Raw genomic sequence first — 57,671 nt, 5'->3', positions numbered from 1 at the left:
TATTAATAGCGTCTATACTCATGCTATTAGGTGGATTTTTACTCTTCCCAATTTATTTGACAAAGTTTTTAAATTACCTATTGAAAAATGGATATAAAGTATTTGGTCAAGAATTTTATATAGCTATTAAGAATCTGATTCCACAAGTCAAAAAAAACACGGCGGTTATTTTAACTATTAGTTCATTGATGATAGTTGCTGTCTTCGGCTCATCCTTAGTAAAGACAATCCAAATGAATCAAGCGAATCAAATTAAAAAAGATTTTCCGACACCAATTATTGTTAATAGTCGTCTTGGTGGTGATACCCAATTAAATTCCGAAGAGTTAAGTAGAACGGTAAAAAAGCTATCAACTGTTCAAAACGTTAGCTATATTAGCAATTTGGGATTAGTAGAATTGAAAAAAGATAATAATTTTGTAGATTATCAATATGCCATAGTAGACTTAAAAGAGATGCAGAAGCAAAAACTGATACCTAATTTAATAGATAATAATGATTTGAATAACATTGTTGTGTCAAAAGACTTTGCGAATAAAAATCATTTGAAAATAGGAGACACAATGGAATTAGGATTGTTCTCTAATGAAGTGCAAAAGGTGCAATTGCAAGGAACTTATAAAATTGGTGCAATATCTGATAAATTACTTTTAGACGCTGACATGTATATGGACGGGAGTAACCATGCGTTTAATAGTGAAGATATTAATTTCTATCAACTATTTATCGGTTCTAATGATGTAAATCAAACATTAAAGCAGTTAGAAGGACTTAAGCGACAATACCCTGAAATTAAAATTAGTAGCTATGAAGAGTCTATCAAAAAAGCGGATGAAATGTTTTATCAGCGCTGGATAATTTTTATGGTTATAGTCAGTACTTTAGTGATTACTACAATAATAGGGGTATTTAATTCTTTAGCCAATAATATTTATTCTAAGCGAAAAGAGTTTGCTATTCTAAGAACGATGGGTATACAGCCAGCTGGAATTCGAAAGATTATCTTAACACAGATAATGATGTATCTAACTATAGGTCTATCGATAGGAGCTGTGGTTGGAATATTATTAATGTTGATATTATTCATGGTAGATCCTGTAGGTTTCTTTATTGATTACAAAGTAATTTTAATTATTAATTTAGTAATGTTGACCTTAGGGATAGTTGTATTTACATGTTTAGGTAATAAGATAGGAACACAAAATACGTCAATGGAATTAACACGTGACAATAAATGAGATTCGTGTAACCGATTGAAATAATTAAATGCTTTTGACTAAATAAAGTTGAATATTGTTACCTCATGTATAAAAATCTTGCGTTTACAACGCAGGATTTTTTTTATTTATGGACTTTAGTCAGTTGAGCCTGAAGGAGGCGAAACATAAAACCCCCGCTATGCGAGAGGGTAATAAAATGTTATACAAAAAAACTCATTTTCGGTTTTATAATAGAGATTGTTCAAGTCTCTAAAATAAGAAGGGAAAGTGAGTATTTTTGGCTAATAAAGCGAATAGTTTGGCACACAAAAAAATGGATGTGTAAGTACCATATTCTCTTCACACCAAAGTATAGACGAAAAATCATTTGCAATCAATATAGAAAGGGTGTTGGAGAAATTTTAAGAACACTATGTAAATATAAAGGGGGAGAAATAATAGAAGGTCATTTGATGACAGATCCTGTGCATATGTTGGTAAGTATTCCGCCCAAGCCATTTGTTTCAAGTTTTATGGGATATTTAAAAGAAAAGAGTGCACTTATGGTGTTTGATAAACATGCAAATTTAAAATATAAATTTGGAAATAGATATTTTGGGACAGAAGGGTACTATGTGAGTGCAGTGAGATTGAATGAAGCAACAATAAAAAATATATTCAAGAACAAGAAAAACATGATATAGCATTAGGTAAATTAAGTGTAAAAGAATATAGAACCCCTTTTGAAGGGGGGGTAAGCTTTAAAAAAGAGGAGGAATGACCCATAACAAAATAAAATGTCATTCTACTTAAGGGGATAATAATATAATGCCGATTATTTATCAAGAAATTAAAGAGGAATCACCGAGTCATAAAGTGGCGATGCAATGTTTTAATTAGAATCAAAAACATGAGTTTAGTACAGTGCTAAACCCATGTTCTAGAGGTTATTTATTTTTTATTACACTGCCGCACCATGGTCTTAGTATGCAGGTGTATCACTGCAGTTTTCGTCACCCAATGTCGCCACCACCATCTACATCAGAGCTTTGAGGTGCTGGAGCATCTTCATTATTTTAACGCTCCTTTTTTAAATGATTGTTGTATAGATAGCATATTTTCATCTCAGTTCTCGTGATAGAATTATGAAAGGTATTAGGAAGGAAGAGAGAGAAGGATAGTAAAAAGTCCTGCAAATACAGGACTATATTATTCTTCATCGTTATTTTGTTTTTCTAATTCAACTAGTTTTTGAATTAAAATATGCTGCGGCATATGCATAAGTTGTTCAAGTGGAACACCTAACGCTTTTGATAGACGAATTGCAGTATCTGGAGAAATTTGTAATGGTCTCATAGAAGTACCTCCTTTTTCGTATAGTATAGCATAGATTGGGGGAGTAAAGATGACTCTTATATTTGCACATCGCGGTGCAGCGGGTACGTACCCAGAGAACACAATGATTTCATTTGAAGCTGCTGAATCTTTTGGGGCAAATGGGGTTGAATTAGACGTTCAACTCACGAAAGATGGAAAAGTTGTTGTTATTCATGATGAAACAGTTAATCGGACAACGAATGGAAAAGGAGCAGTAAGAAATTACTTGTATGAAGATTTAAGAAAGTTAAATGCAAGTTATAAATTTAATGAAAAAGTAGGCTTTTGTCATATCCCCTTATTAGAGGAAGTGTTGGATTGGTTAAAATCCAATTCATTGCTCCTGAATATTGAACTTAAAAATAACAAAGTTCCTTATAGAGGATTGGAAGAAGAAGTCATTACACTTGTGAGAAAGTATAGTTTGGAGGAACGGGTTATTTTGTCATCATTTAATCATTACAGCATGAAACATTGTCATATGATGGCACCAGATATTCAAACGGCGATTTTATATCGAGAAGGATTACATAGTCCTTGGGCATATGCGCAAAAGATGGGAGCAACTGCAATTCATCCAAATTATCGCTATCTTCAAGATGCAATTGCGGAATTAACAATGGAGAGTGGAGTAGAGGTTCGTCCGTATACAATTAATGATGAGACAGTGATTCGTAAATATTTTGACATGAATATTTCGGCGATTATTACAGATTATCCGGAAACAGCTAGAGCACTGTTGCAAGATAAAAAATGAGACCTTTCGTGAGAAGGGTCTTAATTTTTATCTTATTATTCTATTCATATCTTAATGGAAGGTTTTGTGAAAATTCGACTCATGGGGAGGGTTTCCTTATCTTCTGAAGCGAGGCTGTACTTTGTTTCGTTTTCGATCACGGTGCAAAATAAAACCACCAAAAAGATAAAAACCGACAGCGAAACAACATGTGCCAATTAGAAATTGTAGCCATAATACAGGGAAGGGAGAAAGTAGAATGCCGAATACAGTATCTCTCATTAATTTAATCCCTAACATGGCTAATGAAATCGGAATAAGTGCTAGGAGAAGGGCAAAGTAACGTTGCATAGAAAATCTCCTTTTCAGATAATTTTGTATATACTAAATGATGAAATATACAATGGGTGTTTGTCAAGAGAAAGAAGAGCGAGTAAGATAAAGGTGTGAAAAAGCTTGCAGAGGTACTTCGAAAGGAAGTGTAATGTATGAAACAAAAAGTTCTCATTATCGGAGCAGGTGAAGGTGGAAGTACAATATTAAGTTTGTTGAGACGTTCAAATATATTTGAAATGATTGGGGTTATTGATATAAATCCAAATGCGAAGGGATTGCAACTTGCAAAAGAGCAATCAATTCCAACTGGAGATCATATAGAGTCTTTTTTAAAAAAACATGTGGACGTCATTTTTGATATGACGGGGGATGAGCATCTACATAAAGTTCTTTTAGAAAAAAAGCATGAACATACATTACTAATACCGGGAAATATTGCTAAGATCGTTACGAAACTCGCTCATGAGAAAGAAGATTTAATTGAAAAATTAAAAGCTCAAACGCAGCAGAAAGATTTGATTTTAAATTCTACACATGATGGTATGATCGTTGTTAATAAAGAAGGGATTATAAAATTATTTAATAAAAGTGCAGCGCGAATGACAGGTTATACAACAAGTGAAGCTACTGGAAAATATATTTTAGAAGTAATTCCAACAAGTAAATTACTTCGAATTTTACGGACAAAGCAAATCGAAGTAAATCAGGAACTTACATTGGATAACGGAAAAAAGATTATTACGACGCGCATTCCGATTTTGAAAGAGGATGGAGAAGTTCAAGGAGCATTTGCCGTTTTTAAAGATATTACTGAAGTTGTAAACTTGGCCGAGGAAGTTACGGATTTAAAAGAAATACAAACATTACTAGAAGCAATTATTTATTCATCTGAAGAAGCAATTTCTGTTGTAGATGAGAAAGGGAGAGGGATTGTTATAAATCCTGCCTATACAAAATTAACAGGTCTGTCAGAAGAAGATATAATTGGAAAACCTGCAACGACTGACATTGTAGAGGGAGAGAGTATGCATATGAAGGTACTTCGTACGCGTAGGGCTGTGCGGGGAATTCATATGAAAATTGGACAAAAAAAGCGAGATGTAATTGTAAATGTTGCCCCGGTTATTGTTGATGGAATATTAAAAGGTAGTGTAGGGGTGATTCGTGACGTCTCAGAAATACAAAAATTAACAAATGATTTACATCGAGCGAGACAAATTATTCGAACACTCGAAGCAAAATATTCTTTTGATGATATTGTTGGAGTTTCGGATGAAATAATGGCGGCGATAGAGCAAGCGAAACTTGGGGCGAATACGCCAGCGACAGTATTGCTTCGAGGAGAATCAGGAACAGGGAAAGAATTATTTGCGCATGCGATTCATAATGGTAGTAATCGAAAATACAATAAATTTGTTCGTGTAAACTGCGCTGCAATTTCAGACAATCTGTTAGAAAGCGAATTGTTTGGCTATGAAGAAGGGGCGTTTTCTGGTGCAAAAAGGGGTGGGAAACGAGGACTCTTTGAAGAAGCGAACAATGGAAGTATATTTTTAGATGAGATTGGAGAATTATCTGCTAGTACACAAGCGAAATTACTTCGAGTGCTACAAGAAAAAGAAATTGTAAAAGTTGGAGGAACAAAGGCGATTCCAATTAATGTAAGAGTGATTGCTGCAACTCATGTAAATTTAGAAAAAGCGATTTTAGAAGGAGAATTTCGAGAAGATTTATATTATCGTTTAAATAAAATTCCAATTCAAATTCCGTCTCTTCGCCAACGGAAAGAGGATATTCCTTTTATCGCAGAAAGATTAATTCAAAAGATTAATCAAGATTATGGGCGTAATGTAGAGGGAGTAACAAAAGCAGCAATTGAGTATTTACAATCATATGATTGGCCTGGAAATGTGCGGGAGCTGGAAAATATTTTGGGACGAGCGATTATTTTTATGAGTTACAATGAAGTTTATATTGATGTACATCATTTACCTTCTTTGCATAAAGATGAACAAGTTGAATTAAAGGCGAATCGTTTATTACCAGAATTAGAAGAAAAGTCTCTTGAACATTTAGTTACAGAGTTTGAGGGGAATATTATCCGGGAATATTTAGATAAATTTAATGGCAATAAGACAAAAACGGCAAAAGCTTTAGGTATTTCAGTACGAAACTTGTATTATAAGTTAGAAAAATACGAGTCTGCAAAAAATAGCATGCAATAAATTGCGCACTATGCAATTTATTGCATGGTGTATAAAAAACGACAAATTAGGACAGAATATTCTGTTATTTTTTAGATTGTTGATTCTACTATGTTTTGTATGCGTTTTCATTATTGGTAAGACCACTTTAGAAAGTTGGCATGGTATTTGCTTTATACATAGATGAGGGACGACGGAAAGGGTTGATTACAAAATATGAAGTTAAAACACTTAATTGATCGAGTAGCAGAACAGCCAAAGAAAACAGTGGCTGTAGCAGTAGCGGAAGATCATGAAGTAATTGAAGCAGTAGCAAAAGCAATTCAATTACAGTTAGCTCAATTTCGTCTATATGGAAATCAAGAAAAGATTATGAGTATGCTACAAGAGTATCGTTTACAATCATCTGAAGACATTGCGGTGATTGCAACACTTTCTAGTGCTGAAGCTGCAGAACTGTCTGTTAAAGCTGTAAGAAATGGTGAAGCAGATGTACTTATGAAAGGAAACATTCCTACAGCAAATATATTGAAGGCAGTACTCAATAAAGAGTGGGGGCTTCGAAAAGGCGGCGTTCTTTCACATGTTGCAGTTTTTGAGGTTCCGAATTATGATCGCTTTATTTTTGTTACGGATGCAGCGATGAATATTGCACCTGATGTAACACAAAAAGCAGCTATTATACAAAATACGGTGGAAGTTGCCCGGGCAATAGGGAATGATTTGCCGAAAGTAGCTCCAATTGCAGCTGTGGAAGTGATTAATCCAGCAATGCAAGCGACAATTGATGCAGCGATGTTAACGCAAATGAATCGCCGTGGACAAATTAAAGATTGTATTGTGGATGGACCGCTCGCTTTAGATAATGCGGTATCTCAAATTGTAGCAGAACATAAAGGTATAGCAAGTGATGTAGCAGGTAAGGCAGATATTTTACTCGTCCCAACAATTGAAGCTGGAAATGTGCTATATAAATCACTCGTTTATTTTGCAAAGGCAAATGTAGGAGCAATGATTGCGGGCGCAAAAGCACCGATTATATTAACATCGCGTGCTGATTCAGCAGAAACAAAAGTATATTCGTTAGCTTTGGCAATTGCCACTGCTTCTAAATAAACCAATAAGGGGAAAACAATTAGGGGGAAATGACAATGGCATTAGAAATATTCGAATACTTAGAAAAATACGATTATGAGCAAGTAGTATTTTGTCAAGATAAAGAATCTGGATTAAAAGCAATTATTGCAATTCATGATACAACACTTGGACCAGCTCTTGGTGGAACAAGAATGTGGACATATGATTCTGAAGAAGCGGCGATTGAAGATGCACTGCGTCTTGCAAAAGGGATGACATATAAAAATGCAGCAGCTGGTTTAAATCTTGGTGGTGCAAAAACAGTTATTATCGGCGACCCAAGAAAAGATAAAAGCGAAGCGATGTTCCGAGCGCTTGGACGTTACATTCAAGGGTTAAACGGACGCTACATTACAGCAGAAGATGTTGGTACAACAGTAGATGATATGGATATTATCCATGAAGAAACAGATTTTGTAACAGGTATTTCACCTTCATTCGGTTCTTCTGGAAATCCATCACCGGTAACTGCATATGGGGTATACCGTGGTATGAAGGCAGCTGCGAAAGAAGCTTTTGGAACAGATAGCTTAGAAGGTAAAGTGATTGCTGTTCAAGGTGTTGGAAATGTGGCGTATCACCTTTGCAAACATTTACATGCTGAATCAGCACAATTAATTGTTACAGATATTAATAAAGAAGCGGTACAACGCGCAGTAGAAGAATTTGGAGCAACAGCAGTAGAACCAAACGAAATTTATGGTGTTGAATGTGATATTTATGCACCATGTGCGCTAGGTGCAACAATTAATGATGAAACAATCCCACAATTTAAAGCAAAGGTAATCGCAGGTTCTGCAAATAACCAATTAAAAGAAGACCGTCATGGTGATATCATTCATGAAATGGGAATTGTATACGCACCAGATTATGTTATTAATGCAGGCGGCGTAATTAACGTAGCTGATGAATTATATGGATACAATAGAGAACGTGCATTAAAACGTGTAGAGTCTATTTATGACACAATCGAAAAAGTGATTGAAATTTCAAAGCGTGATTCTGTTCCAACTTACGTGGCAGCAGATCGTCTAGCTGAAGAGCGTATTGCAAGCTTAAAAAATACTCGTAGCACATATTTACGCAACGGTCACGATATTATTAGCCGTCGCTAATCTTTCATATACAACTTCTACAAAAGCTGTGGTTACCTCTCATGAGGTTTCCACTGTCTTTTGAATTTATAGGTGGGGGTAGCAACATTGTCGGTAAATCGAATCCTTGTTATTAATCCTGGTAGTACATCTACAAAAATAGGTGTTTTTGATAATGAGAGACCTGTTTTAGAAGAAACGATTCGCCATGATACAGGAGAAATTAAGAAATATAAGCGAATTATTGATCAATATGAATTTCGAAAAGAAACAATTCTAGAAATTCTTCATTCTCATGGCATCAATATTTCGAAATTAAGCGCTGTTTGCGGTCGTGGAGGATTGCTTCGTCCTATTGAAGGTGGTACATATACAGTGAACGAAGCAATGTTAGAAGATTTAAAAAATGGATATAGCGGGCATCATGCTTCTAATCTTGGTGGGATTTTAGCCTATGAAATTGCTTCAGGATTAAATATTCCTGCATTCATTGTTGACCCAGTTGTCGTAGATGAAATGGAGCCAATCGCTCGGATTAGTGGAATTGCTGGTATGGAACGAAAAAGTATTTTTCATGCATTAAATCAAAAAGCAGTAGCACGTAAAGTTGCAGCAGAAATTGGGCATAAATATGAAGATTTAAATTTGATTATTGCACATATGGGTGGCGGAATTACAGTTGGTGCTCATAAAAATGGCAAAGTCATTGATGTAAATAATGGTCTAAATGGAGAAGGGCCATTTAGTCCAGAGCGTGCTGGGACAGTGCCTGTAGGTCAATTGATAGAAATGTGTTTTTCTGGAAATTATTACCGTGACGAAATGATGAAAAAGATTGTTGGACAAGGCGGCTTAGTAAGTCTTATTGGTACAAATGATGCGATTAAAGTAGAAAATATGGTTGAAAAAGGTGATCCTGAAGCAACTCTTATTTACAAAGCAATGGCTTATCAAGTTGCGAAAGAAATTGGAGGAGCAAGCGCAGTTCTTCATGGGAAAATCGATGCGATTGTATTAACTGGTGGACTTGCGTATAGCAAAATTCTAATAAATGAAATAAAAGAACGAGTGAATTGGATTGCAGATGTCATTGTGCATCCTGGAGAAGATGAGTTACAAGCATTAGCGGAAGGAGCCCTTCGTGTATTACGGGAAGAAGAAGCTCCAAAAGAGTATGTTGTACGAGAAAAAGAAACGGTAGCTAGGGGTTGAGAGAATGGCAAAAGAATATGATTTAGTCATCGTTGGCGGCGGAACAGGTGGATATGTTGCTGCTATTCGTGCATCGCAGTTAGGACTAAAAACAGCTCTTGTTGAAAAGGATAATCTTGGTGGCACGTGCTTGCATAAAGGGTGTATTCCAAGCAAAGCTTTACTCCGTAGTGCGGAAGTATATGCAACCGCTAAAAAGGGAGAAGAGTTTGGTGTTGTGACAAGTAATGTAGAGTTAAATTTTGCGAAAGTACAAGAGCGTAAGGGAAAAATTGTAGCGCAACTTCATAAAGGGGTTCAGCACTTAATGAAGCAAGGGAAAATTGATGTATTTGAAGGGATTGGTCGTATACTAGGTCCATCAATTTTCTCACCGATGCCAGGAACAATTTCAGTTGAATTTACAAATGGTGAAGAGAATGAAATGTTAATTCCGAAAAATGTAATTATTGCAACTGGTTCCCGTCCAAACTCGTTACCTGGATTAGAATTAGACGGAGAATACGTTATGTCCTCGGATCACGCCTTGAAAATGGAAACTCTTCCTAAGTCTATTATTATTGTTGGCGGTGGCGTAATTGGAATCGAATGGGCATCTATGCTTGCTGATTTTGGCGTAGAAGTGACGATATTAGAATATGCAAAACATGTTCTTCCACTTGAGGATCAAGATGTGTCAAAAGAAATGCAACGTCTCTTAAAGAAAAAAGGAATTAAGGTGGTGACGGGTGCAAAAGTATTACCAGAAACATTAGGAAAAGATAATGGAGTAACTATACAGGCAGAACATAATGGTGAAAAGAAAGAATTTCAAGCAGAAAAAATGCTTGTATCTGTGGGAAGACAAGCCAATACACAAAATATCGGATTGGAAAATACAGATATCGTTGTGGAAAAAGGATACATTCAAACAAATGAATTTTATCAAACGAAAGAATCTCACATTTATGCAATTGGTGATGTAATCGGAGGATTACAACTTGCACATGTGGCTTCACATGAAGGGATCGTTGCCGTAGAGCATATTGCTGGAAAAGATGTTATGCCAATTGATTACTCTATGGTATCAAAATGTGTTTATAGCAATCCGGAAGTTGCATCTGTTGGTTTAACAGAACAAGAGGCAAAAGAAAAAGGCTATAAGCTAAAGGTAGGTAAGTTCTCATTCCGTGCAATCGGAAAGGCACTTGTATATGGAGAGTCAGATGGGTTTGTGAAACTTGTGGTTGATGAAGAAACCAATGATATTCTTGGTGTCCATATGATTGGTCCACATGTAACAGATATGATTTCTGAAGCTGGCCTTGCAAGAGTGTTGGATGCAACACCTTGGGAAGTGGCACATACAATTCATCCGCATCCATCATTATCAGAAGCGATTGGTGAAGCAGCACTAGCTGTAGATGGAAAAGCGTTACACGCATAAAAATGTGGATTTAGGAGGTTATGAAAAATGGCAGAAGTAAAAGAAAAACGCCATGAAGCGCTTGGCTTAAGTGATGAGCAAGTATTAGAAATGTACCGTACGATGTTACTTGCACGTAAAATTGATGAACGCATGTGGTTATTAAACCGTGCGGGTAAAATTCCATTCGTAATTTCTTGTCAAGGACAAGAAGCGGCGCAAGTAGGAGCAGCGTTTGCACTCGATCGTGAAAAAGATTATGTATTACCTTACTATCGTGATATGGGCGTAGTATTAACATTTGGTATGACAGCAAAAGAACTGATGTTATCTGGATTTGCAAAAGCGGAAGATCCAAACTCAGGTGGTCGTCAAATGCCTGGTCACTTTGGACAGAAGAAAAATCGTATTGTAACAGGATCGTCTCCGGTTACAACGCAAGTACCACATGCCGTTGGGATTGCTTTAGCGGGAAAAATGGAGAAAAAAGATTTAGTAACGTTTGTAACATTTGGTGAAGGTTCTTCTAACCAAGGTGATTTCCACGAAGGTGCGAACTTTGCTGGTGTACATAAGCTACCTGTCATCTTTATGTGTGAAAATAACAAATATGCCATTTCAGTACCACTTGAAAAGCAATTAGCGTGTAAAAATGTATCAGATCGTGCGATTGGATATGGTATGCCAGGATATACGGTAGACGGAAATGACCCACTTGCAGTATATCAAGCTGTAAAAGAGGCGGCAGAACGCGGCAGACGCGGGGAAGGCCCAACGTTAATTGAGACTGTATCATATCGTTTAACAGCACATTCAAGTGATGATGACGATCGTGTATATCGCGATAAAGAAGAGGTGGAAGAAGCGAAGAAGAAAGATTCAATCTTTACATTTGCTGCTTATTTAAAAGAAGTAGGTTTATTGACAGAAGAATCCGAAAAACAAATGTTAGATGAAATTATGCATATCGTAAATGAAGCAACAGAATATGCAGAAAATGCTCCGTATGCAGCACCTGAAGATGCATTGAAGCACGTATACGCAGAATAGGGGGGAACGTTTCATGGCTGTAATGTCTTATATTGACGCGATTACATTGGCAATGCGTGAAGAAATGGAACGCGATGAGAAAGTATTTGTATTAGGAGAAGACGTTGGTAAAAAAGGTGGCGTATTTAAAGCGACAACTGGATTGTATGATCAATTCGGCGAAGAGCGTGCGCTCGATACACCGCTTGCAGAATCTGCAATTGCAGGAGTAGCAATCGGAGCGGCAATGTATGGTATGCGTCCGATTGCGGAAATGCAATTTGCTGATTTTATTATGCCAGCGGTGAACCAAATTGTGTCTGAAGCAGCAAGAATTCGCTATCGTTCTAATAACGACTGGACTTGTCCATTAACGATACGTGCACCATTTGGTGGCGGTGTTCATGGTGCTTTGTATCATTCACAATCCGTAGAAGCATTATTTGCAAACCAACCGGGTTTAAAAATAGTAATTCCTTCTACACCACATGATGCAAAAGGATTATTAAAAGCGGCGATTCGTGATGAAGATCCAGTATTATTCTTTGAACATAAACGTGCATATCGTTTAATTAAAGGCGAAGTACCAGAAGATGACTACGTATTACCGATTGGAAAAGCAGATGTAAAACGTGAAGGCGATGATATTACTGTTATCACATATGGATTATGTGTTCATTTTGCTCTTCAAGCTGCTGAAAAGTTAGCAAAAGATGGCATTTCTGCACATATTCTTGACTTGCGTACTGTATATCCATTAGATAAGGAAGCAATTATTGAAGCTGCTTCAAAAACAGGTAAAGTTCTTCTTGTAACGGAAGATAATAAAGAAGGAAGTATTATGAGCGAAGTATCCGCGATTATCGCTGAAAATTGTCTGTTTGATTTAGATGCACCAATTGCACGTCTTGCAGGTCCAGACGTTCCGGCGATGCCATATGCACCAACAATGGAAAAATTCTTTATGGTAAATCCAGATAAAGTTGAAAAAGCAATGCGTGAACTTGCGGAATTTTAATCGGGGGGACTATACATGGCTGTAGAAAATATTACAATGCCTCAGCTCGGGGAGAGCGTAACAGAAGGTACAATTAGCAAATGGCTTGTAAATGTTGGGGATCATGTGAATAAATATGATCCAATCGCAGAAGTAATGACAGATAAGGTAAATGCAGAAGTACCATCTTCTTTCACCGGGGTTGTGAAAGAGTTAGTTGCAGCGGAAGGAGACACACTTGCTGTAGGGGAAGTTGTTTGTGTCATTCAAGTAGAGGGAGCAGATGAAGTAGCAGCAACAGCTGTAGAAGAGAAAACGAAAGAGGAAGCAAAAGCAGAGGTTGTCTCAGCTGAAAAAGTAGCAAAAACAAAGCAACCAACTGACGGGAAACCTCGTTATTCTCCAGCGGTATTAAAGCTTGCAGGTGAACATAATATCGATTTAAATGTAGTAGAAGGTACAGGAGCAAATGGACGCATTACACGTAAAGATATTTTGAAACTTGTGGAATCAGGAAATATTCCGCAAGCGGATGCGAAAAAAGAGGAAGTAGCTGTATCAACACCTACTCCTCAAGAAGCGCCAAAAGCAGAAGAGAAAGCGCCATTACAAAAAACAGAAGCGAAACCAGTATCTGTACCAACCGTACCTGGTGATATTGAAATTCCAGTAACAGGTGTGCGTAAAGCTATTGCTGCGAATATGTTACGCAGTAAACATGAGGCACCTCACGCTTGGATGATGATTGAAGTAGATGTGACAGATCTTGTATCGTATCGTAACGCAATTAAAAATGAATTTAAGAAACGTGAAGGCTTTAACTTAACATTCTTTGCATTCTTCGTAAAAGCAGTTGCACAAGCGTTAAAAGAATACCCGCAAATTAATTCTATGTGGGCTGGTGATAAAATCGTTCAGAAGAAAGATATTAACCTTTCTATTGCTGTTGCAACAGAAGAGGAATTATTTGTTCCAGTGATTAAACATGCAGACGAAAAAACAATTAAAGGTATTGCTCGTGAAATTACGGAGCTTGCAACGAAAGTTCGTACAAAATCATTAAAACCAGATGAAATGCAAGGCGGTACATTTACAATTAATAACACAGGATCATTTGGTTCTGTTCAATCTATGGGTATTATTAACCATCCACAAGCTGCTATTTTACAAGTAGAATCAATTGTAAAACGTCCGGTTATTATGGATAACGGCATGTTTGGGGCACGTGACATGGTTAATTTATGTTTATCGCTTGATCATCGCGTACTTGACGGTTTGATCTGTGGCAAGTTCTTAGGTCGAGTGAAAGAGATTTTAGAAAATATGTCAGCGGAGAATACATCTGTATATTAATAAAAAGCTCGCGAAATGCGAGCTTTTTACATTTGTACAAAAGGTGATATCTTTCATTTCTATCTTAATATCTGACAATGAGTCATAATGTAGAAAGAATTTATGAAAATACATTGCTGATATCTGGTATATAGATATAAAATAAAAAAAGAATAATCTTTTGCCAAATCTTACTGATGAAACTATAGTATAATATATTGTATTGTATGAAAAAGAGAGGTATTCTATATAAGTGTTTCATAGATAATCTGTAATCAGTCGTCAAAACATGCATAATGTTGACTCCTGGTTTTTTATTTTGCTGTAACAATGTTTCAGGAGGATGTCATGAAAAGAAGTACCGAATTTCTAAAAAGTTTAGATGTAAAGTTAATTTTAATTTTGTTTGCACTATGTGTTACAAGTATAGCGGCTATATATAGCAGTCAACAAACTGGACAATATGGGGATTCAAACTTCGCTTTGAAACAAGGTGTAAACTATATCATAGGGGTTGTCTTGTTACTCCTTGTTGCTAGCGTTGACTTAGATCAACTGCAAAAATTGTCCTGGCCACTCTATATTGTTGGATTTGGTTCATTAATAATTTTGAAGGTATTGCCAACATCGAGCTTTACACCTGAAAAGTTAGGGGCAAAAAGATGGTTTATTTTCCCTGGTATCGGACAAATTCAACCATCTGAGTTTTTCAAAATTTCATTGCTTCTCATCGTTGCAAGTTTAGCGGTGAAACATAATGCACAATATGTGATCCGGACATTTCAAACAGATTTAATATTATTAGGAAAAATTATGTTAGTGTCACTTCCTCCTACGGTAGTTGTATATAGCCAACCAGATACAGGTATGGTGTTCTTATATGCAGCTGCGATCGCGTGTATTTTGTTTATGTCAGGGATTCAAAAGAAGTTAATTGCGTTATGTACAGTTATTCCGGTGACTATATTGTCTACATTAATATTTATATACGTAAAGTATCCAGATTTTTTCTTTAATAAATTAGTTACAATGTTAAAACCTCACCAACAATCACGTATTTTAGGTTGGTTAGATCCATTTGAACATACAGATCAAGGGTATCAAACACAGCAATCCATTTTAGCTGTTGGCAGTGGAGGAATGGAAGGAAAAGGATTTGGCGGTGGAAATGTTTATATTCCAGAGAAACATACTGATTTTATCTTTGCTACGATTGCTGAAGAAGGTGGATTTATCATTGCCGCTCTAGTTATATTCTTGTTTCTTTTACTACTTTATCGAACAATTATTATTGGTTATTCTGCTGATAATCTATTCGGTACATTATTATGTGCTGGAACAATAGGCATATTAACGATTCAAATCTTCCAAAATGTTGGTATGATTGTTGGGTTAATGCCTGTAAAAGGGATTGCACTTCCATTTTTATCATATGGAGGGAGCTCTTTATTCTCGAATATGATTATGATGGGACTCATATTATCGGTACGGAAAACATATAAAAAGTATATGTTTTCCGTTAAGTAACATCTTTAAAAGAAGTTGGTTTGTTTCAGAACAAATCAACTTCTTTTATATATCCTCTCAATTAGCAAGCGCGCATGGCTGAGTTCTATAGAACGAGCAATTCTAGCATATAGATTTTTAAGAATAATTGCACAATTGAGGTGTTGTATTCGCATGATTGTTATTTACTATGATGAACTGCAGTTCAATGATTATGACGTTCATATTTAACATACGTGCTAGTTGAATAGGGGAGACAAGACTCCATTTGAACTGTTCTGCTAACAACAATTGATGAAAGATACACGCATTTTATCATTTTCTACATATGATACAATAGTGTGGACAAAGAAATAACAAAAGGGAGGTGTTTCGATGGGATATGTAGAGGAGTTACGAAAAATAGTTGGTCATCGCCCTTTAATTTTAGTTGGCGCTGTTGTACTTGTAATCAATAAAAAGGGAGAAGTTTTATTACAACAAAGAACAGAGCCGTATGGAAAATGGGGATTGCCCGGTGGCCTAATGGAACTTGGCGAATCACCAGAAGAAACAGCTTACCGCGAAGTTTATGAAGAGACAGGGATTCATGTTAAGAATTTGCGTTTAATTCATGTATTTTCTGGAGCCAACTATTTTACAAAACTAGCGAACGGGGATGAATTTCAATCGGTAACAACAGCTTATTATACAGATGAATATGAAGGAAACCTCAATATGAACACAGCAGAGGCTGTTCAGCTTGCATTCTTTCCAATAAGAGAACTTCCTGATTATATGGTAGGATCGCACAAAAAAATAATTGAAACGTATGAAAAAATAGAAAAAGAAAATAAAAATGCGATATAATAGCTGTAGAAATACAAAAACACAGTTCGGTTGGTAGTCCGGACGCATACGAGTATGTCAGTAACCTTCCCCTCCAGGATGTCCGGTATTTCTGAATCTTTTTTTAGGAGGGGCTGTCGATGGAATTGACAGTATATCACGATGGTCAATACTTTGTTGGAATTATTACGAAAAACGAAAAAGGAAAATTGTATGGAGCGCGTTATATTTTTGGAACAGAGCCATCAGATGAGGAAATTCTCTCATTTGTTAATGGAAAGATGGTCACTTATTTTCAAAATTTTGCTCGCTATGGGGTTGAAGTGAGAACGAAGCAAAGGCCCAAAAATATAAAGCGTCTTATCAGGCAAGCAGCAAAAGGAGTCAATGTCTCGCGTCTTACAAAAGCACAGGAAGCAATCCAATTGTCATATGAATTGCGTAAGAAAGAGAAACAGGTGCTCGCAAAGGAACAACGCGAAGCAGAAAAGCGAAGAAAACGTCTTATGAAAGTACAAAAGGCAAAGCAAAAGCGTCGTGGTCATTAAGAAAAAATCTTAGAGCCTCTTGCTCTAGGATTTTTTTAGATTTAACAACAAAACTAGGAAGTTTACTTGTATTTCGGAAATAGTTACTGGTAAGATACAAATAGGTACACTTAGAGGAGGGAACATTTTGATTAACTTTAATTTTTTTATGAATGATGTCGTTCGTCAAGCTCGCGAAGAAATCGTCTCCGCTGGATATACAGAATTAACAACGCCAGAAGCAGTTGATGAAGCATTGAAAAGAAAAGGTACAACACTTGTAATGGTAAACTCTGTATGTGGCTGTGCAGGCGGAATTGCTCGCCCTGCTGCTGCACATTCTGTTCATTATGATAAACGTCCAGATCATCTCGTAACAGTATTTGCAGGACAAGATAAAGAAGCAACAGCACGTGCACGTGAATATTTTGAAGGATATCCACCTTCCTCTCCATCTTTTGCCTTATTAAAAGACGGAAAGATTGTAACAATGGTAGAGCGCCACGAAATCGAGGGACATGAACCGATGCAAGTCATTGAAAAATTACAGTCCTATTTTGAAGAGAACTGCGAAGAGCTATAAAATAACAAAAGGTCCGTATACGATAATGTATACGGACCTTTTTGTTATTTTATTATGTACATGAGAATTGAATAGATGTAAAATTATTTTTATACAACTTTTATGCATAAAAATAATTCATCTCCTTGTTTTAACCGTCATTATATTTATTTTTATTTTAATTATTGCATAAAAATAAAATGATTGCTACAATACAAACAACGAATAAAAATTCTTGTAAACTGTTAAATATACAATGTTAGGGGGAAGAAATATGAAGAAGGTATTATCGATTTCAATTGCACTTATTTTAATTTTAAGTATGTTTAGTGCATGTAGTAAAGGAGAGGAAAAAGAAGTAGGTGCTGACAAAAATAAAAAGGTGCTTATTATGGGGACTTCAGCAGATTATAAACCGTATGAATATGTGGAAGCATCAAAAAGTGATGAGATTATTGGATTTGATGTCGATATTGCAAAATATATTGGAAAAGAACTTGGATATGAAGTGAAAGTGAAAGATATGGATTTTGGAGGATTGTTAGCATCGCTCAGTTCAGGAAAAGTAGATTTTGTTATGGCCGGTATGACACCAACAGCAGAACGTAAAGAAAATGCAGATTTCACAGATATTTATTTCGTTGCTAAAAATATGATTGTTTCCAAGAAAGATTCTAATATTAAGTCATTGCAAGATTTGAAAGAGAAAAAGGTAGGAGTACAAACTGGTTCTATTCAAGAAGAAAAAGCAAATGAGTTCAAAAAACAAGTGGATCTTAAAGCGGAAGGACGCGACCGTGTACCAGAAATTGTACAAGAAATTAAAGCAGGACGTTTTGATGCTGCTATTTTAGAAGATACGATTGCTAAACATTATTTAGAAAAGGTAAAAGGTTTACAAGGGATTGAAATTCAGGAAGCACCAGAAGAAGTAGGGGCAGCGATTGCTCTTCCAAAAAATAGCGATAAAACAGCAGAGTTTAATAAAGTGATTCAGAAGATGAAAGAAAATGGTGAAATGAATAAATTAGTGAAAAAATGGTTTGGCAGCGAAAAATAAGCTGCCTTTCTATCTTCTGAGAGAGGAATGAACAAAACATGAATCTAGATTTTTCGGCAATAACGCCATCGATACCATATATATTAAAAGGACTAGAAGTTACATTAAAAATTGTAGCTGTTTCAGCTTTAATTGGTTTTATATTAGGGACACTATTAGCTCTTTGTAAGATTGCTAGAATTCGAGTTTTAAATGTTGCAGCGGATCTATATACATCCATATTTCGTGGAACACCACTTGTTTTGCAATTAATGATTATATATTTTGGTGTACCACAAATGATTGGATATGATATTCCAGCTTTTTTAGCCGCAGTCATTGCATTTAGCTTAAATTCAGGTGCATATATGTCTGAGGTCATTCGCGCCGGGATTCAAGCGATTGATAAAGGGCAGACCGAAGCAGCGATAGCGCTAGGTGTACCGTATGGGAAAATGATGAGACATATTATATTACCACAAGCATTAAAAAATATATTACCTGCGCTTGTGAATGAATTTGCAACACTGACGAAGGAATCGGCTGTAGTAACAGTAATTGGTGCAACAGATTTAATGCGTCGCGCTTACATTGTGGGTGGTGAAACATTTAAGTATCTTGAACCATTACTTTTTGTTGGGCTTGTTTATTATATTTTAGTGATTGTACTTACAGTAGTTGGGAAAGCAATTGAAGGGAGAATGAAGAAAAGTGATTAAGATTGAAAATCTTCATAAATCATTTGGAGAACATAAAGTATTAAAAGGAATTACGACAACAATTGAAAAGGAAGAAGTTGTTGCAATTGTTGGACCATCTGGATCGGGGAAATCAACTTTTTTACGTTGTATGAATGTATTGGAAACACCGACAAGCGGAAGTATTTGGATCGGAGATAAAGAAGTAACAAATCTGAAAACGAATATGATGAATGTACGTGAAAAAGTCGGAATGGTATTTCAACATTTTCATTTATTCCCACATATGACCGTGCTAGAAAATATTATATATGCTCCCGTGAATGTAAAAGGGATAGCTAAAGGAACTGCGGAACAAAAAGCAATGGAATTATTGGAAAAAGTAGGATTGCTAAATAAGAAGGGGGCATATCCAAATCGCCTATCTGGAGGTCAAAAGCAACGCGTGGCCATCGCTAGAGCATTAGCTATGGAACCGGAAGTGATGTTATTTGATGAACCAACTTCTGCACTGGATCCTGAGATGGTAAAAGAAGTATTGGAAGTAATGAAATCATTAGTGACTACCGGGATGACAATGGTAATTGTGACACATGAAATGGGGTTTGCGAAAGAAGTAGCGGATCGTGTCCTTTTCTTAGATGGTGGGAAACTTGTTGAAGATACAACTCCGCAGCAATTTTTTACAGAGCCAAAGAGCGATCGTGCGAAAGTTTTTTTACAAAAAATATTGTAATGTGTCAAGGTTAAGTGAATAATAAAAGAAAAGGATGACAGTTTGTCGTCCTTTTTTTATACTTATCGTAAATACGTTTATACATATAGGAGCAATAATATGTTTAAAATCGGATATCGTACAGTAAAAACAGCAGTTGGAACAGGAATCGCTGTCTTTGTTGCTCAGCTTTTTGGATTAGAGTTTTATAGTTCAGCAGGGATTTTAGTGATTTTATGTGTACAAAATACAAAGCGAAAATCATTACAAGTATCGTTACATCGTTTTTTAGCATGTGTATTATCGATGGCATTTTCATTTTGTATTTTTGAGACAATTGGTTATACACCACTTGCTATTAGTTTATTGTTGCTTACTTTTATTCCAACAGCAGTTATGTGTAAGATTCAAGAAGGAATTGTGACAAGTTCCGTTATTGTTATGCACCTCTATTCATTAAAACATATTACTTGGTCAGCGATTGGAAATGAAGTTGCTGTGTTAACGATTGGAATTAGTGTCGCTTTATTAGTGAATATGTATATGCCGAGTGCAGAAAAGAAATTAAAGGAATATCAAGAGCAAGTAGAATCGAATTTTAAAACGATTTTATTTGAGATAGCAGCATACTTACGCAATCGAGAGAGTACGTGGTCGGGAAAAGAATTAATTGAAACAGAGGAAATCTTGAAACGAGCGAAGGATGTATCGTTCAAAAAGTTAGAAAATCAATTTATGCGAGAAGATGATTATTATTATCGATATTTCGATATGCGCTTTCAGCAATTTGAAATTTTAGAGAGAATTATGCCGCTTGCCGCTTCATTATCTTGGTCTTACGAACAAGCGGAAATGATTGCAGAAGTGATTGAAAATGTTGGGAATTCGATTCGTCCTGAAAGTACAGGGTTAATATCACTTAGACAGCTTCAAGAGATGCGCGAATTGTTTCGAGACATGCCTCTTCCAGAGACACGTGAGGAATTTGAAATACGTGCGAAACTTTTTCAACTCGTATATGAAATGGAACAATATTTACTCATTAAAAGCCGATTTAAAGGAAAGGATAATATAAAAGAACTTATATAAGGAGGCAGGAATTGCATATGCCATTTCTTATCTCGTTATTATTACTTTTTTCCCTTTCCCCCATTTGGCCCCTTGGTGATAATCCGCGAGTTGGTGATCCTTTCATTATTGTAAATAAAGAGAACAATAAACTTGCGTATATTAACGATGGGAAAATTCAAAATATGTTTCCTATTGCAACTGGAAAAACAAATGAACTCACACCAGAGGGAACATTTGATATTGTGATGAAAGCAAAAAATCCTTACTATATTGCGAAAAATATTCCAGGAGGATCACCAAAAAATCCACTTGGATCAAGGTGGATGGGATTTAATGCAAGAGGAACCGATGGAAGCAAATATGGTATTCATGGTACAAATCAACCGAGTTCGATTGGGAAATATATTTCACAAGGATGTATTCGGATGAAGAAACATGATGTGGAGTATTTATTTGATCGTGTTCCAATCGGAACAAAAGTATGGATTGTCAAATCGAAGAAATCCTTCTCGCAGCTGGCGAAAGAAAAAGGAGCGATTCGCTAGAGAGAGTCAATCATATAAGGTAAATGTTCTTTACATTTACCTTATATGATTAGCATGTGTGCATGTTCATGCGTTAATGAAAATATATAAAGGTAGGAAGAAAGGAATTGCTTATATGTATGTGAAGTCAAAGATTTCGTACGCGCAATTTTTAATTGGTTTTCTATTTATTATTACTTTTATATTAACGATTTTTAATATATGCAATTTTTTCGTATCTATTCTATTTATGGCATTGTTAAATTTAACATTTGTAGTTGGAGCATTTCAGCAAAAACAGTATACAAGTTTTGTGATGGCTCTTATGATGATGTTTTCATTTAGTATTGTAGCAATTTTGTTAGTAATCAAGTAGATATCTATTTTGTTTCATGAAACAAGGCTGTTATTTTCTATGAGAATATACAGCCTTGTTTTTATCCCGCTATTTTAGGGCAGCGCGATTGGTGAGGGCTCATAATCAGTGGGGGATGAAGAAAACCCCCACTGATTAAAGTTACACTTTATTAATAGAGATAAAGTGTAACTTTAATTAGCGAGAGTCCTGTTGCTCACCAATAGCAGAATAAAATATAAAAAAGTAAATGTACACTTTTTACCAAAACATACTTGCACCAGCAAGCAGTGTTGTTACAAGCATGGAAATAAGCATGATATATACCATAATTTTTTGTGCTTTTTTATTCATAATGGGCCTCCTTGCAGTCATTACAAGTTTATTGTAACGAGAAACGAAAGAGGGGACAAGGGGAAAGACAAAGTTTGGGAAGTGTCTAGGAAGATAACAGGAAAATTTGCGATACATAGAGAATATAACAAAGTAAGGGAATACTTTTTACGGTGACTTTTAACAGTTTTGTAAGCTGAAGAATGGAGATACGATGATGAAAATATATGAAACAGAGCGTTTACAATTAAGGGAAATTGACGAGTCGTATGCAAAGCAAGTTCTTCAATATTACGACAAAAATCGCGACTTTTTAAAAGCATGGGAAGAATATAGACCAGATGATTTTTTTACATTAGAGTATCAAATAAAGCGACTTAAAAAAGATAGAAAAGAAGTAGCAGAGGGGAAAATGATCCGGCTATGGATATTTAAAAAAGAGGATGATACAAATATTATTGGCTGTATTTCGTTCAATTTAATTGTGAGAGGTGTTTATCAATCATGTGTTCTTGGCTATAAGTTAGATAAGGATGAATTGAATAAAGGATATACAACAGAAGCACTTAGAAAGGCAATTGAGGTAGCTTTTCAAGAAGCTCGTTTACATCGAATCGAAGCGCCAATTATGCCTCGAAATTTAGCATCGATTCAAGTTGTCACAAAACTTGGATTTCAATATGAAGGTGTATCTCGAAAAATGTTAATGGTCAATGGAGTGTGGGAAGATCATATGCGATGGGTTCTTTTAAATGAGTCAAAGTAAACAGATGGTTATATAGATGTACGAACCATCTGTTTTTTGTCATGTATTTCGAAAATTTCGCGAAATTCTGTTATAATGAATAGTGTACATACATAATGGTAGTGCAGGAGGCGCAGTTTTATGATTAATCAAGAACGTTTAGTCAATGAATTTATGGAATTAGTACAAGTAGATTCTGAAACGAAATTTGAGGCGGAAATTTGCAAAGTGTTAACAGAGAAATTTACCGCTTTAGGTGTTGAAGTATTTGAAGACGATACAATGGATGCAACGGGACATGGGGCAGGTAATCTAATTTGTACGTTACCAGCAACAAAAGAAGACGTAGATACAATTTATTTTACTTCTCATATGGATACAGTAGTTCCGGGAAAAGGAATTAAACCTTCTATTAAAGATGGGTATATTGTATCTGATGGTACTACAATTTTAGGGTCAGATGATAAAGCGGGATTAGCAGCGATGTTTGAAGCAATCCGCGTTTTAAAAGAAAAGAATATTCCGCATGGGAAAATTGAGTTTATTATTACAGTTGGTGAAGAATCAGGTCTTGTCGGTGCAAAAGCATTAGAACGCGAACGCATTACAGCGAAATATGGTTATGCGTTAGATAGCGATGGAAAAGTTGGTGAAATTGTAGTCGCAGCGCCAACGCAAGCAAAAGTAAATGCAATTATTCGTGGGAAAACAGCACATGCTGGTGTAGCGCCAGAAAAAGGCGTATCTGCTATTACAATTGCAGCAAAAGCAATTGCCAAAATGCCACTTGGACGCATTGATTCTGAAACAACTGCAAATATCGGTCGGTTCGAAGGGGGAACACAAACAAATATCGTTTGTGACCATGTGCAAATTTTTGCGGAAGCACGTTCTCTAGTAGAAGAAAAAATGCAAGCACAAGTTGCGAAAATGAAAGAAGCATTTGAAACTACTGCACAAGAAATGGGTGGTCAAGCAGAAGTAGAAGTAAAAGTCATGTATCCAGGGTTTAAATTTGCTGATGGCGATCATGTCGTAGAAGTAGCAAAACGTGCAGCTGAAAAAATTGGCCGTACACCATCTCTTCATCAAAGTGGTGGCGGAAGTGATGCAAATGTAATTGCTGGACATGGTATCCCAACCGTGAACTTAGCAGTAGGGTATGAGGAAATTCATACAACAAACGAAAAAATTCCTGTTGAAGAACTTACAAAAACAGCTGAATTAGTTGTTGCTATTATTGAAGAAGTAGCAAAATAACAATCAAACAACGTGTAAATCCGTCATGGGTTTGCACGTTTTTTATTGTTATTTCTTTTTTAGTATAGTTATGGATAAGAGATAGAAAAAAGAACAAATTTTTACGAGACCATACCACTATTGTAAATAAATCTGATATAATAAAAGAACAAATGTTCTTTGTGAGGTGGATAATATGCGAGAAATGTATCCGAAAAATGGACATGTTATTTTACATGTTGACATGAATTGTTTTTTCGCATCGGTTGAAATTGCACATGATCCATCGTTAAAAGGAAAAACGCTAGCAATTGCAGGAAATGAAAAAGAGCGAAAAGGAATTATTGTGACATGCAGCTATGAAGCGAGAGAATACGGGATACGTACAACGATGCAACTTTGGGAAGCAAAGAAGTTATGTCCCCATTTAATTGTGAAGCAGCCGAATTTTACATTATATCGAGAAGCTTCTTTTCAAATGTTTCAAATTCTCTCTCGTTTCACAGAGAAAATCCAACCGGTATCGATAGATGAAGGATATTTAGACATTACAGATTGCTATGCGCTTGGTACGCCAATTGAAATTGCAAAAATGATTCAACAGACATTAGTAACAGAATTGCAACTTCCATGTAGCATCGGGATAGCACCAAATCTCTTTCTTGCGAAAACAGCTTCTGATATGCAAAAGCCGCTCGGTATTACAGTGCTGCGCAAGCGAGATATTCCGTACATGCTTTGGCCACGTTCCGTTGAAAGTATGCATGGAATTGGGAAGAAAACAGCAGAGAAATTAAATGAAATTCATATATATACGATTGAACAGTTAGCAAAGGGAGACGAACATATTATTCGTGCGAAGCTTGGAAAGCATGGTGTTGACTTACAAAAACGGGCAAAAGGTATCGATGATCGAAAGGTTGATCCAAATCAAATGGGGCAACATAAAAGCGTTGGAAATTCAATGACTTTTTCAAAGGATATGGATGAAGAGAAGGAATTGCTTGATATGCTGAAGAAATTATCAAAATCGGTAAGCAGTAGATTACAAAAACGTACGCTCGTTAGCTACAATATTCAAATTATAATTAAATATTATGATAGGCGTACAATCACGCGAAGTAAACAATTAAAAAATGCAGTTTGGGAAGAGCGCGATATATTTCAAGCAGCTTCTCGTTTATGGAAACAGCATTGGAATGGTGATTCTATTCGTTTACTCGGTGTTACAGCGACTGAACTAGAATGGAAAACGGAATCGGTCAAGCAATTAGATTTATTCTCATTTGAGCAAGATGCAAAAGAAGAGCCGTTATTAGCCGTTATCGAACAAATTAATGATAAGTATGGAACGCCGCTGTTACAACGAGGGAGTCAATTGTTACGCAAACAAGAGAAATCGTTCCAACAAAGATTAGAAAATAAATTTCTATAGAAAGTGCCATGATTACATATAAGCATCATGACACTTTTTTCTTTAGCGAGAGTTTGGAAATACTCTTCGAACCGTTTCATTAAATTCCTCAATTAGTCCTCTTACGGGTTTCCCTTGATCAATTTTGGCAGCATAATCTCTCATGCGATTAACGAAATCAGGGTTTGAAGAAACAAAGACATAACGAATATTTGGATCAATTGCTCTTACTTGATCAGCAACTCTTTTTTCTAATTCTCTTGTGAGTTCCCCTTTTACATGATCTCGTAAAACAACAGCAACGTAGGCGTTTCTATTTGTAACAATTACATTTGCTGTGTCGATTTCTTTTAGCTCCACAATGCGGTCTGCTGCCTTATTGGCTATGTGCAGTCGTGTGTCATTATTTGTTATATCATTTGGAACATTTCTTCCCCTTTGAAGATCTGTTTGATTTCCTTCGTATCTAACATTTCGAATGTTATCGTGATCTCGATTATCTAAAGCGTTATCTTTTTGATTTCCAGCACAGCCAAAGAGTGAGATGGTTGCTAGTGAAATAATGGAACATATTTTAAGCTTTTTCATGGCTCTTCCTCCTTCATGGTAGTATGTTTTTAAAATGACCAATAGGAGATTTATTATTCATATTGAAACGGACATATTTTTTATAGAGTGGATGGGAAATGATATGAATAGTTGATAAATGGGGCAGAAGAGAATAGGATGTCCTTTGATGATTTGACTGAGAAATATATATAACAGGAAATGGGTATATGAAATGAGTAAGGAAGCACCTATTTGGGTGCTTTCTTACTTTAGAGATTATGAGATTGTAGGATTTGTATAAATAATAATCTCTGTATTGTTTGCTGTTGAAATACGTTGTGCATAATATGTGATAGAGGAAGAGATGTATTCCGGTACCGTTTGATTCGTATGCGATGATGTATATTCATGGATTAATTCCTTTAAAGTTGACCATTTCAGCTGGGTCGGATAATTAGAAACAAATGAGCTTACCCAACGATCAAATGAAGACGAAAAATCAGTTTGTAAACGAAATACTTCTTTCATAATAAGACGCTCCCTTTATTTTTTATACAATTATTTTATCATAAAACACGAACAATTTACAAAATTTTATTTCTTATTGTTCGTATTATATAGATGTCTAGATAGCTTGTTAAGGAGATTACATTTGCCATTTTACATAACATTCCGTAAGATGAAAGATAGACTATATAAAGAGCTGGAGGAAAGAAAGTGGAATTTGTGTTTTTAGGAACTGGTGCAGGTGTTCCTTCAAAAGGAAGAAATGTTTCAGCTATCGCTTTGCAGTTATTGGAAGAAAGGGGAGGGACATGGCTATTTGATTGTGGTGAAGCAACGCAACATCAAATTTTACATACATCTGTACGTCCACGTCGGATTGAAAAAATATTTATTACGCATTTACATGGCGATCATATTTTTGGATTACCAGGTTTATTAGGAAGTCGTTCTTTTCAAGGAGGAACAACGCCGTTAACGGTATATGGCCCAAAAGGAATTGAACAGTTTATTGAAGTGGCTTTATCCGTGAGTACAACACATGTGAAATACCCGCTTGAAATTGTAGAAATTACTGAAGAGGGTATTGTCTTTGAAGACAAACAATTTTATGTCGAAACAAAGAGACTGTCACATGGGATTGAATGTTTTGGATACCGAATTGTTGAGAAAGATATACAAGGCCCTCTTCTTGTAGAGAAGTTACGAGAAGCTAATGTGAAACCAGGTCCGATTTTTAAACGTTTAAAAGATGGAGAGATTGTTGAATTAGAAGACGGAAGAGTGTTAGATGGGAAGGACTTTATTGGGCCTCCGCAAAAAGGAAGAATTATTACCATTTTAGGAGATACTCGTTATTGTGATGCGAGTAGAATTCTTGCCCAAGATGCTGATGTACTTGTACATGAGGCGACATTTGCAGCAGCGGATCAAACCCAGGCTCATGATTATTTTCATTCCACAACTGAGCAGGCGGCACGCATTGCCCTAGAAGCAAACGTGAAGCGTTTAATATTGACACATATTAGTTCACGTTATCAAGGCGATATGTATAAGGAGTTGTTGCGAGAAGCAAAAGCTGTATTTGCCCATACAGAAATAGCGATGGACTTGAAGTCATTTCCAGTAGAAAGATAACATTTTTCAAACAATGGCAATAAAAAATTGCCATTGTTTCATTTTGAAAAAATTTTTTTAATCTATATATTGGTAAAGCTGTTATCATTAAATAGTTTTATTATATGGTACAGTGATGTTAAAATGTTAGGATATTCTGTAAAGAAGTGCAGAATGTTATTCGATTTGAAAAACTGTTATATAAATAATTAGATATATAATTGATACAATAAAAAGAGATTAACACCAATTCAGAAATTTAAAAATTCAACAAAAGTAAGCGTTTCAAAAAAAACGAGCTATAATGAGGGCAAATCACAATTTATCGTGAGTTACATCGTGCATTTTAGCCATTTTTCGTAACGAAACGAAATTGACTAAAGGAGAGGGCAACATGGAGATTATTAAAGGAACTGTACTATTACTATTTGTATTAAGTCTTTTCTCACTCTTTAGTTTTAAAGCACCAAATGGTATGAAAGCAATGGGAGCTTTAGCAAGCGCCGCTGTTGCGAGTTTCTTAGTTGAAGCATTTCAATTATATGTTGGTGGAGATCTACTAGGAATTGACTTTTTGAAAGAAGTTGGGAAATCATCTGGTAACCTAGGAGGGGTTGCGGGTGCAACACTTGTTGCATTAGCGATGGGTGTATCACCTGTTTATGCTATGCTTGTCGGGGCTTCTGTGTTAAAGTTTGGATTGTTACCAGGGTTTATCGCTGGTTATCTTATATCATTTTTAGTAAAACAAATTGAAAAACGTGTGCCAGAAGGATTAGATTTAATTGCCTGTATTGTTATTGCAGCACCATTAACAAGACTTATTGCACAAGGGATGGATCCGATTGTAACAGCAACATTAAAGCAAATTGGCGGGGTTATTACGTCGTCAACGAATGCGAATCCAATTATTATGGGAATTATTTTAGGTGGTATTATTACAGTTGTTGCAACAGCACCACTGAGTTCAATGGCATTAACTGCACTTCTTGGATTAACAGGATTGCCAATGGCAATAGGGGCACTTGCGGTCACGAGTTCTTCTTTTATGAACTATGTATTCTTTAAACGAATGAAGTTTGGGGATAAACGTACGACAATTGCGGTAGCAATTGAACCATTAACACAAGCAGATTTAATTTCTGCAAATCCAATTCCAGTGTATGTAACGAACTTTATCGGTGGTGCAGTAGCGGGGATTATTATTTCAATGTTCGAACTTGTAAATAACGCTACAGGGACGGCAACACCAATTGCTGGTCTGATGGTGATGTATGGGTTTAATGATCCTATGAAAGTAACGATATGTTTCTTATGTATTATGGTATCTGGTCTTATATCAGGTTATATTGGTTCACTTTTATTTAAAAACTATCCAATTCGTACAGCGGAACAAATTCGTGGTACGGCTGGGAAAGCAACAGATGCAGCAGCTTAATAGAATAGTAGTAAATCATTTTTCATAGATGCTTAGGGGGAATTATGATGAAGTATCGCTCAGTATTCGATATTATCGGTCCAGTTATGATTGGGCCATCAAGTTCACATACAGCAGGCGCAGCAAGAATGGGGCAAGTTGCTCGTCAGCTTTTTCGACAAGAACCAGAAAGAATTATTATTTCTTTATACGGTTCATTTGCTAAGACATACCGTGGTCACGGAACAGATGTAGCGCTAATTGGAGGAATTCTTGGCTTTGAAACCGACGATGTAAGAATTCCTAATTCGCTAGAGATTGCAAAGGAGCGCGGAATTGAAATTGACTTTATTGAAGAAGAAGCGAATGCACCGCATCCGAATACCGCTCGAATTCGTTTATACAAAGGTGAAGAAGAAATTGAAGTGGTGGCTTGTTCAATTGGTGGCGGGAAGATTGAAGTTGTTGAATTAAATGGATTTGATTTACAACTATCTGGAACGAGTCCTGCGCTTCTCATTGTGAATAACGACCGTTTTGGAGCCATTGCATCTGTAGCTTCTATACTTGCAAAGCATGAAATTAATATTAGTACAATGAGCGTTTCACGTAAGGAAAAAGGAAGAAAAGCGCTTATGGTTATTGAAACAGATGAGGCATTGGAAAATGAAGTGATTGAAGAGATAAAAGAACAATCTAATATTTGTCAAGTAACGATTATGGACTAATTGCAGGGGGGACACACCATGTTTCGGAATGCAGCGGAACTAGTGGCGCAAGCTAAAGAACAAAATGTAAAAATTGCAGAAATCATGATTCAATGTGAAATGGAAACAAGAAGAATTTCTCGTGAAGAAGTAATCGCTGGAATGGAAAAGAATTTAGTAGTAATGGAGCAAGCAGTAGAACGAGGAATTCGCGGTGTGAAATCACCAACTGGTTTAACAGGAGGTGATGCTGTGAAGGTACAAGAGTATATAAAGAGCGGAAAAGGTCTATCGGGACATACGATTTTAGATGCAGTGAGCAAAGCTGTTGCAACAAATGAAGTCAATGCGGCGATGGGAATTATTTGTGCAACACCAACAGCTGGGTCTGCTGGAACAGTTCCAGGTGTACTTTTTGCATTGAAAGAAAAGTTACAACCAACACGTGAAGAAATGATTGAATTTTTATTTACAGCAGGAGCATTTGGAATGGTTGTTGCGAATAATGCATGTATTTCAGGTGCAGCTGGAGGGTGCCAAGCTGAAGTTGGATCGGCAAGTGGTATGGCAGCAGCGGCAGCTGTTGAAATGGCAGGCGGGACACCAGAACAAGCTGCTACAGCAATGGCAATCGCCTTGAAAAATATGTTGGGATTAGTATGTGATCCTGTTGCCGGACTAGTAGAAGTGCCATGTGTAAAGCGGAATGCAGCAGGTGCTTCCAATGCGATGATTGCAGCGGACTTGTCATTGGCTGGTGTGACAAGCATGATTCCGTGTGACGAAGTGATTGAAGCGATGTTTCGAATTGGCCAAACAATGCCAGTTGCACTTCGTGAAACGGCCGAAGGTGGACTCGCAGCAACACCGACAGGACGCCGTTTACAAGAAGCGATTTTTGGAAAGAAATAATATAAGATAGAAAAGCGGAGCTCAAGTTTATTTTTAAGCTCCGCTTTTTCTTATTTTTTTGGTAGTTGATCCAGTGTTTTACCAAGGTCTTGCGATCGTCTTGTGGCTTCTGTAATACAAGAGATGAGAGCCTTCTGGAAATCGAAACTTTGAAGCACTTCAATACCAGCTTCTGTTGTTCCGCCAGGAGAAGTAATTTCTTTTCGCAAAATAGAAGGATGTTTCGTATTATTTTTAAGCATCTCAGCAGCTCCAATCATTGTTTGTAAAATAAGCGATTTTGCTGTAGATTCTTCTAAACCGATTTGTTTTGCAGCTTCTTCCATTGCTTCCACTACATAATATATATACGCAGGACCACTTCCAGATAATGCAGTAACAGCATGCATATCTTCTTCTTTCACTACTGAAACAATACCAATTGTTTCGAATAAAGACTTGGCGATATCGATGTGATGCTTTGTTGCGTGTATAGATGGAGAGATTGCTGTTGCAGATTTTAAAATAGCAGCTGATGTATTTGGCATGGCACGGATGATTGGGACATTTTTTTGAAGAAGCTTAGCAATCGAGTGAGTGGAAACACCTGCTAGTAATGAGATTACGAGATGCGTATTTGTTATATACTTTTTAAGCGGTACAATCGCTTCTACTATATCTTTTGGCTTCATTGCAAGAAAGAGAATGTTTGCGTTTGTGAGTAATGCTTGTTTATCATGTGTTCCCTTTATACCATATTTTGTATGTAACTCTTGTAATCTTGCTTCATTTGAGCGGTTACTGACAGTAATTTGTTTTGCGCTTACTATATTTGCATCTAATAGACCAGAAATAATTGCTTCAGCGATAGAACCAGCTCCTAAAAAGGAAATATTTTGAATGGACATGATGTGCCCCCTTTATTTTTAATGAATGTACATAGATTCGCTCTAAGCTAGAAAATCCCTTCTTTTTATCTGAAAATAATGACAAAATTTCATGAAAGTTGTAAACTGAAGAGAGGTTCATTTTGAAGCGGAGAGACAGGGGGCATAAACATGGTAAAGATTCACCGAATGGAGATTCCTGTTCCATTTGCAGTTGAAACTGTAAATGTGTTTTTAGTTGAGGGGGAGACATTAACATTAATTGATACGGGGACCAATACAGAGAACGCTAGGAAATCTTTAGAATACCAGCTAGGCGTTCTAGGATACAAAATAGATGATATTGAAACAGTGGTCATTACACATCATCATGCTGATCATTGTGGGCTTTTAAACATTTTTTCAGCTCATGCCAATGTTGTTGGGCATCCTTGGAATGAACCTTGGATTACACAAAATCCTCAATTTTTAAAGCGTTATCAACAATTTTTTAAGGAGGCTGCGCGACAATTCGGTGTACCAGAGGCATTTTTAAATCATGAAGGATTACTAACGAAGAAAACACTTCAATATTCTTGTAAAAGATCATTAACTCATACGGTAAGAGAAGGCGACTGTATTGATGCTTTGCCTGAATTTCAAGTGATTGAAACACCTGGGCATGCTTCTACACATATTTCTTTGTACAGGGAACGTGATGGATTACTAATTGGTGGAGATGCTTTAATTCGTCATATTTCTTCTAATCCAATATTAGAACCACCATATGAGGGAGAATCAGAAAGAGCAAGGCCTTTATTACAATATAATCAAACGTTAAGACGATTAAGCGAAATGAATCTTTCACGTATCTTATCTGGACATGGAGAAGATATTGTAAATGTGAAGGAGCTAATCGAGAGTCGATTACAAAAACAAGAAACACGAGCTTTGAAAGTATTAGAATTATTAAAAGAGAAACCGATGACAGCTTTTGAAATATGTGTGAAGCTATTTCCTGTATTATATAAAGAGCAATTGCCACTTACGCTTTCAGAAACGGTTGGACAATTAGACTTTTTAGCATATAATCAACAAGTAATGATTGATGAATCCTTGCCACAATTGATTTATTATGCAAAGTAGGTGACAGCAATGACAGGACGTTTACAAGAACAAGTAATCGTCATTACAGGTGCTTCCAGCGGGATTGGAGAGCAAATTGCAATGCAGGTGGCAGAGCAAGGAGCAATTCCCGTTTTGATGGCTCGAACAGAAGAGAAATTAAAGAAATTAATGAACAAGATAAAAACGACGTATCATACGCCGTGTTACTATTATCTATTGGATGTGAGTGATGAGAATGCGGTCGAAACTGTATTTGCACGAGTATTGCAAGATATTGGACAGATTGACATACTCGTAAACAATGCTGGGTTTGGTATTTTTAAAACTTTTGAGGATGCTTCTATGCACGAAGTGAAAGGTATGTTTCAAGTGAACGTATTCGGATTAGTCGCTTGTACTAAGGCGGTTTTACCTCATATGGTAGAGCGAAATGAAGGGCAAATCATTAATATTGCTTCATTAGCAGGGAAAATTGCAACACCAAAATCCAGTGCTTATGCTGCTACAAAGCATGCGGTATTAGGATTTACAAATAGTTTGCGCATGGAACTTTCCAATACGAATATTTCTGTAACAGCAATTAACCCAGGACCAATTGATACGAACTTTTTTGACACCGCTGATCAATCAGGTACATATGTAAAAAATATGGGGCGTTACATGTTAAAACCAACATATGTAGCTGGGCAGATTGTAAAGGCAATGCATACGAAAAAAAGAGAAGTAAATTTGCCAAAATGGATGGGAATTGGTCCAAAGCTTTTTGCATTATCCCCAGGTTTATTTGAACGAATTGCAGGTAAATCATTAAGTAAAAAATAGGAGATTTCTATATGAAATCTCCTATTTTTATTTTCCGGTAATATAGTCATAAACAATATCTTCAACTGCTTCGTATACATCAATATCAGGATCTGAACCAATCATCGTTTGGATGCTTTGAATTAACATTTCCTCATCTTCTTTTGAAATAGGATTACATTGATATTGCCCAAAACTTTTTATCATCATCTTCTCGATTAATTTTTTATTCATGTTTATCCTCACTCACATGTATCCATATATTGCTTTCATTGTACTTGAAGTATATGAAAAATACTAGCATATAATATTTTGTATAAAAATTCACATTAGATATCGTTTTATTAGTAAAATTAAGGTTTTTTAATTTTTAAAAATAATAAATATTTAATTGACTCTATAAATATACAATATTATAATCATACTTAATTTCAATAATCTATATAAGGAGGAAAATATGAAAGTTGCAATTATTGGAGCAACAGGGTACGGAGGAATCGAGTTAATACGGTTATTACAACAACATCCGTATTTTTCTATTGTATCTATACACTCCTTTTCACAAGTAGGAGAGCATATAACGAGTTCATATCCACATTTACGTCGTTTTCTCGTGTATACATTGCAAGAAATCGATGTGGAATCGATTAAGAAAGAAGCAGATCTTGTTTTTTTAGCAACACCAGCAGGCGTTTCTGTCAAGCTAACCCCTCTTTTGTTAAAAGCAGGCTTAAAAGTAATCGATTTGTCTGGTGATTTTCGAATGGTGAATCCTTCTATATATGAAATGTGGTATAAAAAGCCTGCTGCAAGTGAGGAGTTTCTTCAACAAGCAGTGTATGGATTAAGTGAGTGGAAAAGAGACGAGATTCAACAAGCGAAGTTAGTTGCAAATCCTGGTTGTTTTGCTACAGCAACTTTATTAGCTATAGCACCGCTGATGCGAAATAAAATCATTGAGGAAAATTCGATAATTATTGATGCTAAATCGGGGGTATCAGGTGCTGGAAAAACACCGACTCATGCAGCTCATTTTCCGGAACTATACGATAATCTCCATATTTATAAGGTGAATGAGCATCAGCATATTCCAGAAATTGAACAAATGTTAATTGGCTGGAATGAACAAGCGAAGCCAATTACATTTAGTACACACTTAATACCAGTATCACGAGGGATTATGGTTACTCTTTATGCAAAAATAAGGAAATATGTACAAATAGAAGAACTTCATAATTTGTATACAAATATTTATAAAAATGCTTATTTTGTCCGTATTCGCCCGTATGGAGAATTCCCAAGTATAAAAGAAGTAAGAGGATCAAATTATTGTGACATCGGCATTGGTTATGATGAAAGAACGAAAAGAATTACGGTAGTTGCTGTGATTGACAATATGATGAAGGGGGCGGCAGGGCAAGCTGTTCAAAATGCAAATTTAGTAGCGAGGCTAGATGAGAAAACAGGATTGCAATATATACCAATGTATCCATAAGGAGGGAGAGAGTTGATTCAAACAGACTGTCTTATAAAAGTTCAAAATGGTTCCATCGTCTCACCGCAAGGCTTCTCAGCAATTGGAATCAAAGCGGGGTTGAAAAAAGAGAAAAAAGACCTTGGAGTAATTGTATGTGATGTACCAGCAATTTGCGCTGCTGTTTATACAACAAATCAGATTCAAGCTGCCCCAGTACAAGTGACGAAAGAAAGTATCGGGGTGGATGGAACATTACAAGTAATTATTGTAAATAGCGGAAATGCAAATGCTTGTACGGGTATGAAAGGGCTAGAAGATGCGTATGAAATGCGCGCGCTGACAGCGAAACAATTTTCTATAAAGGAAAGTGATGTAGCTGTAGCTTCAACGGGAGTAATTGGAATACATTTACCGATGGAAGTCATTCGAACGGGTATTTCAGCACTTGTACCGATGAAAGAGAAAGAAATTGCAGAGTCTTTTTATGAAGCAATCTTAACAACAGATCTTATAGAAAAACGATCTAGTTATCAATTCATGATTGAAGGAAAAAAAGTAACAATTTCAGGAGCAGCAAAAGGATCAGGAATGATACATCCTAATATGGCAACCATGCTTAGTTTTATTACAACAGATGCAAAAATAGAACGTGAATCATTACAAGCAGCGTTATCAGAAGTAACAAATCGAACTTTTAATCAAATTACTGTTGATGGAGATACTTCGACTAATGACATGGTCATTGTTATGGCAAGTGGACTCGTAGAAATGACATCGATTCACAAAAATCATCCAGAGTGGAATAAATTTGTCATTGCATTGCAGAACGTTTGTGAGGATTTAGCAAAGCAAATTGCCAAAGACGGAGAGGGAGCTACTAAATTAGTAGAAGTAAATGTTTGCGGGGCGCGAACGGAAGAAGAAGGAAGGCAGATTGCCAAACAAATTGTAAGATCCAGTCTTGTCAAGACAGCAATGTATGGTGAAGATCCAAATTGGGGACGTATCATTAGTGCAATTGGTCAATGCGGGATAAAGATTGAACCTACTACTGTCGATATTGCAGTACAATCTATCGCTGTACTACGAGAGAGTGAGCCGCAAGAATTTTCAGAAGAAGAAATGGAACACCAATTACAAAAGGATGAAATTATCATTGATGTGCATCTGCATTTAGGAGAAGAAAAAGGGACTGCATGGGGGTGTGATTTAAGTTACGATTACGTCAAAATAAATGCTTGTTATCGTACATAAGGGGAGAAAAAAGATGAACGAGTGCATTGTAATAAAATGCGGTGGAAGTATGTTAGAACGTTTGGATAGCACCTTTTTTCATTGTATAGAGAAATTGAAAAGAAAGTATCGCATTGTTATTGTTCATGGCGGAGGACCTGATATTGATAAAATATTAAAAAAACTTCAAATTCCAATTGAAAAGAAACACGGTTTACGAGTAACTTCACAAGAAGTTATGGAAGTGGTTCAAATGGTTTTATGCGGCAGTACAAATAAAAATTTAGTACAGAATTTTCAAAGGTATGGATTACCTGCAATTGGAATTTCTGGTTGCGATGGAAAGTTGCTTCAGGCGAAGCCACTGAATAAGAAGATTGGTTATGTGGGAGAAGTGAGTAAAGTTGAGAGTTCCTTGCTAGAAGGAGTGCTTAATTTGAATTATATTCCAATTATTGCTCCAATAGGGATAGGGGAGGAGCAAGTGTACAACATAAATGCAGATATAGCAGCTGCTGGAATTGCAGCGGCACTTAGAGTAAAAGAACTTATTTTTATAACAGATGTTGATGGATTACTGTACGAAGGGAAATTAGTTAAGAAAACAGATGAGATAGAAATTCTTGACATGATAGAGAAAGAGATTATTACAGGTGGAATGATTCCAAAAGTACAGGCTGCACTTGTTGCGTTAAGAATGGGGATTCAAAGTGTAAGCATTGTCAATGGTACAAAAAATTTTATTGGATTAACCGGTGAATGGATTGGAACAACAGTAACAAGGGGGAGGTTGCAGTATGAATAGTTTGATTTTTCCGACATATACAAGGCGTGAAATAGAAATAGTAAAAGGAATTGGTACGAAAGTAATGGACAGAAGCGGAAAAGAATACTTAGATTTTACGTCTGGAATTGCCGTCTGCAATTTAGGACATTGTCACCCAAATCTTATCGAAAATGTAACGAAACAACTACACGAAATGTGGCACATATCTAATCTTTTCTCGCATTCTATTCAAGAAGATGTAGCAAGATTGTTAACGGAAGATAGAGAATTAAAATATGTATTTTTCTGTAATAGCGGTGCTGAGGCGAATGAAGCAGCATTGAAAATTGCGCGTAAATATACAGGGAAATCTCTTGTTTTAACATTTCAGCAGTCTTTTCATGGTCGAACATTTGGAACGATGAGTGCAACAGGACAAGAAAAGGTAAAAGAAGGATTTGGACCACTTCTTCCATCATTTTTACATCTTCCTTTCAATGATATAGCTGCTCTTAGAGAAGCGATGAATCAAGATGTAGCCGCAATTTTGGTTGAAATTGTTCAAGGAGAAGGTGGTGTTTTACTGGCTCATTGCGACTTCTTGCAAGAAATTGAAAAGTTATGTAAAGAATATGGAGCGCTTTGTATTATTGATGAGGTACAGACGGGAATAGGGAGAACAGGTACATTGTTCGCTTATGAACAGACAGGTCTATCTCCTGATATTGTAACAGTGGCAAAAGCATTAGGAAATGGAATTCCAGTTGGGGCCATGATAGGAAGAGAAGAGTTAGCGGTGGCTTTTACAGCAGGAACACATGGTTCAACATTTGGCGGGAATTATATTGCAATGGCTGCTGCCAAAGCAGTATTACAACTTGCAAAACAACCATCATTTTTACAAGAGGTCAAAGAAAAAGGCGCGTATTTCTTGCAAAGGTTGAAACAAGAGTTGTTACACGTTGAAGACATTTGTGCTATTCGCGGGCGAGGACTTATGGTTGGGATTTCTTGTAAAAAGAATGTCTCATCTTATATTGAACAATTAGAAAAAGAAGGACTTCTTGCACTGCAAGCTGGCTCCAATGTGTTACGGTTATTACCACCACTCATTGTTACAAAGGAAGAGTTAGAACAAGCCATATACATGATCAAAAAAGTAATCTGTACAAAAATATTACCATCTATATAAGGGGGAAATACGATGTCAATTGTACAAGTGCCGAAATTACAAACGAAACATGTATTAACTTTGGAAGAATTAACGCAAGAAGAAATCATTTCTGTAATTAAGTTTGCCATATATTTAAAAAAGAATAAACATGAACCTTTTTTAAAGGGAAAAATATTAGGGCTCATTTTTGATAAACAGTCTACACGTACACGTGTCTCCTTTGAAGCAGGAATGATGCAACTCGGTGGACATGGAATGTTTTTAAGTGGGAAAGACATGCAACTTGGACGAGGGGAAAGTATTGCTGATACGGCAAAAGTTTTATCAAAATATATTGATGGGATTATGATTCGTACCTTTTCACATGCAGATGTTGAAGAACTTGCAAAAAAGGCTAACATTCCTGTTATTAATGGATTAACAGATGACCACCATCCATGTCAAGCACTGGCCGACTTAATGACAATTTATGAAGAAGTTCGTACATTTAAAGGCATAAAACTAGCTTATATAGGTGATGGAAATAACGTATGCCATTCTTTATTAGTAGCGAGTGCAAAAGTAGGAATGGATCTGGCAGTCGCAACACCAAGAGGTTATGAGCCAAACGGGAGAATGATACAAAAAGCATTAGAAATTGCTGAAGAGACTGGAGCAAAACTTGAATTTTTCCATGCCCCACAGCTAGCAGTAGCAGAAGCTGATTTTGTTTATACTGATGTTTGGATGAGTATGGGGCAAGAAGGCGCTCAAGAAAAAAAGGTAATATTTCAGCCATTTCAAATCAATTGTGAACTTGTCCAATATGCAAAGAAGACATATCGTTTTTTACATTGTTTACCTGCACACCGCGGGGAAGAAGTGACGAGTGAAATCATCGATGGTATGCACTCGATTGTTTTTACGCAAGCGGAGAATCGTTTGCATGCTCAGAAGGCTTTACTAGTAAGTATATTCGAGAACATGAAAGAACCTTCCTAGCATGGGAGGGTTTTTGTGTCATTTTAAAAAAATATAAAGTATGTTAAAGGGGAAATAATCGAACAAATAAGGAACAAAACATGTAAGCTCGTTTTGTTCGAAAGAGTGTCACATTCATTTTCCAATGTGAATATGTGTAAGAAAAGGAGGGGATTAGATGTACGATTACTATGGGAATCCAATCGATTCATATGTATATTATTATCCCGCTTTTATAAGGCAGCTACCGTATCAGTATGAACAGCCTTCTCAGGAACTAAGGCCGTATTTAACAACTTGGCCATATTCAAATGTATATTATGGTAACTATTATGAATCATAAAGCTGCTTCTTTCTGAAGCAGCTTTATACATTTGTTTTCAAAATTAAATTTTGAATCGTTTGAAGAGAGTGAATGAGTTGGTCGCGCTCTTCTTTAGATAATGTTTGAAAATTTTCTTTTAGTTTGTTTAAAATAAATTGCTGATATTGACTTACCATTAATTTCCCTTCAGATGTAAGAGAAATTAATATGACCCGTCGATCTTTTTCGCTATAATGACGCTCTATCAATTCCTCTTGAATTAATTTATTTAATAGAGGTGTCATATTGGGCCTTGAAATCGCTAAACGCTTTCCAATTTCTGATACTGTTAATGTACCGTGTTCATGTAATAGCAATAACACCTGTGTATGAGATGCTGGCATGTGCCTTTGAGAAGGAAATTCTCCAGGAAGCATAAATTTGCGATAAAAAAGAGGCACTAACGAAAGAAGATGATCAACAATACGTTCCCACTCGCGTGATTCCATATAAAGGCCTCCTTCCATGATTATTGTAACAAAAAAGGTATCGTATAAAAATAGGATTGTTTGGAGCTACCTTAATATTTATAGGACAATACTTGCTTTGTAAATATATTTGCGATAACTTCATAGCCTTTGTCATTTGGATGTACTTGATCATAGAGCAATTCTTTTTTATCATTTGATATTAACTTTCGAATCGGTACAACAATGGACGGTGGATTCGATTTTGAAATGGAGTAAACAGAATCATTCCAACCATCTAAAAACATATCTGCATACGAGGCGATAGAATCGTCAAGTTGCAAAGGGTTGTAGAGTTCAGAGAGAATGAGTAAAGCATTTGGATTCAGCGATCGAACTGTCTTCACAATTGTTTTTACATCCGCTTCAAACCGTGCTTTTTCTCTGTTTAACATTTTTATACCATCTATAACACCTACATCGCGCTTGAGACGAAATAAATTATTTCCTCCAATATTAATCGTAATTATATGTGCTTCTTTCATTTTTTGCTGTACATTTTCTGACTGCATCTTTTTGATGAGACGATCTGTTGTAAGACCGTTTACACCAAGGTTTTCTACATGGATCGGCTTATGGATTTGTTCTTCAATTTGTTTGGAAGCCAATTCTGCAAATCCTCCTTGAGTAGAACCATATCCTTTGGCAAGCGAATCGCCTAGTACAAGATGATAAAATGAATCATTTGTTTGTTTATCAATCCAATGAGGGGGAGATGTTTCTGTTGTTTTTCCTCTATTTTCCTTTTGAATTGTCTCATCGTTCTTTTCAAAGTATGAATAAGAAATGATTAGAAGGAGGAGACAAACAATAATGAAGATGACTTTTTTCATAAATTTATCCTCCTTGTAATTGGTAATTGTATCATATTGAACAGTATAAGCAATGGAAGGATATATTATATTTTTATGAAAAGTTTACAATAACTTTCCAGAAAATTTGTAGAAGTATGTCAAAAATTATTGACGATATGAAAGTATGTTCGATATGATAATGTCAGATAAGTGACGACATATCGCTCTATTAAGAAGAAAAAAGAGAGAAAGGTATTACAAGCTTATTGTATTTGGGACAATTTTATAAGGGGGATTTTTTGTGAAAAAATCAAAGAAGGTGTTAGCTGGAGCAACGCTTGCATTAGGTGTTATAGCCCCGCAAGTAGTACCAACCACTGCTCATGCGGAAGGACAGACAGAGGAGAGCACAGTTCATTTACGAATTTTAGAAACATCTGATATTCATGTGAACTTAATGAATTATGATTATTATCAAACGAAAACAGATAATAAAGTAGGGCTTGTTCAAACGGCAACACTTGTCAATCAAGCGCGTGAAGAAGTAAAAAACTCTGTTTTATTTGATGACGGAGATGCGATACAAGGAACACCGCTTGGGGACTATGTAGCGCAAAAAGGGTTGGATGGGAATTATATACATCCATTATATCGTGTAATGAATTTAATGAAGTATGACGTCATTTCTTTAGGAAATCATGAGTTTAACTATGGCTTAGATTATTTAAAGAAAGCAATTAGTAAGACTGAATTTCCAGTTGTGAATTCAAATGTGTATAAAGATGACCATGATGATAATGAAGAAAATGATGAAAATTACTTTAAGCCATATCATATTTTTGAAAAAGAAGTAGAAGATGAATCCGGTCAAAAGCATAAGGTGAAGATTGGGGTAATGGGATTTGTACCACCACAAATTATGAACTGGGATAAGGCGAATTTAGAAGGAAAAGTAAAAGCGAAAGATATCGTCCAAACAGCTAAGAAAATGGTTCCAAAAATGAAAGCAGAAGGTGCAGATATTATCGTTGCGCTAGCGCACTCTGGTGTGGATAAAAGCGGTTACAATACAGGGATGGAAAACGCTTCATTTTATTTAACAGAAGTTCCTGGTGTTGATGCAGTGTTGATGGGACACTCACATACAGTAGTCACAGATACATTTAACGGTGTACCTGTTGTAATGCCAGGTGTGTTCGGTAGCAACTTAGGCGTTATTGATATGCAGCTGAAAAAAGTAGATGGTAAGTGGCAAGTTCAAAAGGATAAATCTGTTCCAACAGTTCGCGCTATTGCAGATAGTAAAGGAAACGCATTAGTTAAATCTGACCAAAGGTTAGTTGACGAGATTAAGGAGGAACACGAAGCGACGATTCAATATGTTAATACACCTGTTGGGAAAACAACAGCGCCAATTAATAGTTATTTTTCACTTGTGCAAGACGATCCATCGGTCCAACTTGTGACACAGGCGCAGAAATGGTATGTAGAAAAGTTGTTTGCTGAAAATGGACAATATAGCAAGTATAAAGGCATTCCTATATTATCGGCAGGTGCACCATTTAAGGCAGGGGGAAGAAATGGTGCGACATATTATACAGATATTCCAGCGGGTACTCTAGCTATTAAAAACGTAGCCGATTTATATGTATATCCGAATACGTTATATGCTGTGAAAGTAAATGGTGCACAAGTAAAAGAATGGCTTGAAATGTCGGCAGGGCAGTTTAATCAAATTGACCCAGCTAAATCTGAAGAACAATCACTTGTTAATGTAAGCTATCCTACATATAATTTTGATATTTTAGATGGCCTGAAATATGAAATTGATGTTACACAACCAGCGAAGTACGATAAAGACGGAAAAGTGGTACATCCAACTGCAAATCGCATTATCAATATGACATATGACGGAAAACCGGTAACAGAAGAACAAGAATTTATTGTTGCTACAAATAACTATCGTGGTAGCAGTCAAACATTCCCTGGTGTAAATAAAGGGGAAGTGGTGTATCAATCACAAGATGAAACGCGTCAAATTATTGTGAAATATATGCAAGAGACGCCAGTTATTAATCCAGCGGCAGATCAAAACTGGTCATTTAAGCCAATCAATGCTGAAAAGTTAAATATTACATTTGATTCTTCGCCAAATGCACAAAAGTATATTACGAAAGATGGAAACATTTCTTATGTTGGTCCATCGGAAAATGAATTTGCAAAATATGCAATTGACTTAACGAACAAGAAGGAAGAAGAGAAGCCGGTACCACCAGTAGCGGATGAAGGAAATAAAGAAGAGAAGCCGGTACCACCAGTAGCAGATAAAGGAAATAATGGAGATCAGGCAACAGCAGACGCTATCAATAAAAATGAAGATGTAACAACTACAAATGTAAGCGAAGATAAAGAAACAAATAAAATAGAACGAGATCTTCCAAAAACGGGAGCAAATGTTTTTTCAACAATTGGGGCAGGACTTGCTTTTATTGGAGCAGGTATGTTCATGTTATTTAGAAGAAAGAAAGCAAATAGATAAGTAAAAGAGGGTTACCGACGTGGTAATCCTCTTTTTACTTAAGAAATTGTCACAGATTTTTCTTTCTTCCAAGAAAGACCCAATCCTGTAAAGCCAACGATAATCGTGATAATTGGACATGCTAGGCAGAAGATGGAGTATGGAACGTAATCTATTGTGGGAACGCTGAGCACATTTGCCAAGAATACACCACTTACGCTCCAAGGTACAAGCGGATTAATAACTGTACCAGCATCTTCTAACACCCTTGATAAATTGCGACGCTTTAAGCCTACTTCATCATATTTATTAGCAAATGCTTGGCCTGTTAAAACGATGGATAAATATTGTTCACCGAGTAAGAAATTGACGCCGATTGCTGTTGAAGCAGTAGAAATAATTAAACGTGTACTCGTTTTGACGAAATGAGAAATCATGTTCATTAATTGTGTAATAATGCCCATACCTTGTAGTAAGCCGCCCATAGAAAGAGCTAGAAAAATAAGGGCAATGGACATCATCATACTTTGTAAACCACCGCGGGATAATAAGCTGTCAATGTCTTTTATTCCCGTCTTAGAAACATAACCTTCTTGCATAATTTTCATTAAATCAGCAAGTGAGGTACTTGGTTTGAAAAGAAAGAGAATGATAATACCTGCGACAATACCAGCAAGTAATGTTGGAACGGCCGGTACCCTTTTAAAAGCAAATATGAAGAGCAACAAAATAGGAATAAGTGTCACAATTGAAATGGTTGTATTTTTCTCTAGAACATTTATAAAGTTAGAAAAATCAACATCTCCTGCAGAGCCTTTTCCTAAAATAAAGAAGGCGATAAAGGCAATGATAAAAGCAGGAATTGTCGTCCAAAGCATGTTGCGAATATGCTCGAATAAGTCTACCCCAGTTACAGCTGGAGCTAAATTTGTTGTGTCTGATAAAGGTGACATTTTATCACCGAAGAAAGCTCCAGAAATAATTGCTCCTGCGATCAGTGCTGCGTCATAGCCAAGAGCAGTACCCATTCCCATAAATGCAAGTCCGACTGTTGCGGCTGTTGTAAAAGCACTACCAATACTTGTTCCAACAATTGCACAAACGACAAATACCGTTGGGATGAAGACCTTAGGTGATACGAGTCCAAATCCGTATACCATTAATGTTGGAATTGTTCCAGCTGCAATCCAAACGCTAATTAAAACACCAACGAGTAAGAAAATAAAAATAGATGGAATGCCCGCTGAAATACTACTTATCATACCTTTTTCCATAGTAGACCACGAAATCTTTTTCATAAATCCGAACGCTAATAACACAATAATGCCAAATAAAATAGGAATATGTGGTGATGTCTCTAGTTTAATAACGCTAAAACCGATACAGAAAAAGATTAGAACTGTTAAAAGAACTGATTCAATTTTTGAAACCATTGTTTGCCCCTCCTAATAAATGAAAAACATTCTTTTTTAATTAAAATTCGCCAATATTATATATTTCCTTCTAAAATGTTAGAATTTTTTGACAAATACCGAGTGAGTGTTTGATAGCATAAAAAAAACGCCCCTGCAAAATATGCAGGGACGAAAAAAACTCGCGGTACCACCCTAGCTTGTGAAAAAAAGATAACACAAAATAAGGGAGAAAAACGCACCATCAAAAATAAAAAACGCCCCTGCAAAATATGCAGGGACGAAAAACTCGCGGTACCACCCTAAATTGTGAAATGATTTATTTCACCACTCTGTAGAAGTAACGGTCTATTTACCGTCTTTTACTACTCCAAATGTTTCGTAAAAGAAGCTCCAGGGGGTAATTCATAATTCGCTCTGTACTAGTTTGCACCGACCACTAGCTCTCTGTAATCAAGAAACGAAATACTACTAAGTCCTATCAACGCCGAATTCATATGATGTTAGTTAAATTTTTAACACATATAGATCTTGTATGTCAATAAAAATAGGGATTATTTTTTATAGAAAATAAAGGAGAAAGTTTTATTATGATGAATTTGTTCGTTATAATGAATTTCGAGAGGAGGAGAGAAATGAAGAAAAAACTATTTCTTTTTACAGCCTTATTTATTTTAGTTGGAAGTGCAGGAATTTACACAGCTTTTGCTGCGACGCCAGATCAAACGAAACAAAAGAGCATAGAAACGAAAGGAAATCAGAAGGAAAATAGAGGGAAAATTGCTGAGAAATTAGGGGTATCAGTTGAAGGGAAGAGTGAGCAGGAAATTCAAGAAGAATTAAGTAAAGCAAGATATGAAAAGAGACATGAGTTATTAATCGAGCATGCAAAACAGCTTGGAATTGATACGGAAGGAAAGAAAGATGAGGAAATTATTCTGGAAATCGGTAAGATTCAGCATGGAAGATGAAACGACTTATCATAGGATAAGTCGTTCTTTTTTAAGAATGAATCATTGAAAAGGAATTGACAGAGATTTCTCTTTAATGTTAACTTTATTTGTAAATAAGTTAACATTAGGGGTGACAATTATGACAGTAAGTAGTCGTACACGAGAAAAAATACCGTATACATATGAAGAATTAGCGGAAAAGAATAAAGCGTATGTATGGCACCCATTTACACAAATGAAGGATTATATAGCAGAAGATCCAGTTATTATTGAAAGAGGTGAAGGGCGTAAATTGTATGATGTGCATGGTAACGCTTACTGGGATGGAGTTTCTTCCATTTGGCTTAATGTACATGGACATCACGTTCCAGAATTGGATGAAGCAATTCGTGAGCAATTAAATAAGATCGCTCATTCTACTATGTTAGGGCTTGCAAATGTACCGTCTATTTTACTTGCAGAAAAGGTTATTGAAGTTGTTCCAAAAGGGTTAAAAAAGGTATTTTATTCAGATTCAGGTTCGACAGCTGTTGAGATTGCAATTAAAATGGCGTTTCAATATTGGCAACATAAAGGGAAACCTAAAAAACAAAAGTTTATTACATTAAAAGAAGCATATCATGGTGATACGATTGGTGCTGTTTCTGTAGGAGCAATCGACTTGTTTCACCAAGTGTATCGCTCTCTTTTATTTCATGCAATCAAAATGCCTTATCCGTCTACATATCGTTCTCCTTATGGTAATAACGAGGAGGAAATCGTTCAAAAGCATTTGGAAGAAATGGAGGAATTATTGAAACAGAAACATGAAGAAATTGCAGCACTGATTGTAGAGCCTTTAATACAAGGGGCTGGCGGTATGATTACAATGCCAAAAGGGTATTTGAAAGGGCTTCGTGATTTATGTACAAAGTATCATATTTTATTTATTACAGATGAAGTAGCAACAGGATTTGGCCGTACAGGAAAAATGTTCGCCTGCGAGCATGAGGGAGTGACGCCGGATATATTAACAGCTGGAAAAGGATTAACTGGTGGATATTTACCGGTAGCGATTACCGTAACAACAGATGAGGTTTACAATGCTTTTTTAGGTGACTACGCAGAACAGAAAACCTTTTTTCATGGCCATAGTTATACAGGAAATCCACTAGGTTGTGCAGTAGCGATTGCAAATCTAGAACTTTATGAAAAAACAAATGTAGTACAAAACGTTGTAAAAAAGGCAGATTATGTAGCAAATAAATTGGCAGCGCTTTATGAGTATAAACATGTTGGTGATATTCGCCAACGTGGCTTGATGATTGGGATAGAACTTGTTGCAAATAGGGAAACAAAAGAGCCGTTTGAATGGACAGAGCGGGTAGGAGTAGAAGTATGTAAACGATCAAGAGAGCTTGGGATGATATTGCGCCCTCTTGGTAACACAATTGTATTCATGCCTCCGTTAGCATCTCAAATAGATGAACTAGATGAAATGTTACGCATTTTATATCAAGCAATTGCAGATATTACGGAGGGGAAATCATGAGTGGCTTTTTTATTACAGCAACGGATACCGAAGTAGGAAAAACAGTTGTTACAGGTGCAATAGCGGGGGTACTTAGAAATCTTGGACATCATATAGGAGTATATAAACCATTGCAAAGTGGTCATAGCGCTTCTCACCCAGAAGGTGATGCAGCTAGATTAAAGATGGCATCAGGAGTAGAAACAGCAGTGGATAAAATTTGTCCGTATTCGGTTGAAGAACCGCTTGCTCCAAGATTGGCAATGCAGCGTGCAGGAAGAACGGTAACATTGGCGGATATTACTTCTTATTATAATGAGCTAATGGCAGAGTTTGATAGTTTATTAGTAGAAGGGGCAGGGGGACTTGCTGTTCCTTATACAGAAGATGCACTCGTTGTTGATTTTGCTAAGCAATTAAAATTACCGCTTATCATTGTTGCGCGTCCCACATTAGGTACTGTCAATCATACTGTTTTAACAATCTCATATGCGAAAGCAAAAGGTTTGCAAGTTGCAGGTGTTATTTTATCGGGCTGTAAAGAAGATGAGAAAGAACGTGTACAAGAAAATAAAAAAATGATTGAAGAGTTAAGTGATGTGCCAGTTTTCGGTTTATTTCCAAAGCTTCGGGAAGAATATACGCGCGATGAACTAATAAAAGCAGCAGAAGAGAGTATTCAGATTTCATATTTAGAGGAGTATATGAAAAATGGAACAAGCATGGAATTTACACTTTCACGCTAGTTTAAATCGTCTAAAAGAAAAGTCACAATACCGTGAAGTAGTGGTAACGAATCAAGCTGAAGAACCGTGGCTGATTCGGAACGGAGCGCGTATGCTGAATTTGGCATCGAATAATTATCTCGGTTTAGCGGGGGATAGTCGGTTAAAAGAAGCGGCTATTGAAGCGATAAGGACATATGGAGTAGGAGCGACGGCATCACGGCTTGTGGTAGGAAACTATTCCCTTTATGAAGAGGTAGAAAAGAGTATTTGCGATTGGAAGCATACAGAGAAAGCGATGATTGTGAACAGTGGATATACAGCGAATGTTGGAGCCATTTCTTCTCTAATGGGACGCCATGATGTCATTTTCAGTGATAAATTAAATCATGCTAGTATTGTTGACGGAGTGAAACTGAGCGGTGCAAAGCAGAAACGATATCGTCATAATGATTTACATCACTTGGAGCAGCTACTACAAACAACACCTTCTGAAAAGAGAAAGTTAATTGTAACAGATACGGTGTTTAGTATGGAGGGAGATGTTGCTCATTTAAAAGAATTGATTGCATTGAAAGAGAAATATGGAGCACTTCTTATGATTGATGAAGCACATGCCAGTGGCATATACGGGGAACGCGGTGCTGGAATTGCGCATGTGGAGCCAGAGCTTTCTAAAAAAATTGATATTCATATGGGTACATTTAGTAAAGCGTTAGGTTGTTATGGGGCTTATTTAGCAGGAAATGAAGTTTGCATTGATTATATGAGAAACAAGATGAGAAGTTTTATTTTTACAACGGCATTGCCACCAGGGGTACTTGCCGCTATACAGTGTGCAATTGCTATTGTGAAAGAAGACGAGGCAAGACGAAAAAGACTTTTAGAAAACGGTGCGTATTTTCGTAATGTGTTAAAAGAAGCTGGATATAACATTGGCAATAGTTCAACACATATTGTTCCGGTTATTGTAACGTCGAATGAAGCGGCGATACGCTTTAGTAGAAAAGTGCAAGAAGCTGGAATTGTAGCGATTGCAATTCGGCCACCAACTGTTCCGCATAATAGCTCGCGCATTCGATTTACAGTGACATCTGAGCATACAAAGTCTGATTTAGAGTGGGCGATTCGGCAAATTGTGAACATTGGAAAAGAAGAGGGGTTTGTGGAATGAAACAACTTAAGCTAATCTTTATCCCTGGATGGGGAATGGAAAAACAAGTATGGAGCCCAATCCTTTCACTTTTGCAGGAAAGTTTTGCCGAGTATATTGAGTGGCATGATGTAAAAGAAATCAATGAATTTGCAAAGCGGGTAGAAAAAGCTGCTGAAGGATACGATGTCATTTTAATCGGGTGGTCGCTTGGCGCGTTAGTTGCCCTTGAAGTATGTAACAATGTGAAAACAAAGGGAATGATTTTAATAAGTAGTACAGCAAAGTTTACAGTAGATGAAAGGTATAAACATGGCTGGAAACCTTCTTTTGTTGAGAGAATGAAAAGGAATATAAAAAAACGAAAGAATGAGACATTGAGCCGTTTTTATATAAGTATGTTTGCCGAAGAAGAGAGTGCTGTAAAAGAATCATTTGAAAATATGATAAAAGAATTTCAAGGTGATTCGACAGAGTCTTTACAAACAGGGCTCGATTATTTAATGAGAGCGGACATGAGGGAACGCTTAAAAGATGTAAATGTACCAATGTTACTTTTACATGGAGAACAAGATTCCATTTGTCCTTTGCCTGCTGCTCATTACATAAAAGAAAAGACAAATGCAACACTTAAAGTGATTCATCAAGCGGGGCATGCCATTTGCATAACGAATTTTGAATATTGCGCAAATGAAATTAATAAATTCATAGAGGGGATACAAAATGATCAATAAAACATTGTTGCAAAAACGATTTAATAGAGCGGCTGTATCCTATGATCAATATGCCAATGTACAAAAGAAAATGGCTCGTCATTTACTTTCGCAGTTGGAAAAACGATATAGCAAAGCAGCGGCGATTCGAATTTTAGAACTTGGCTGCGGAACGGGATATATCACGGAGAAGCTTGTGCATTTATTTCCGAATGCACAGATTACAGCTATTGACTTCGCGGAGAGTATGATTGCTGTTGCGAAACAAAGACGCCATGTTGATGAAGTTACCTTTCGATGTGAAGATATTGAAAAGCTTATATTAGACGACTTCTATGATGTCATCATCTCCAATGCAACATTTCAATGGTTAAATGATTTGGAGGTGTCCCTTGTAAAGTTATATAAGCATTTAGCTGGAGAAGGCATCTTGTTATTTTCAACATTTGGAAATCGAACGTTCCAAGAACTCCATCGTGCTTTTGAACGAGCGAAAGAAGAAAAAAATATAAAAAGTCATGTATCAATTGGACAGCGCCTTTTTACAAAAGCGCAGTTGCAAAATATATGTTCCATAAAAAAAGGGAATGTTCATGTATCTGAAACATGTTACATAGAGAAATTTACTCATATTAGAGACTTTTTTAAGTCGATTCGCAAAGTTGGTGCAACAAATAGTAATGAAGATACGTATTGTCAAAGTCCTTCTCTCTTTCGAGCGATGCTTCGCATATATGAGAGAGACTTTACGAAAGAAGGGGAGATTATAGCAACGTACCATGCTTTATTTGCGCACATAGAAAAAGAGGGGAAGAGGAGAAATGAAACAAATACAAACAAAAGTAGATTGGAAGAAAATTGCGTTTGAAGGGATAGAAGGAAAAAGGATAACGAAAGAGGATGCGTTAGCGATTTTAGAAGCAGATGATACAGAAGTATTAGAGATTATGAATGCTGCATATATGATTCGTCATCATTATTTTGGTAAAAAAGTGAAATTAAATATGATTATTAATACGAAATCGGGATTATGTCCAGAAGATTGTGGTTACTGTTCTCAATCAATCGTTTCTGAAGCATCGATTGATAAGTATGCTTGGTTGACACAAGAAAAAATTGTTGAAGGAGCACACGAAGCAGTTCGCCGAAAAGCTGGGACATATTGTATTGTTGCATCTGGTCGCCGTCCAACAGACAAAGAGGTAAATCATGTCATTGGTGCGGTGAAAGAAATTAAAGAAACAACGGATTTAAAGATATGTTGTTGCTTAGGCTTTTTAAATGAGGATCAAGCAAAACGATTAGCCGAGGCCGGGGTTCACCGTTATAATCATAACTTGAATACACATGCGAATCATTATGATAATATTTGCTCTACACATACGTATGATGACCGAGTAGATACGGTAGAAAAAGCGAAGCAAGCGGGCATTTCTCCTTGTTCTGGTGCAATCTTTGGAATGGGAGAAACGAAAGAGGAGCGCGTGGAAATTGCTTTTGAGTTACAACGGCTAGATGCAGACTCTATTCCATGTAATTTTCTCGTCTCTGTAAAAGGCACTCCGTTTGAAGAGCGAAAAGAATTAACGCCAGTGGAATGTTTAAAAATATTAGCGATGATGCGTTTTGTAAATCCTTCCAAAGAAATTCGAATTTCTGGAGGCCGTGAACTAAATCTAAGATCTGTACAGCCGTTAGGATTATTTGCAGCCAATTCGATTTTCGTTGGAGATTATTTAACAACAGTAGGTCAAGAGCCAACAGCAGACTGGGAGATGATTCAGGACCTAGGATTTGAAATTGAGGAATGTACGTTATAAGTAAGAAAAACCAAGCTTTTAGAGCAAGCTTGGTTTTTGTAATTAAAATGTAATAAAGTGGAAATAGGGTTGTCTGGAAGCCATTTGCTCCTGGAAATACAAAAGTTTGGCCGAATTTTCCAATCTAAAATGGTGCATAGTAAAAATGGAATTTACATTGGGTTGGAGGATTTTACATGCACAAGTATATATTGGCTATTATGACGACACTTATTTTAGTAAAAGCGATTAGTTCAGATCCTGTAAAAGCAGTGCAAACTCCTGAACAGAAGGAAATGCAACAAAGAATTGAACAACATTTTCGAACAAAGGCAGAACATTATGGGATTAAAACTGAGGGAAAAGATTTAAAAGAGGTAAGAAAAGAATTACATATTGTAGAGGAAGAAAAAAAGAGAGAAAATGTTTGGAAAACAGCACAAAATTTACGAATTAAGACAGAAGGGAAAACAATGGAAGAGTTAATTCGAGATATACGAAAGAAAGTAAGAAAATAAGGAATTCGACTTCATTTTGAGAAACATAAAAAAGAGGCAAACGCCTCTTTTTTATGCCCATTGTTTTGATAAATGAGCCATTTCAATTGCGGAAACTGCAGATTCATAGCCTTTATTTCCAGCTTTTGTCCCTGCGCGTTCAATTGCTTGTTCAATTGTTTCAGTAGTTAATACACCAAAAATAACGGGAATTTCTGTTTGTAGTGACAAAGATGCAACGCCTTTAGCAACTTCATTACAAACGTAGTCATAGTGTGATGTAGCCCCGCGAATAACAGTGCCGAGTGTAATCACTGCATCATACTTACCGCTATTTGCCATCTTTTTAGCGATGAGTGGAATTTCAAATGCACCTGGAACCCATGCGACATCAATATGAGTTTCTTCTACACCATGTCGTTTTAAGCCGTCTAATGCGCCCCCTAAAAGTTTGCTTGTAATAAATTCATTAAAACGTCCTACTACTACTCCAATTTTTAATCCTGTACCTACTAAATGACCTTCGAATACCATCATGATCTCTCCTTTAAATAGATTATAAGTTTAATAAATGACCTAATTTTGTTACTTTTGTCTGTAAATATGTTTTATTTTCTTGTTTTGTTGGCATTTGCAATGGTACGCGCTCAACAATTTCTAGTTCGTACCCTTGTAAGCCAGCAATTTTTCTTGGATTATTTGTTAATAAGCGCAGCTTTTGTAATCCTAAGTCTTTTAATATTTGTGCACCAATACCATAATCGCGAAGGTCTGCTGGAAATCCTAACTTTTCATTTGCTTCTACTGTATCTAGCCCTTCTTCTTGTAATTTATAAGCGCGCAATTTATTGAGAAGTCCAATGCCGCGCCCTTCTTGTCTCATATAAAGAAGCACGCCTCTACCTTCACGCTCAATTTGCGTAAGGGCAGCATGGAGTTGTGGTCCACAATCACAGCGGCAAGAGCCGAAAACGTCCCCAGTTAAGCATTCAGAATGAACGCGGACAAGAACAGGCTCATCTGTTGAAACATCACCTTTTATAAGAGCGATATGTTCTTTTTGATCTAGAGAATTCGTGTAACCAATTGCATGGAATGTACCAAATTCAGTTGGTAATGTAATTTCAACTTCTTTTGTCACAAATGTTTCGTGATGGCGACGATATGCAATTAAATCTTCGATTGTAATCATCTTGATATCAAATTGCTTAGCAACTTGTATTAAATCAGGGACGCGAGCCATCGTGCCATCTTCCTTTATAATTTCACAAATAACTCCTACTGGTTCTGTACCGCATAGTTTTGCAAGATCCACTGCTGCTTCCGTATGACCAGCGCGACGAAGTACGCCTCCATCTTTTGCAATTAGCGGAAAGATATGCCCAGGGCGATTAAAATCGCTACCCTTAGAAGATGGATTTAATAATTCACGCACAGTTGTAGCACGTTCATGGGCACTAATTCCTGTTGTTGTAGAAATATGGTCAATACTAACTGTAAATGCAGTATGATGAGAATCAGTATTTTGAGATACCATAGGTTCTAGTTGCAGACGTTTCGCATAGTGTTCTGGAAGTGGTACGCATACAAGACCGCGGCCATGTGTAATCATAAAATTGATTGTTTCCGGTGTAATATACTCGGCTAAGGCGAGAAAATCACCTTCGTTTTCACGGTTTTTGTCATCACATACAATAATGACTTTTCCTTGTTTTAAATCTTCTAGTGCTTCTTCAATACGATGAAACATCGTGCTTCCCCCTTATAGAAATCCGTTTTCGTGTAAAAAGCTTTCTGTAACTGAATTGCTCCGCTTTGTTGGTTGTGACATAAACTGTTCGATATATTTTCCAATCATGTCACACTCAATATTGACGATATCCCCAGCTTCTTTTGTGCCAATAATAGATTCGCTTACTGTATGGGGAATAAGCGAAATTGTAATGGAATTGTCATCCACATCAAAGATTGTTAAACTCGTACCGTCAATTGCAATGGAACCTTTTTGTAAACAATAACGAAGTAAATGGTTGGGCATTTTGATTTTGTAATATATGGCATTATAATGTTGCTTTTTACTTACAATGGTGCCAGTTCCATCAATATGACCTGTAACAAAATGTCCACCGAAACGTCCGTTAGCTGCCATAGCACGTTCTAAATTCACTTGAGAATGTTGCTTTAGCATGCGAAGTGATGTTGATTTCATTGTTTCAGGCATCACATCAACCGTGAAATGAGATTCGGTAAATGATGTAGCAGTTAAGCAGATACCGTTAACGGCAATGCTATCTCCTATTTTGATATCCGATAAAATGAAACGTGCTTGAATTGTTAGTTTCATTGCGTCCCCGCTTTGTTTCATAGTGGAAACGGTTCCTAATTCTTCTACGATTCCTGTGAACATGAAGGCACCTCATTTCGCTTTCTAGCAATAACTTTTATATCATTACCAATCTGTGTTATCTCTTGAAATTGCAGAGAAAGTGCGTCTTGTAGCTGTATAAAACCAGTACCGCCAAACCAAGTAGGAGCATCTTTTCCACCAATTAATTTTGGGCTTATATAGGTTACAATTTCATTGAAACCATTTGCCTCTAAAAAACTTGCATGGATAGACTGTCCTCCCTCTACAAAGAGTGAAAGAATTTGCTTTTCACCAAGCAAAGAGAGAAGATCTTGAATTTCAATGCGACCTCTGTTCATTTGGAATACAGATACATGTTCAGACTCATATTGCAATATTTGGTCTTTTTGAACGTTCTTTCCAACGATAATCCATGTTGGAGCTACTCGATCTGTTACCACATGAGAGAGGAGCGGTGTTCGTAAATGTGTATCTAAAATAATCCGAATTGGATTTTTACCCCCATTTGGAAGGCGGGTAGTTAACGATGGATTATCAGCAATGATTGTATTGACTCCGACAAGAATCGCGTCGTGTGTGTGTCGATAGTGATGAACATCATCGCGGGCTGCGTCTCCTGTAATCCATTTGCTTTCCCCGGTAGTAGTTGCAATTTTTCCATCTAAGCTCATTGCTGTTTTTAATGTGACAAAAGGACGCTTTGTTTTCATATAGTGAAAAAAGTATCGATTTAAGGAACGCGCCTCTTCCTCTAAAATACCAGTTGTCACATAAATACCAGCTTCTTCTAATTTCTTTTTGCCATTGCCAGCAACAAGAGGATTAGAATCAAGCGTAGCGATTACAACGCGTTTGACTTTCTTTTGAATAAGCAAGTTACAGCATGGCGGAGTTTTTCCAAAGTGGCTGCATGGTTCAAGTGTGACATATACAGTTGCCCCTTTTGCATGAGCACCGGCCATGCGCAGTGCATGAACTTCTGCATGTTCTTCACCTGCGCGAAGATGAGCCCCCATTCCGACGATTTTCCCATTTTTCACAACAACAGCACCGACCATTGGATTTGGGCTCGTTTGCCCCGCTGTACTTTGCGCCAGCTGTAAAGCAATTTTCATATATTCTTGGTCTGTCATTTCTTTCACCTCTCCTAAGAAAAATCAAAAAACCCCAAGGATATCATCCTTGGGGTTTGGGAGACGTGATTTCTAGAAATATAGTACGAATACGAAAGTACAAGAAAGAAACCTAGCTATGTTTTATATTTTTGCATAGAAAAGAAGCCTAGCAAAAATATATTTTTTTACATGCTAGTGTACATATTTTATTTCAGCATAGAAAAATAGGTATATGAAATAAAGCATATACGATTATGAAACATGTGCATGCTAAAATAAAAGTGTATTCGCTATATAAGCACTAGAAAACATATCCTTCTCCCATCCAGACTATACTGTCGGCTCTAGAGTTTCACTAGATCCACCGTTTTCAATTTTGAAAACGGGTCACGGACTTAGAAGCGTGCACTTCATCACCGCCGGTTGGGAATTTCACCCGACCCCGAAGGATGCTGTTTGCTCACATTATAGCACAAAAAATAAAAAAGGATAGAAAAAATACTCGAATATGGAGAATTGCGTGACAATAAAAAAGGGAAAACTGTTGGGGGAGAAGGGAATTGGGTAAATCATAATTGTTTGCTAAAGTGAGAAAAAGCATGCACCTCGATTGGTGCATGCTTTTTCAAAATTATTTTGTTTCTGGAGCACGAACAACGGATTCAAATTTGCCCTTATGTGCTGCATCGCAATAAGGCATATTTTTTGATAAACCGCAGCGACATAAAGAAAATGCAGGTTTCGCTGGGAAAGCATTCCCTTGCGAATCGACTAATTCCACATCCCCTGTAATGCGAAATGAGCCGTTGTCATTTACTTTAATTTGTACTTTTGCCAACCAAATTCCCTCCTTCCAAACGCTTAAGTTCATCATATAATTGCAAGAGGAACTTGACAATACAAAACTTACTTTGTCTGAAGGGGACGAGAGTGTTATAATATCGTTTATAACTGACTATAGTAAGGTGACTAAGTATGAATAAACAATTACGTACACTACAAAATGTTGCAAATGAGCGCACATGGGCGTCTTTTTTAAATGATAATCATCCATATAGTTTACTTCATTGGTCAATTGCAGGTGTGGGGCAAGAGGCGAAAGATGTATGGTTATTACAAGATGAGGTAACGTTTCAAACAACTGAATTTGCAACACTTGATGAGGCAATGAAGTGGATTTCTGAAAATATGGAACAGATTACAGATGTTTTAGCACAGTAATAGAAAAACAGGCTTAAGCGAGCCTGTTTTTTGTTTCTTTTACATAAGTTTCTAAAAATTGATCGATGGCATATTCATATTCTTGTTTATTTTCATTATAAGAGCAAGCATGTGCACCATGCTCTGCAATATAGAGCTGTTTATTATCATTCTTGGCGTCGTATAGCGCTTTTGTCATGTCGCATAAAATATAGTCGTCCTCTTTACTATGAATAAAGAGGACGGGATTATTTATATTTTTTATGCAATCAATTGGTGAAACTTCACGAATCGTATAGCCATCACGAACTTTTAAAAATGCATTTGCTAAAGGTAACAACGGCCATTTTGGTAAATGGAATTCAACTTTCAATCGATGCTGAAGTTGCTCGTGAAAATCAGAAAATGGACAATCTGCGATATAAAAATCAGCACCATCTTCGATCATTCCTGCATATTGTAGAAGGGTAGCAGCGCCCATTGATTCCCCATGAATACCGAGTAGAATATCTGTACCAAAGCGGGTTTTCAGCCAATCCACTACAGCTTTTAAATCATACTTTTCGTAATACCCATAACTTGTTGTCTTACCACCGGATTGACCGTGTCGGCGGTGATCGTAAATGAATACGTTATATCCTCTTTTTAAAAATAAATTTGCATATTTGATAGAATTTATTTTATTCACTGTTACACCGTGACAAAAAATCATAAATTGATTGGAATGACCGGCAGGAATATAATATCCATGAATGTCGTATCCAAATTGTGAAGGAATCCAAATTTCTTCTTTCGGTAAGGCTTGAAAATCACTTAAGTGAAAGTGTTTTTTTGTTTCGCGTTCTAAAATTTCTTCGTCTGTTTTTTTCTTTAAATACAT

General features: G+C 36.5%; 61 protein-coding genes, 1 pseudogene, 1 riboswitch and 1 other annotated feature (2 of these 64 only partly in view). Of the genes and pseudogenes, 46 read left to right on the top strand and 16 right to left on the bottom strand.

Annotated features, from left to right (window positions below; genetic code table 11):
* Both MR056_RS01805 and tnpA read left to right on the top strand, forming a co-directional pair.
* Positions 1–1,238, top strand: partial view of an ABC transporter permease gene (locus MR056_RS01805; RefSeq protein WP_087099099.1) — the 3' portion only. Its footprint begins 1,252 nt before the window's first position; the window shows 1,238 of its 2,490 coding nt (coding positions 1,253–2,490); its start codon lies beyond the left edge, outside the window; its stop codon occupies positions 1,236–1,238.
* 259 nt (positions 1,239–1,497) lie between these two features.
* Positions 1,498–1,980: pseudogene (tnpA, locus tag MR056_RS01800) on the top strand (IS200/IS605 family transposase).
* A 428-nt stretch (positions 1,981–2,408) separates the two neighbouring features.
* Here tnpA and MR056_RS01795 read toward each other — a convergent pair.
* On the bottom strand, positions 2,409–2,555 hold the full coding sequence (locus MR056_RS01795) for a YycC family protein (RefSeq protein WP_012095324.1): 147 nt from the start codon (positions 2,553–2,555) through the stop codon (positions 2,409–2,411).
* A gap of 49 nt (positions 2,556–2,604) precedes the next feature.
* Here MR056_RS01795 and MR056_RS01790 point away from each other — a divergent pair, with 49 nt between their 5' ends.
* Positions 2,605–3,333: a glycerophosphodiester phosphodiesterase gene (locus tag MR056_RS01790; RefSeq protein WP_012095323.1), complete on the top strand. Its 729-nt coding sequence runs from the start codon at positions 2,605–2,607 to the stop codon at positions 3,331–3,333.
* 96 nt (positions 3,334–3,429) lie between these two features.
* Here the strand turns inward: MR056_RS01790 and MR056_RS01785 are convergent, their stop codons facing one another.
* Positions 3,430–3,663 carry a DUF2627 domain-containing protein gene (locus MR056_RS01785; protein ID WP_012095322.1) on the bottom strand — a complete coding sequence of 78 codons (234 nt, stop codon included), beginning with the start codon at positions 3,661–3,663 and terminating at the stop codon, positions 3,430–3,432.
* A gap of 137 nt (positions 3,664–3,800) precedes the next feature.
* Between MR056_RS01785 and MR056_RS01780 the strand changes: the two genes are divergently transcribed.
* The 18 genes from MR056_RS01780 (at position 3,801) to MR056_RS01695 (ending at position 21,904) form a co-directional block, all read left to right on the top strand.
* Entirely contained in the window at positions 3,801–5,873 is a 2,073-nt protein-coding gene (locus tag MR056_RS01780; RefSeq protein WP_012095321.1) for a sigma-54 interaction domain-containing protein, read from the top strand.
* A 195-nt stretch (positions 5,874–6,068) separates the two neighbouring features.
* The gene (yqiS, locus tag MR056_RS01775; RefSeq protein ID WP_242136511.1) at positions 6,069–6,968 is read left to right on the top strand and encodes a phosphate butyryltransferase; all 900 of its coding nucleotides are present in this window, start codon (positions 6,069–6,071) and stop codon (positions 6,966–6,968) included.
* A 35-nt stretch (positions 6,969–7,003) separates the two neighbouring features.
* Complete coding sequence (locus MR056_RS01770; protein WP_012095319.1) at positions 7,004–8,104, top strand: leucine dehydrogenase; 1,101 nt, start codon at positions 7,004–7,006, stop codon at positions 8,102–8,104.
* 87 nt (positions 8,105–8,191) lie between these two features.
* A complete protein-coding gene (gene buk / locus MR056_RS01765) occupies positions 8,192–9,295 on the top strand; it encodes a butyrate kinase (protein WP_012095318.1) in 1,104 nt (367 codons plus the stop codon).
* A gap of 4 nt (positions 9,296–9,299) precedes the next feature.
* A complete protein-coding gene (lpdA, locus tag MR056_RS01760) occupies positions 9,300–10,721 on the top strand; it encodes a dihydrolipoyl dehydrogenase (protein ID WP_012095317.1) in 1,422 nt (473 codons plus the stop codon).
* A 27-nt stretch (positions 10,722–10,748) separates the two neighbouring features.
* Positions 10,749–11,750, top strand: a complete 1,002-nt coding sequence (gene bfmBAA / locus MR056_RS01755) for a 3-methyl-2-oxobutanoate dehydrogenase subunit alpha (protein WP_012095316.1) — start codon at positions 10,749–10,751, stop codon at positions 11,748–11,750.
* 13 nt (positions 11,751–11,763) lie between these two features.
* Positions 11,764–12,747 (top strand): 3-methyl-2-oxobutanoate dehydrogenase subunit beta, encoded by a 984-nt coding sequence (bfmBAB, locus tag MR056_RS01750; RefSeq protein WP_087099092.1) that lies wholly within the window; start codon positions 11,764–11,766, stop codon positions 12,745–12,747.
* Between the two features lie 15 nt (positions 12,748–12,762).
* Positions 12,763–14,079: a dihydrolipoamide acetyltransferase family protein gene (locus tag MR056_RS01745; RefSeq protein ID WP_087099090.1), complete on the top strand. Its 1,317-nt coding sequence runs from the start codon at positions 12,763–12,765 to the stop codon at positions 14,077–14,079.
* A 327-nt stretch (positions 14,080–14,406) separates the two neighbouring features.
* Positions 14,407–15,585: an FtsW/RodA/SpoVE family cell cycle protein gene (locus MR056_RS01740; RefSeq protein WP_048721694.1), complete on the top strand. Its 1,179-nt coding sequence runs from the start codon at positions 14,407–14,409 to the stop codon at positions 15,583–15,585.
* A gap of 354 nt (positions 15,586–15,939) precedes the next feature.
* Complete coding sequence (locus MR056_RS01735) at positions 15,940–16,413, top strand: NUDIX hydrolase (RefSeq protein WP_012095312.1); 474 nt, start codon at positions 15,940–15,942, stop codon at positions 16,411–16,413.
* 119 nt (positions 16,414–16,532) lie between these two features.
* A complete protein-coding gene (locus tag MR056_RS01730) occupies positions 16,533–16,940 on the top strand; it encodes a YjdF family protein (protein ID WP_012095311.1) in 408 nt (135 codons plus the stop codon).
* Between the two features lie 148 nt (positions 16,941–17,088).
* Positions 17,089–17,502 carry a BrxA/BrxB family bacilliredoxin gene (locus MR056_RS01725; RefSeq protein WP_048722048.1) on the top strand — a complete coding sequence of 138 codons (414 nt, stop codon included), beginning with the start codon at positions 17,089–17,091 and terminating at the stop codon, positions 17,500–17,502.
* A gap of 253 nt (positions 17,503–17,755) precedes the next feature.
* Positions 17,756–18,541: a transporter substrate-binding domain-containing protein gene (locus MR056_RS01720; protein WP_087099089.1), complete on the top strand. Its 786-nt coding sequence runs from the start codon at positions 17,756–17,758 to the stop codon at positions 18,539–18,541.
* 38 nt (positions 18,542–18,579) lie between these two features.
* Complete coding sequence (locus MR056_RS01715) at positions 18,580–19,239, top strand: amino acid ABC transporter permease (protein ID WP_012095308.1); 660 nt, start codon at positions 18,580–18,582, stop codon at positions 19,237–19,239.
* Entirely contained in the window at positions 19,232–19,954 is a 723-nt protein-coding gene (locus MR056_RS01710) for an amino acid ABC transporter ATP-binding protein (protein WP_087099087.1), read from the top strand. Before MR056_RS01715 ends, MR056_RS01710 begins: the two co-directional genes overlap by 8 nt.
* Positions 19,955–20,053: 99 nt before the next feature.
* Entirely contained in the window at positions 20,054–21,022 is a 969-nt protein-coding gene (locus tag MR056_RS01705) for an aromatic acid exporter family protein (RefSeq protein ID WP_012095306.1), read from the top strand.
* A gap of 17 nt (positions 21,023–21,039) precedes the next feature.
* On the top strand, positions 21,040–21,549 hold the full coding sequence (locus tag MR056_RS01700) for a L,D-transpeptidase (RefSeq protein ID WP_012095305.1): 510 nt from the start codon (positions 21,040–21,042) through the stop codon (positions 21,547–21,549).
* 115 nt (positions 21,550–21,664) lie between these two features.
* Positions 21,665–21,904, top strand: coding sequence for a DUF3894 domain-containing protein (locus tag MR056_RS01695; protein ID WP_012095304.1), 240 nt, complete (start codon positions 21,665–21,667; stop codon positions 21,902–21,904).
* Between the two features lie 240 nt (positions 21,905–22,144).
* Here MR056_RS01695 and prli42 read toward each other — a convergent pair whose 3' ends face one another.
* A complete protein-coding gene (gene prli42, locus MR056_RS01690) occupies positions 22,145–22,237 on the bottom strand; it encodes a stressosome-associated protein Prli42 (protein WP_087095325.1) in 93 nt (30 codons plus the stop codon).
* A 196-nt stretch (positions 22,238–22,433) separates the two neighbouring features.
* On the opposite strand from prli42, the gene MR056_RS01685 reads away from it, so the two are divergent.
* The 3 genes from MR056_RS01685 (at position 22,434) to MR056_RS01675 (ending at position 25,635) form a co-directional block, all read left to right on the top strand.
* The gene (locus MR056_RS01685) at positions 22,434–22,982 is read left to right on the top strand and encodes a GNAT family N-acetyltransferase (protein ID WP_041810000.1); all 549 of its coding nucleotides are present in this window, start codon (positions 22,434–22,436) and stop codon (positions 22,980–22,982) included.
* Between the two features lie 120 nt (positions 22,983–23,102).
* Positions 23,103–24,221, top strand: a complete 1,119-nt coding sequence (locus MR056_RS01680; protein WP_012095301.1) for a tripeptidase T — start codon at positions 23,103–23,105, stop codon at positions 24,219–24,221.
* A 175-nt stretch (positions 24,222–24,396) separates the two neighbouring features.
* On the top strand, positions 24,397–25,635 hold the full coding sequence (locus tag MR056_RS01675) for a DNA polymerase IV (protein WP_087099085.1): 1,239 nt from the start codon (positions 24,397–24,399) through the stop codon (positions 25,633–25,635).
* A gap of 42 nt (positions 25,636–25,677) precedes the next feature.
* Here the strand turns inward: MR056_RS01675 and MR056_RS01670 are convergent, their stop codons facing one another.
* Entirely contained in the window at positions 25,678–26,202 is a 525-nt protein-coding gene (locus MR056_RS01670; RefSeq protein ID WP_048721704.1) for a YhcN/YlaJ family sporulation lipoprotein, read from the bottom strand.
* A gap of 237 nt (positions 26,203–26,439) precedes the next feature.
* Positions 26,440–26,691 carry a DUF3932 family protein gene (locus tag MR056_RS01665; RefSeq protein ID WP_012095298.1) on the bottom strand — a complete coding sequence of 84 codons (252 nt, stop codon included), beginning with the start codon at positions 26,689–26,691 and terminating at the stop codon, positions 26,440–26,442.
* Positions 26,692–26,880: 189 nt separating this feature from the next.
* On the opposite strand from MR056_RS01665, the gene rnz reads away from it, so the two are divergent.
* The 4 genes from rnz to sdaAA all read left to right on the top strand — a co-directional run bounded on the left by rnz (position 26,881) and on the right by sdaAA (position 30,819).
* Positions 26,881–27,804: a ribonuclease Z gene (gene rnz, locus MR056_RS01660; RefSeq protein ID WP_012095297.1), complete on the top strand. Its 924-nt coding sequence runs from the start codon at positions 26,881–26,883 to the stop codon at positions 27,802–27,804.
* A gap of 373 nt (positions 27,805–28,177) precedes the next feature.
* Positions 28,178–29,221: a PTS sugar transporter subunit IIC gene (locus MR056_RS01655; protein ID WP_012095296.1), complete on the top strand. Its 1,044-nt coding sequence runs from the start codon at positions 28,178–28,180 to the stop codon at positions 29,219–29,221.
* 47 nt (positions 29,222–29,268) lie between these two features.
* Positions 29,269–29,928: an L-serine ammonia-lyase, iron-sulfur-dependent subunit beta gene (gene sdaAB, locus MR056_RS01650; protein ID WP_041809998.1), complete on the top strand. Its 660-nt coding sequence runs from the start codon at positions 29,269–29,271 to the stop codon at positions 29,926–29,928.
* Positions 29,929–29,946: 18 nt separating this feature from the next.
* A complete protein-coding gene (sdaAA, locus tag MR056_RS01645; protein WP_012095294.1) occupies positions 29,947–30,819 on the top strand; it encodes an L-serine ammonia-lyase, iron-sulfur-dependent, subunit alpha in 873 nt (290 codons plus the stop codon).
* 50 nt (positions 30,820–30,869) lie between these two features.
* Here sdaAA and proI read toward each other — a convergent pair whose 3' ends face one another.
* A complete protein-coding gene (gene proI / locus MR056_RS01640; RefSeq protein ID WP_012095293.1) occupies positions 30,870–31,706 on the bottom strand; it encodes a pyrroline-5-carboxylate reductase ProI in 837 nt (278 codons plus the stop codon).
* 150 nt (positions 31,707–31,856) lie between these two features.
* Here proI and MR056_RS01635 point away from each other — a divergent pair, with 150 nt between their 5' ends.
* Together MR056_RS01635 and MR056_RS01630 are read left to right on the top strand one after the other, a co-directional pair.
* Positions 31,857–32,810: an MBL fold metallo-hydrolase gene (locus MR056_RS01635; RefSeq protein WP_087095321.1), complete on the top strand. Its 954-nt coding sequence runs from the start codon at positions 31,857–31,859 to the stop codon at positions 32,808–32,810.
* Positions 32,811–32,819: 9 nt separating this feature from the next.
* Positions 32,820–33,614, top strand: a complete 795-nt coding sequence (locus MR056_RS01630) for an SDR family oxidoreductase (protein ID WP_012095291.1) — start codon at positions 32,820–32,822, stop codon at positions 33,612–33,614.
* A 27-nt stretch (positions 33,615–33,641) separates the two neighbouring features.
* On the opposite strand, the gene MR056_RS01625 is transcribed toward MR056_RS01630, so the two are convergent.
* The gene (locus MR056_RS01625) at positions 33,642–33,827 is read right to left on the bottom strand and encodes a YqzH family protein (RefSeq protein WP_012095290.1); all 186 of its coding nucleotides are present in this window, start codon (positions 33,825–33,827) and stop codon (positions 33,642–33,644) included.
* 223 nt (positions 33,828–34,050) lie between these two features.
* Here MR056_RS01625 and argC point away from each other — a divergent pair, with 223 nt between their 5' ends.
* The 6 genes from argC to MR056_RS01595 all read left to right on the top strand — a co-directional run bounded on the left by argC (position 34,051) and on the right by MR056_RS01595 (position 39,546).
* Complete coding sequence (gene argC, locus MR056_RS01620) at positions 34,051–35,088, top strand: N-acetyl-gamma-glutamyl-phosphate reductase (RefSeq protein ID WP_087095320.1); 1,038 nt, start codon at positions 34,051–34,053, stop codon at positions 35,086–35,088.
* Positions 35,089–35,100: 12 nt separating this feature from the next.
* A complete protein-coding gene (gene argJ / locus MR056_RS01615; RefSeq protein WP_087099083.1) occupies positions 35,101–36,324 on the top strand; it encodes a bifunctional glutamate N-acetyltransferase/amino-acid acetyltransferase ArgJ in 1,224 nt (407 codons plus the stop codon).
* A gap of 13 nt (positions 36,325–36,337) precedes the next feature.
* Positions 36,338–37,108: an acetylglutamate kinase gene (argB, locus tag MR056_RS01610; RefSeq protein ID WP_012095286.1), complete on the top strand. Its 771-nt coding sequence runs from the start codon at positions 36,338–36,340 to the stop codon at positions 37,106–37,108.
* Positions 37,101–38,261, top strand: a complete 1,161-nt coding sequence (locus MR056_RS01605) for an acetylornithine transaminase (protein ID WP_087095319.1) — start codon at positions 37,101–37,103, stop codon at positions 38,259–38,261. The genes argB and MR056_RS01605 overlap by 8 nt, the downstream gene beginning before the upstream one ends.
* Positions 38,262–38,273: 12 nt before the next feature.
* Positions 38,274–39,224, top strand: coding sequence for an ornithine carbamoyltransferase (argF, locus tag MR056_RS01600; RefSeq protein ID WP_087095318.1), 951 nt, complete (start codon positions 38,274–38,276; stop codon positions 39,222–39,224).
* Between the two features lie 157 nt (positions 39,225–39,381).
* On the top strand, positions 39,382–39,546 hold the full coding sequence (locus tag MR056_RS01595) for a hypothetical protein (protein ID WP_012095283.1): 165 nt from the start codon (positions 39,382–39,384) through the stop codon (positions 39,544–39,546).
* A 23-nt stretch (positions 39,547–39,569) separates the two neighbouring features.
* On the opposite strand, the gene MR056_RS01590 is transcribed toward MR056_RS01595, so the two are convergent.
* Both MR056_RS01590 and MR056_RS01585 read right to left on the bottom strand, forming a co-directional pair.
* Positions 39,570–40,016: a MarR family winged helix-turn-helix transcriptional regulator gene (locus MR056_RS01590; RefSeq protein ID WP_012095282.1), complete on the bottom strand. Its 447-nt coding sequence runs from the start codon at positions 40,014–40,016 to the stop codon at positions 39,570–39,572.
* Positions 40,017–40,087: 71 nt separating this feature from the next.
* The gene (locus MR056_RS01585; protein WP_087095317.1) at positions 40,088–40,867 is read right to left on the bottom strand and encodes a GDSL-type esterase/lipase family protein; all 780 of its coding nucleotides are present in this window, start codon (positions 40,865–40,867) and stop codon (positions 40,088–40,090) included.
* A gap of 262 nt (positions 40,868–41,129) precedes the next feature.
* Between MR056_RS01585 and cpdB the strand changes: the two genes are divergently transcribed.
* Positions 41,130–43,367: a bifunctional 2',3'-cyclic-nucleotide 2'-phosphodiesterase/3'-nucleotidase gene (cpdB, locus tag MR056_RS01580; protein ID WP_087099081.1), complete on the top strand. Its 2,238-nt coding sequence runs from the start codon at positions 41,130–41,132 to the stop codon at positions 43,365–43,367.
* Between the two features lie 38 nt (positions 43,368–43,405).
* Here the strand turns inward: cpdB and nhaC are convergent, their stop codons facing one another.
* The gene (gene nhaC / locus MR056_RS01575) at positions 43,406–44,779 is read right to left on the bottom strand and encodes a Na+/H+ antiporter NhaC (RefSeq protein WP_087099079.1); all 1,374 of its coding nucleotides are present in this window, start codon (positions 44,777–44,779) and stop codon (positions 43,406–43,408) included.
* A 252-nt stretch (positions 44,780–45,031) separates the two neighbouring features.
* Positions 45,032–45,252, bottom strand: a binding site (T-box leader).
* Positions 45,253–45,369: 117 nt separating this feature from the next.
* On the opposite strand from nhaC, the gene MR056_RS01570 reads away from it, so the two are divergent.
* From MR056_RS01570 to MR056_RS01535, 8 genes are all read left to right on the top strand, one after another.
* Positions 45,370–45,729: a hypothetical protein gene (locus MR056_RS01570; protein ID WP_081428439.1), complete on the top strand. Its 360-nt coding sequence runs from the start codon at positions 45,370–45,372 to the stop codon at positions 45,727–45,729.
* A gap of 76 nt (positions 45,730–45,805) precedes the next feature.
* Positions 45,806–47,242 carry an adenosylmethionine--8-amino-7-oxononanoate transaminase gene (gene bioA, locus MR056_RS01565; RefSeq protein WP_012095277.1) on the top strand — a complete coding sequence of 479 codons (1,437 nt, stop codon included), beginning with the start codon at positions 45,806–45,808 and terminating at the stop codon, positions 47,240–47,242.
* Positions 47,239–47,967 (top strand): dethiobiotin synthase, encoded by a 729-nt coding sequence (gene bioD, locus MR056_RS01560; protein WP_087099076.1) that lies wholly within the window; start codon positions 47,239–47,241, stop codon positions 47,965–47,967. Before bioA ends, bioD begins: the two co-directional genes overlap by 4 nt.
* The gene (gene bioF / locus MR056_RS01555) at positions 47,933–49,120 is read left to right on the top strand and encodes an 8-amino-7-oxononanoate synthase (protein WP_087099074.1); all 1,188 of its coding nucleotides are present in this window, start codon (positions 47,933–47,935) and stop codon (positions 49,118–49,120) included. Before bioD ends, bioF begins: the two co-directional genes overlap by 35 nt.
* Positions 49,117–49,833, top strand: a complete 717-nt coding sequence (locus tag MR056_RS01550; protein WP_087099072.1) for an alpha/beta fold hydrolase — start codon at positions 49,117–49,119, stop codon at positions 49,831–49,833. Before bioF ends, MR056_RS01550 begins: the two co-directional genes overlap by 4 nt.
* On the top strand, positions 49,823–50,680 hold the full coding sequence (bioC, locus tag MR056_RS01545; RefSeq protein WP_087099069.1) for a malonyl-ACP O-methyltransferase BioC: 858 nt from the start codon (positions 49,823–49,825) through the stop codon (positions 50,678–50,680). Before MR056_RS01550 ends, bioC begins: the two co-directional genes overlap by 11 nt.
* On the top strand, positions 50,634–51,632 hold the full coding sequence (gene bioB / locus MR056_RS01540; protein WP_087099067.1) for a biotin synthase BioB: 999 nt from the start codon (positions 50,634–50,636) through the stop codon (positions 51,630–51,632). Before bioC ends, bioB begins: the two co-directional genes overlap by 47 nt.
* A gap of 176 nt (positions 51,633–51,808) precedes the next feature.
* Entirely contained in the window at positions 51,809–52,129 is a 321-nt protein-coding gene (locus MR056_RS01535; RefSeq protein WP_048721711.1) for a hypothetical protein, read from the top strand.
* Positions 52,130–52,180: 51 nt separating this feature from the next.
* On the opposite strand, the gene ribH is transcribed toward MR056_RS01535, so the two are convergent.
* From ribH to MR056_RS01510, 5 genes are all read right to left on the bottom strand, one after another.
* A complete protein-coding gene (gene ribH, locus MR056_RS01530; RefSeq protein WP_041809990.1) occupies positions 52,181–52,642 on the bottom strand; it encodes a 6,7-dimethyl-8-ribityllumazine synthase in 462 nt (153 codons plus the stop codon).
* A 22-nt stretch (positions 52,643–52,664) separates the two neighbouring features.
* Positions 52,665–53,858 carry a bifunctional 3,4-dihydroxy-2-butanone-4-phosphate synthase/GTP cyclohydrolase II gene (locus MR056_RS01525; RefSeq protein WP_012095269.1) on the bottom strand — a complete coding sequence of 398 codons (1,194 nt, stop codon included), beginning with the start codon at positions 53,856–53,858 and terminating at the stop codon, positions 52,665–52,667.
* A 12-nt stretch (positions 53,859–53,870) separates the two neighbouring features.
* Entirely contained in the window at positions 53,871–54,515 is a 645-nt protein-coding gene (gene ribE / locus MR056_RS01520) for a riboflavin synthase (protein WP_048721715.1), read from the bottom strand.
* Positions 54,497–55,609: a bifunctional diaminohydroxyphosphoribosylaminopyrimidine deaminase/5-amino-6-(5-phosphoribosylamino)uracil reductase RibD gene (gene ribD, locus MR056_RS01515; RefSeq protein ID WP_012095267.1), complete on the bottom strand. Its 1,113-nt coding sequence runs from the start codon at positions 55,607–55,609 to the stop codon at positions 54,497–54,499. Before ribD ends, ribE begins: the two co-directional genes overlap by 19 nt.
* A 291-nt stretch (positions 55,610–55,900) precedes the next feature.
* Positions 55,901–56,045: riboswitch (FMN riboswitch) on the bottom strand.
* A 177-nt stretch (positions 56,046–56,222) separates the two neighbouring features.
* Positions 56,223–56,465 carry a CDGSH iron-sulfur domain-containing protein gene (locus MR056_RS01510; RefSeq protein ID WP_012095266.1) on the bottom strand — a complete coding sequence of 81 codons (243 nt, stop codon included), beginning with the start codon at positions 56,463–56,465 and terminating at the stop codon, positions 56,223–56,225.
* Positions 56,466–56,566: 101 nt separating this feature from the next.
* On the opposite strand from MR056_RS01510, the gene MR056_RS01505 reads away from it, so the two are divergent.
* Entirely contained in the window at positions 56,567–56,812 is a 246-nt protein-coding gene (locus MR056_RS01505) for a DUF2552 family protein (RefSeq protein WP_012095265.1), read from the top strand.
* Positions 56,813–56,825: 13 nt separating this feature from the next.
* On the opposite strand, the gene MR056_RS01500 is transcribed toward MR056_RS01505, so the two are convergent.
* On the bottom strand, positions 56,826–57,671 hold the 3' portion of the coding sequence (locus MR056_RS01500) for an alpha/beta hydrolase (RefSeq protein ID WP_048721719.1). The gene runs 78 nt beyond the window's last position; the window shows 846 of its 924 coding nt (coding positions 79–924); its start codon lies off the right edge, out of view; its stop codon occupies positions 56,826–56,828.

It is taken from the genome of Bacillus cereus group sp. BfR-BA-01360 (assembly GCF_022663595.1).
Lineage (GTDB): Bacteria > Bacillota > Bacilli > Bacillales > Bacillaceae_G > Bacillus_A > Bacillus_A cytotoxicus.
The sequence above is the reverse complement of the archived record's forward strand: the minus strand, read 5'-3'. Positions and strand labels throughout refer to the sequence as shown.

Bases quoted from the DNA above. Each gene is read 5' to 3' on its own strand.
- MR056_RS01795 (WP_012095324.1), bottom strand. From the start codon at position 2,555: ATGAGACCATTACAAATTTCTCCAGATACTGCAATTCGTCTATCAAAA.
- MR056_RS01790 (WP_012095323.1), top strand. From the start codon at position 2,605: ATGACTCTTATATTTGCACATCGCGGTGCAGCGGGTACGTACCCAGAG.
- MR056_RS01785 (WP_012095322.1), bottom strand. From the start codon at position 3,663: ATGCAACGTTACTTTGCCCTTCTCCTAGCACTTATTCCGATTTCATTA.
- MR056_RS01780 (WP_012095321.1), top strand. From the start codon at position 3,801: ATGAAACAAAAAGTTCTCATTATCGGAGCAGGTGAAGGTGGAAGTACA.
- yqiS (WP_242136511.1), top strand. From the start codon at position 6,069: ATGAAGTTAAAACACTTAATTGATCGAGTAGCAGAACAGCCAAAGAAA.
- MR056_RS01770 (WP_012095319.1), top strand. From the start codon at position 7,004: ATGGCATTAGAAATATTCGAATACTTAGAAAAATACGATTATGAGCAA.
- lpdA (WP_012095317.1), top strand. From the start codon at position 9,300: ATGGCAAAAGAATATGATTTAGTCATCGTTGGCGGCGGAACAGGTGGA.
- bfmBAA (WP_012095316.1), top strand. From the start codon at position 10,749: ATGGCAGAAGTAAAAGAAAAACGCCATGAAGCGCTTGGCTTAAGTGAT.
- bfmBAB (WP_087099092.1), top strand. From the start codon at position 11,764: ATGGCTGTAATGTCTTATATTGACGCGATTACATTGGCAATGCGTGAA.
- MR056_RS01745 (WP_087099090.1), top strand. From the start codon at position 12,763: ATGGCTGTAGAAAATATTACAATGCCTCAGCTCGGGGAGAGCGTAACA.
- MR056_RS01740 (WP_048721694.1), top strand. From the start codon at position 14,407: ATGAAAAGAAGTACCGAATTTCTAAAAAGTTTAGATGTAAAGTTAATT.
- MR056_RS01735 (WP_012095312.1), top strand. From the start codon at position 15,940: ATGGGATATGTAGAGGAGTTACGAAAAATAGTTGGTCATCGCCCTTTA.
- MR056_RS01730 (WP_012095311.1), top strand. From the start codon at position 16,533: ATGGAATTGACAGTATATCACGATGGTCAATACTTTGTTGGAATTATT.
- MR056_RS01725 (WP_048722048.1), top strand. From the start codon at position 17,089: ATGAATGATGTCGTTCGTCAAGCTCGCGAAGAAATCGTCTCCGCTGGA.
- MR056_RS01720 (WP_087099089.1), top strand. From the start codon at position 17,756: ATGAAGAAGGTATTATCGATTTCAATTGCACTTATTTTAATTTTAAGT.
- MR056_RS01715 (WP_012095308.1), top strand. From the start codon at position 18,580: ATGAATCTAGATTTTTCGGCAATAACGCCATCGATACCATATATATTA.
- MR056_RS01705 (WP_012095306.1), top strand. From the start codon at position 20,054: ATGTTTAAAATCGGATATCGTACAGTAAAAACAGCAGTTGGAACAGGA.
- MR056_RS01700 (WP_012095305.1), top strand. From the start codon at position 21,040: ATGCCATTTCTTATCTCGTTATTATTACTTTTTTCCCTTTCCCCCATT.
- MR056_RS01695 (WP_012095304.1), top strand. From the start codon at position 21,665: ATGTATGTGAAGTCAAAGATTTCGTACGCGCAATTTTTAATTGGTTTT.
- prli42 (WP_087095325.1), bottom strand. From the start codon at position 22,237: ATGAATAAAAAAGCACAAAAAATTATGGTATATATCATGCTTATTTCC.
- MR056_RS01685 (WP_041810000.1), top strand. From the start codon at position 22,434: ATGAAAATATATGAAACAGAGCGTTTACAATTAAGGGAAATTGACGAG.
- MR056_RS01680 (WP_012095301.1), top strand. From the start codon at position 23,103: ATGATTAATCAAGAACGTTTAGTCAATGAATTTATGGAATTAGTACAA.
- MR056_RS01675 (WP_087099085.1), top strand. From the start codon at position 24,397: ATGCGAGAAATGTATCCGAAAAATGGACATGTTATTTTACATGTTGAC.
- MR056_RS01670 (WP_048721704.1), bottom strand. From the start codon at position 26,202: ATGAAAAAGCTTAAAATATGTTCCATTATTTCACTAGCAACCATCTCA.
- MR056_RS01665 (WP_012095298.1), bottom strand. From the start codon at position 26,691: ATGAAAGAAGTATTTCGTTTACAAACTGATTTTTCGTCTTCATTTGAT.
- MR056_RS01655 (WP_012095296.1), top strand. From the start codon at position 28,178: ATGGAGATTATTAAAGGAACTGTACTATTACTATTTGTATTAAGTCTT.
- sdaAB (WP_041809998.1), top strand. From the start codon at position 29,269: ATGAAGTATCGCTCAGTATTCGATATTATCGGTCCAGTTATGATTGGG.
- sdaAA (WP_012095294.1), top strand. From the start codon at position 29,947: ATGTTTCGGAATGCAGCGGAACTAGTGGCGCAAGCTAAAGAACAAAAT.
- proI (WP_012095293.1), bottom strand. From the start codon at position 31,706: ATGTCCATTCAAAATATTTCCTTTTTAGGAGCTGGTTCTATCGCTGAA.
- MR056_RS01635 (WP_087095321.1), top strand. From the start codon at position 31,857: ATGGTAAAGATTCACCGAATGGAGATTCCTGTTCCATTTGCAGTTGAA.
- MR056_RS01630 (WP_012095291.1), top strand. From the start codon at position 32,820: ATGACAGGACGTTTACAAGAACAAGTAATCGTCATTACAGGTGCTTCC.
- MR056_RS01625 (WP_012095290.1), bottom strand. From the start codon at position 33,827: ATGAATAAAAAATTAATCGAGAAGATGATGATAAAAAGTTTTGGGCAA.
- argC (WP_087095320.1), top strand. From the start codon at position 34,051: ATGAAAGTTGCAATTATTGGAGCAACAGGGTACGGAGGAATCGAGTTA.
- argB (WP_012095286.1), top strand. From the start codon at position 36,338: ATGAACGAGTGCATTGTAATAAAATGCGGTGGAAGTATGTTAGAACGT.
- MR056_RS01605 (WP_087095319.1), top strand. From the start codon at position 37,101: ATGAATAGTTTGATTTTTCCGACATATACAAGGCGTGAAATAGAAATA.
- argF (WP_087095318.1), top strand. From the start codon at position 38,274: ATGTCAATTGTACAAGTGCCGAAATTACAAACGAAACATGTATTAACT.
- MR056_RS01595 (WP_012095283.1), top strand. From the start codon at position 39,382: ATGTACGATTACTATGGGAATCCAATCGATTCATATGTATATTATTAT.
- MR056_RS01590 (WP_012095282.1), bottom strand. From the start codon at position 40,016: ATGGAATCACGCGAGTGGGAACGTATTGTTGATCATCTTCTTTCGTTA.
- MR056_RS01585 (WP_087095317.1), bottom strand. From the start codon at position 40,867: ATGAAAAAAGTCATCTTCATTATTGTTTGTCTCCTCCTTCTAATCATT.
- nhaC (WP_087099079.1), bottom strand. From the start codon at position 44,779: ATGGTTTCAAAAATTGAATCAGTTCTTTTAACAGTTCTAATCTTTTTC.
- MR056_RS01570 (WP_081428439.1), top strand. From the start codon at position 45,370: ATGAATTTCGAGAGGAGGAGAGAAATGAAGAAAAAACTATTTCTTTTT.
- bioA (WP_012095277.1), top strand. From the start codon at position 45,806: ATGTTAACTTTATTTGTAAATAAGTTAACATTAGGGGTGACAATTATG.
- bioD (WP_087099076.1), top strand. From the start codon at position 47,239: ATGAGTGGCTTTTTTATTACAGCAACGGATACCGAAGTAGGAAAAACA.
- bioF (WP_087099074.1), top strand. From the start codon at position 47,933: ATGGAACAAGCATGGAATTTACACTTTCACGCTAGTTTAAATCGTCTA.
- MR056_RS01550 (WP_087099072.1), top strand. From the start codon at position 49,117: ATGAAACAACTTAAGCTAATCTTTATCCCTGGATGGGGAATGGAAAAA.
- bioC (WP_087099069.1), top strand. From the start codon at position 49,823: ATGATCAATAAAACATTGTTGCAAAAACGATTTAATAGAGCGGCTGTA.
- bioB (WP_087099067.1), top strand. From the start codon at position 50,634: ATGAAACAAATACAAACAAAAGTAGATTGGAAGAAAATTGCGTTTGAA.
- MR056_RS01535 (WP_048721711.1), top strand. From the start codon at position 51,809: ATGCACAAGTATATATTGGCTATTATGACGACACTTATTTTAGTAAAA.
- ribH (WP_041809990.1), bottom strand. From the start codon at position 52,642: ATGGTATTCGAAGGTCATTTAGTAGGTACAGGATTAAAAATTGGAGTA.
- MR056_RS01525 (WP_012095269.1), bottom strand. From the start codon at position 53,858: ATGTTTCATCGTATTGAAGAAGCACTAGAAGATTTAAAACAAGGAAAA.
- ribE (WP_048721715.1), bottom strand. From the start codon at position 54,515: ATGTTCACAGGAATCGTAGAAGAATTAGGAACCGTTTCCACTATGAAA.
- ribD (WP_012095267.1), bottom strand. From the start codon at position 55,609: ATGACAGACCAAGAATATATGAAAATTGCTTTACAGCTGGCGCAAAGT.
- MR056_RS01510 (WP_012095266.1), bottom strand. From the start codon at position 56,465: ATGATGAACTTAAGCGTTTGGAAGGAGGGAATTTGGTTGGCAAAAGTA.
- MR056_RS01505 (WP_012095265.1), top strand. From the start codon at position 56,567: ATGAATAAACAATTACGTACACTACAAAATGTTGCAAATGAGCGCACA.